Annotated in this window: 24 protein-coding genes (1 of these 24 running past the window's edge); 1 reads left to right on the top strand and 23 read right to left on the bottom strand. The window is 39.1% G+C overall.

All coding sequences use genetic code 11. From position 1 onward, the window contains the following. From LH29_RS24320 to LH29_RS14480, 9 genes are all read right to left on the bottom strand, one after another. Window positions 1-201: MFS transporter (locus LH29_RS24320; RefSeq protein ID WP_157493708.1), on the bottom strand; the 201-nt coding region annotated here is incomplete at its 3' end. A gap of 74 nt (window positions 202-275) precedes the next feature. Continuing rightward, window positions 276-1,736: a sulfatase gene (locus LH29_RS14515; protein WP_082063728.1), complete on the bottom strand. Its 1,461-nt coding sequence runs from the start codon at window positions 1,734-1,736 to the stop codon at window positions 276-278. Between the two features lie 24 nt (window positions 1,737-1,760). Continuing rightward, window positions 1,761-3,344, bottom strand: coding sequence for a glycoside hydrolase (locus tag LH29_RS14510; RefSeq protein ID WP_082063726.1), 1,584 nt, complete (start codon window positions 3,342-3,344; stop codon window positions 1,761-1,763). A 16-nt stretch (window positions 3,345-3,360) separates the two neighbouring features. Continuing rightward, window positions 3,361-5,922: a glycoside hydrolase gene (locus LH29_RS14505; RefSeq protein ID WP_052670974.1), complete on the bottom strand. Its 2,562-nt coding sequence runs from the start codon at window positions 5,920-5,922 to the stop codon at window positions 3,361-3,363. 98 nt (window positions 5,923-6,020) lie between these two features. After that, complete coding sequence (locus LH29_RS14500; protein WP_157493707.1) at window positions 6,021-8,963, bottom strand: T9SS type A sorting domain-containing protein; 2,943 nt, start codon at window positions 8,961-8,963, stop codon at window positions 6,021-6,023. Window positions 8,964-8,987: 24 nt separating this feature from the next. Beyond that, window positions 8,988-10,691 (bottom strand): RagB/SusD family nutrient uptake outer membrane protein, encoded by a 1,704-nt coding sequence (locus tag LH29_RS23885; RefSeq protein WP_082063722.1) that lies wholly within the window; start codon window positions 10,689-10,691, stop codon window positions 8,988-8,990. Between the two features lie 27 nt (window positions 10,692-10,718). Continuing rightward, complete coding sequence (locus LH29_RS14490; protein WP_045030977.1) at window positions 10,719-13,451, bottom strand: SusC/RagA family TonB-linked outer membrane protein; 2,733 nt, start codon at window positions 13,449-13,451, stop codon at window positions 10,719-10,721. 33 nt (window positions 13,452-13,484) lie between these two features. Beyond that, window positions 13,485-15,305 (bottom strand): RagB/SusD family nutrient uptake outer membrane protein, encoded by a 1,821-nt coding sequence (locus LH29_RS14485; RefSeq protein WP_045030974.1) that lies wholly within the window; start codon window positions 15,303-15,305, stop codon window positions 13,485-13,487. A 17-nt stretch (window positions 15,306-15,322) separates the two neighbouring features. After that, entirely contained in the window at window positions 15,323-18,574 is a 3,252-nt protein-coding gene (locus LH29_RS14480; RefSeq protein WP_082063721.1) for a SusC/RagA family TonB-linked outer membrane protein, read from the bottom strand. Window positions 18,575-18,959: 385 nt separating this feature from the next. Between LH29_RS14480 and LH29_RS14475 the strand changes: the two genes are divergently transcribed. Continuing rightward, window positions 18,960-19,877 (top strand): AraC family transcriptional regulator, encoded by a 918-nt coding sequence (locus tag LH29_RS14475; RefSeq protein ID WP_045030970.1) that lies wholly within the window; start codon window positions 18,960-18,962, stop codon window positions 19,875-19,877. Between the two features lie 238 nt (window positions 19,878-20,115). On the opposite strand, the gene LH29_RS14470 is transcribed toward LH29_RS14475, so the two are convergent. The 14 genes from LH29_RS14470 to LH29_RS14405 all read right to left on the bottom strand — a co-directional run. Continuing rightward, a complete protein-coding gene (locus LH29_RS14470) occupies window positions 20,116-21,870 on the bottom strand; it encodes a sulfatase family protein (RefSeq protein WP_045030968.1) in 1,755 nt (584 codons plus the stop codon). 23 nt (window positions 21,871-21,893) lie between these two features. Continuing rightward, window positions 21,894-23,300 (bottom strand): sulfatase-like hydrolase/transferase, encoded by a 1,407-nt coding sequence (locus LH29_RS14465; protein ID WP_045030966.1) that lies wholly within the window; start codon window positions 23,298-23,300, stop codon window positions 21,894-21,896. Window positions 23,301-23,338: 38 nt separating this feature from the next. Beyond that, a complete protein-coding gene (locus LH29_RS14460; RefSeq protein ID WP_052670972.1) occupies window positions 23,339-24,052 on the bottom strand; it encodes a 3-keto-disaccharide hydrolase in 714 nt (237 codons plus the stop codon). A 63-nt stretch (window positions 24,053-24,115) separates the two neighbouring features. Next, the gene (locus LH29_RS14455) at window positions 24,116-24,979 is read right to left on the bottom strand and encodes a hypothetical protein (protein ID WP_045030965.1); all 864 of its coding nucleotides are present in this window, start codon (window positions 24,977-24,979) and stop codon (window positions 24,116-24,118) included. Between the two features lie 18 nt (window positions 24,980-24,997). Continuing rightward, a complete protein-coding gene (locus tag LH29_RS14450) occupies window positions 24,998-25,756 on the bottom strand; it encodes a hypothetical protein (RefSeq protein ID WP_045030963.1) in 759 nt (252 codons plus the stop codon). Window positions 25,757-25,823: 67 nt separating this feature from the next. Beyond that, on the bottom strand, window positions 25,824-28,529 hold the full coding sequence (locus tag LH29_RS14445) for a glycoside hydrolase family 78 protein (RefSeq protein WP_045030960.1): 2,706 nt from the start codon (window positions 28,527-28,529) through the stop codon (window positions 25,824-25,826). Window positions 28,530-28,683: 154 nt separating this feature from the next. Continuing rightward, window positions 28,684-31,044 carry a glycoside hydrolase family 3 N-terminal domain-containing protein gene (locus LH29_RS14440; RefSeq protein WP_052670971.1) on the bottom strand — a complete coding sequence of 787 codons (2,361 nt, stop codon included), beginning with the start codon at window positions 31,042-31,044 and terminating at the stop codon, window positions 28,684-28,686. Between the two features lie 8 nt (window positions 31,045-31,052). Further along, complete coding sequence (locus tag LH29_RS14435; protein ID WP_045030958.1) at window positions 31,053-33,899, bottom strand: family 78 glycoside hydrolase catalytic domain; 2,847 nt, start codon at window positions 33,897-33,899, stop codon at window positions 31,053-31,055. A 360-nt stretch (window positions 33,900-34,259) separates the two neighbouring features. Then, window positions 34,260-35,309 carry a DUF5627 domain-containing protein gene (locus LH29_RS14430; RefSeq protein ID WP_045030956.1) on the bottom strand — a complete coding sequence of 350 codons (1,050 nt, stop codon included), beginning with the start codon at window positions 35,307-35,309 and terminating at the stop codon, window positions 34,260-34,262. 32 nt (window positions 35,310-35,341) lie between these two features. Next, window positions 35,342-37,063, bottom strand: a complete 1,722-nt coding sequence (locus LH29_RS14425) for a RagB/SusD family nutrient uptake outer membrane protein (RefSeq protein ID WP_045030954.1) — start codon at window positions 37,061-37,063, stop codon at window positions 35,342-35,344. Window positions 37,064-37,086: 23 nt separating this feature from the next. Beyond that, window positions 37,087-40,140 carry a SusC/RagA family TonB-linked outer membrane protein gene (locus LH29_RS14420; RefSeq protein ID WP_157493706.1) on the bottom strand — a complete coding sequence of 1,018 codons (3,054 nt, stop codon included), beginning with the start codon at window positions 40,138-40,140 and terminating at the stop codon, window positions 37,087-37,089. A 45-nt stretch (window positions 40,141-40,185) separates the two neighbouring features. After that, window positions 40,186-42,057 carry a RagB/SusD family nutrient uptake outer membrane protein gene (locus LH29_RS14415; RefSeq protein ID WP_045030950.1) on the bottom strand — a complete coding sequence of 624 codons (1,872 nt, stop codon included), beginning with the start codon at window positions 42,055-42,057 and terminating at the stop codon, window positions 40,186-40,188. Between the two features lie 11 nt (window positions 42,058-42,068). Continuing rightward, the gene (locus tag LH29_RS14410) at window positions 42,069-45,299 is read right to left on the bottom strand and encodes a SusC/RagA family TonB-linked outer membrane protein (protein ID WP_052670968.1); all 3,231 of its coding nucleotides are present in this window, start codon (window positions 45,297-45,299) and stop codon (window positions 42,069-42,071) included. A gap of 409 nt (window positions 45,300-45,708) precedes the next feature. Next, window positions 45,709-45,742 carry the final stretch of a Gfo/Idh/MocA family protein gene (locus tag LH29_RS14405; protein WP_045030948.1) on the bottom strand. Its footprint extends 1,304 nt past the window's final position, so only the last 34 of its 1,338 coding nucleotides appear in the window; its start codon lies off the right edge, out of view; it ends in the stop codon at window positions 45,709-45,711.

The raw sequence follows: 45,742 nt of genomic DNA, 5'->3' as shown, positions 1-45,742 counted from the left end.
GGTTAAAGCCCCAATCAAACATCCAAGCAGTGCGCTACTCATAGCCCAGCCCTGCAGAAAAGGACTTTGGCTGATATGAAAAAACTGCTCATAAAACGGTTTGGCTCCGCCAATTACTACCCAATCATATCCAAACAGAAGACCTCCCATGGCCGACACCATTGAGATCATAAATATGTACCTTGTGTTTAAATTATTCATCCGATTAATAATATTTTTTTCTATTCCGTTTATTGAAACGCCTACTCGCTGAGAGGCTTCGTTTCTAGAAAATGTTATTTTATTTTTGTGGGCAACGACGCCTCCAAATCAGTCAACCAGGCGTCTAATTCCTGTTCAAGATGATTTACAACCTCTGCTTCAACATCCGAAAGATCTTTGGTTTCTCCTATGTCGTCTTTCAGGTTGTAGAGTTCTGATGTATTCGTTTCGTAATTTTTAATCAACTTCCAATTACCACTCCGAATGGCAGAGGCAGGCTTCCCACCCTGCGGACTATAATGTGGATAATGCCAGCATACCACTTTGCGATCAAATCCCTCGCTTTGTTTTAAGAGAGGTACCAGGCTTTCACCATCTGTTTCTTGTTTCGGATGAGCAATACCGGTCATTTCAACGATTGTCTTATAAAAATCAGTAGTTAACACCGGCTCGTTGCATTTACTTTTTGCCGGCGTCACACCAGGCCAGATCACAAACATCGGTTCACGAATTCCACCTTCATACATCCAGCCTTTACCACCTTTGAGTGGCAGGTTAGATGTTGGAGCAGAGTTCGTTGAAAGTCCTCCGTTATCAGCTGTAAAAATTATAATGGTATTGTCATCTACACCTGCCGCTTTTAACTCTGAGGTAACTTTTCCGATAGCTTGATCCATAGCTTCTACCATTGCGGCGTAAACTACGTTACTTTGATTGGTTCTCAGCTTTCTGTCACCAAAATCGACAAACTCGTCTCCCAAATTCAGTGAGTCTCTTTTTTGTTGATACTTGGCAATTAATTCTTCCCTTGCCTGAAGCGGAGTGTGAACCAAGTACATAGGATAATAGATAAAGAAGGTACTATCTTTATTTTCCTGAATAAACCTTCTGGTTTCATCAACAAGACGATAAGGCAAATATTCTCCTTTCGGGCCATCTGTTAATCGTGGATTTCCATAAGGAGAGAAATACCCGTCGTACTCGTCGTTTAACGGAGGATGCCCCATGGCAAAACCACCTCTATTTATGTCGAAACCCTGATTTTCGGGCCAGTATTTTTCGTCGTGTCCCAAATGCCATTTCCCTGCGATAAAAGTTTTATAACCATTATCACGTAAAGTTTCTGCAATTGTGTACTCCTCAAGTGACATGTGTTCAACGTAGGAAGCTGGTTCCAAGGTACGATCTGAATGTCCCATCCATCCAGGAAATGCAGCACCTGGCTGCGGAGCTCCAAACCAATCTGTATTTTTAGTACGTGCCGGTGTTTTTCCACACATTATACTTGAGCGTGTTGGCGAACAAACCGGGCTTGCAGCATAAGCATCTGTGAAAGTCATCCCCGAAGCCGCCAAGGCGTCAATATTTGGCGTTTCATAAAACGAACTACCGGTATAACCTAAATCCATCCATCCCAAATCGTCGGCAATTATTAAGACTACATTAGGCTTTTTAACTTCCTCCTTTTGCGTGATTTTACAACCACACCAAGCCACGGACAGAAGAATCACGAATATTAAATTTATTCTCATCATACTCCTTAATTTTGGAAATCCCCTTTAATTCACAACCAACGTTGTAACCGAACGCTGTGGAATAATAAGATGATCCAACTCAACATTATTTTTTTCTAAATCTCTTTTATTGTCGGTTATATACATTTCCGCATCAGCGGATTTTAGTCCGTTTATAGTAATCGGTATATCTTTATTCAAGTGGTTTATAAAAACTAATACTGTTTTATCGCCAGATTCGTCTTTATAGGCTGAAACCTGTAGGTCAGTAGCCTGTTCAACCCGACTTAATCTGTTATTTATTTTTGCACCTATTCTTATCATTCCCGGTCTAACAAAACGCGAATAGTTTCCGAAAGCCCACAAAAGCTTGGTTTCAGTCACATTTCCATCATATCGTAAATCATAGTTGAGTTGACTCGTATCGTTTTCTACACTATTACCATCACCATCATCCAAATGAATTAGACCGTCTTTAAAATTAAACTGCGATAAAGCTGTCCACCATTCCCACGAACAGGCATTTGCAATGGTTAAGTCTGAATGAATTACGCGTGCCACATACAATGCCGTTGGCATTCCTAAATCACGTCCCCATCCTCCCTTTATTTCAGGGTTCTTTTCGAGAATACAAAATTCGGTTTGGTGGTAATCCAGGTGTGGATTTATCTCCTGAATTCGTGCAGCTAGTTTTTCGCGATATAAAATCTGCTGATCAATAGGCCAGGTTGTAAAATACGAGTGAGAGGTTATGGCATATTCAAGATTCGGAAAATTCCCCAAGTATAAATCTGACTCTGGATTAAAGAACACATTAATCTGATCGCCATTATTGTTTTTTCCTTTTTCTTCATACAAATATCCCACATCTCCGGCTTCGCCAACCAATAACCTTGTATTACTATTTCTTGAGGCCAATTCATCAGAAAGAATCTTAACATATCGGTACAATTCTTCATTTGTAGCCGGTGTACCTTCCTGATTGTTTTTATCCCATGCCCACTGTGGTTCATTAAAAGGACTCAGAAAATCAAAATGAATGTTCTCGTTTTTCTCAAAATATTCAATCACGTCAACCAAATATTTTGAGTAAGCACCGTAGTACTCTTGTTTCAGATTAAAGCCCAACTCACCTTTTGTAGCATGTGCCAAACCATTTTTTGTATAAAATACAGGTGGTGAAATTGTATAGGCAGTAAAACAAGGAACTCCTTTTTCCTTTGCTTGTTGTATAAACCAGCGCTGACCTTTATATTTTCTCCAGTCGTAATTACCATTCTCGTCCAGGAAACATTCTGACCGGCGCCAAACATTCTGAATATCTGAACTATCGCCTTGTTCTGCCGAACCTGCCCCCAGGTAAAAACGCCAGTTTGAAAGGCCTATTCCTTTGGGATTTCCATCTTCATTATTTTCTAGGCTAAAAAGTAATTCTGCAATTTTTTCTCTTTTGTCAAGGGGCCAATTTTCCCCCACAAACTGACATCTCCACGAATCAGAGGCACCAAAACTGTGTATTTCCTGATACGTTTTTTGAGGATTTACCTCTATAACTACTTTCGAACCTTCCTGTGCATATACACGGAAAGTCATCAGAATTACAACTAGTATTGTTAAACGTACTAACATATTTTATAACTTCTTTCTATTGTTTTGTTACTACTACTTTATGTGTTTCCTTAACATTATTTCCCTCTCCTGTAACCAAATACACTCCTTCCGGCAAACTTGCTGTTTGAAATGATACCTTTTCCTGCATGTTGTCTGTCTGAATACTAGTAATAAGCTTTCCGGAAATGGAATACAACTTAACTTGTTTAAATTGATTCTGATCATTGAATGAAACAATAATCTTTTCATCAGAGGAGCGACACCAAGCCTTAAATCCAGACTCTCTAATCAATTTTCCGGAAGAGGTTTCCAACTCTAAATCAGCAGTATAAGTCACTACTGAATGTGCAGGAATTATTAATTCCCCATTGGGTAAATCAATTTGCTGTTTCGATAAATTTGTGTACTTATCGGTAAGGTAAAGCGCTTGCTTTTTAAGCGATTTTCCTACATTATTTTTCAGGGACAACTTTATCTTTCGGGCCTGTTCAGTAACATTTACAGCCACTACAACCAACTTATTCTCTTCGCTGTTTGTAAAAGATGAAAATATAACATCGGAAGTTTGTTCGAATGCGCTCAGGTTATCCGAACGGAATGTACCGAGTCTGGTCATTCCTGGACGAATAAAATGGGAGAAATTACCCAGAGAATAAAATAGTTTATTCAGGTGGTATTCACCATCCGAATTATCGTCTTTGGTAAGTGCTTCAATAATGCAGAATCGTGATTCGCCATTGTGTTTTCCCAATCCGAACGTGCTCCACCATTGCCAGCCGGTTATATTTGCCACATTTAAATCGGTACCAATTACTTTTGATAAGGCCAATGCACACTCCATTTCAGTAAGTTTGTATCCATCGGGGTAACCTGTGCGATAACCATTTCCCAACAGAGAATATTCGGTTTGCCAGGCTTCAGGAACAGGAGTTAATGTTTGTGACCTATCGTATAATTCTTCTCGTTGATAAACCAGCTCAGTGCCAAAATCTTTCCAATAACTGTGGTATGATACAATATTTGCAAACGATGGTTTACCCACCAAAGAAAGAGTCGAATACTGATTCCAGAATTTATAGAGTTGGTTTGAGGCATGCCCGGTACCACTGGTGTGATAATGAACAGAACCTGCTTCGGAAATAAATAACTTTGTATCGAGGTTACGGGTACTGAATTCATTATCGATGGCCACAACAACATCATGGATTTCCTGGTTGGTCCAGGGAGTTCCTTCCTGCGACACAGTTCCTCCTTCGGTTTCGGGCGCCCATCCGTATTGTGGTTCATTTAATGGGCTAATGTAATCGAAATGAATACCCTCGCTCTCAAAATGCTGAGTTACATCGGCCAGAAATTTGGCAAAATCGTCGAAATATTCCGGTTTTAAAATCGTTTCCATGGGTGTTCCATAATCGCGGAAACCCAGGTTGTTTTTTGTGTATTGAACAGGGGGACTGTTTTGCCAGCCAATAATGTGGTTTATTTTGTAATCAAGAGCCGCTTTTTTTAAAAACCACTGCTGACCAATTTGTTTCTCCCAATTATATGTTCCATCGTTGTTTAAAAACCCCTCCGTTCTGCGATGCTCACTGCTTATTCGGCTTGCATCTCCTTGTTCTGCAGTTCCTGCACCAATGTTAAAACGCCAGGCCGACAAACCTATTCCTTTCGGATTTCCATTGGTATCCTTTTCAGCGCTAAACAGCAGCTCGGCTAGTTTCTCCTTTTTGTCTTCGGGCCAGTATTTTCCTATGCGCTGGGTGTTCCAACCATCCGACGAGCCAAAATTCTTGATGGTTTGTTTTTTATCAGCTAAATCAATTTCAAGTTGAATTGGATTATCCGAAGTTTCCCAAACGGTTTGAGCGTTTTCGGGGGCGGGAATGTCAGTCCCCTGTGATAAAGCCAATATCTGGTTTGCAGCCAATGCTTTGTCAAATATTTTTATGTCATCTAAACGAGCCGAAATATAGAAATTATCAGACCGGTGTGGATTTCCGCCTAAAAATAATGAATCGGTAGTGATCGATTCCGGAGTAAAATTGAGGTAACCTTTGGATTCTGCAACACCATCGATGTAAACAGTGACCAATTTATCCTGAAAAGTAATGGCAATATGCATCCAATAGTTTTTCAGAAGAGGGCGTGCACTTACTGCATCGTAAGTACCGTATTCTTTGTTTTGGCTTATCAAAGAACACATGTTATTTCCCCAGCCATTTTGAGGTGTAAAAAACAGGTTTGAGTTGGTAGTTGCATCGTGTAACTCAAATAACTGATGCCACGAACCGGCATTTGTATTTTCCCAGTAAAAGAAAAAAGAAATGGTACAACTATCTGAATCTAACAGTTGTTTATTAAAAGCAGCATAGCTTTTTGAATCAGAACTAAAACGAAGCACGGTACCTCTTTCTGAATCATTGTATAAGCTTGTTTGGTTCCGAAGAAATAACTCGGAATATTCCTTCTCATCTGCAACATTATCATTATTAAATGAATAATAGGCAATAGGTTCAATATTATTTTGCCCAAATAAATTTGCAGAAAAAACAGAGATTATAACTATAGTAATATTAAGCTTTAAAAGCAAATGCATCCTTTTAATATAAGTTGAAAATAGGTTGAACATCAAAAATTGGGAAAAAGAAGATGTTGCTTTCAACATCTTCTTTTCAAACTAAACTAAGAACTATACTAATTAACGATAACCTTTTCGGTATCAATAAATCCATTTTCAGTTAATACACGTACAATAAAAATCCCTTTTCTCATTGGGATAGACAACGTTGTGGTTCTTGTTTCTTTCTGATCGACCAATGCTCCTGTAATGCTATAAACCTGATAATTAACAATCTCCTCGTTTGATTGAATGTTTAAACGTTGATTGTTCTGCCAGTATTTAATCTCGTTGTCGAACTTTTGTGTTTGGACATCAGTGACAAACATTTGACTAGGGGTTGGTTCAACCACTTCGTAAACCGGAGTAATTGATTTGATTAGAATCTGAAACTCATCATATATTATCCAATTGCCAGCAGGTACTCCATTGTCATCGCCTTGTCCTCTCATACCAAAATCTAAAGCACCATCGGTAACAGCGACCTCAATTTCGGCTTTCGATAAGTCTTGTTCACCATTGTTATAAAGAGGAAGCGGCAAATCAACAACGTTAGCCCCGCTTTCGGCAAACAAACCAATCGTACCTTCAGCACTATTTCTATACACGCAACTAATTTTGTACGTTCCGTTAAGCATATTGCTCATTGATTGGTAGAACTTCATCTGATAGTCGGAACCTCTCCACCAGGTAATACTTCGCGAAGCATCTATTCCTCTGTTTTGGGCATAGGCAGCTTCCGGTGTCGGAGATTCAACAAGCCAATTGGCAAGGTCTGCATCAAAACCACCATTAACAACAGGTACATCTGGCATTCGTGTTACTTCAAATTCATCAAAAATTATCCAGTTTCCTGCCGGTACTCCATTGTTTTCACCTTGTCCTCTTACACCAAAGCTTAAAGTACCATTGGACACGGCTACCACAATCTGGGCTTTCTTTAAATCCTGTTCTCCATTATTGTAAAGTGTAAGTGGCAAATCAACAACATTAGTTCCACTTTCAGCAAACAAACCAATCGTGCTATCAGCACTATTTCGATAAACGCAACTAACTTTATATGTTCCATTTGGCATATTGCTAATCGTTTGGTAGAACTTCATCTGGTAATCGGCACCATTCCACCAGGTAATACTGCGTGAAGCATCAATTCCCCTATCTTGGGCATAGGCCGCTTCAGGAGTTGGAGATTCTACAATCCAATCGGCTAAATCGGAATCAAAACCGGCATTTTTTATCGCTACATCTGCCGACAGTTTTACTTCAAATTCATCAAAAATTATCCAGTTACCGGCAGGTACACCATTATTTTCACCCTGCCCTCTAATACCAAATCTTAGAGTACCATCGGTTACCGCAACCTCGATTTCGGCTTTTGTTAAGTCTTGTTCGCCATTATTATAAAGGGGAAGTGGCAAATCAACAACGTTAGCCCCGCTTTCGGCAAACAAACCAATCGTTCCTTCAGAACTATTTCTATAAACGCAACTAATGTTGTAAGTTCCATTTGGTATATTGCTTATGGATTGGTAAACCTTCATCTGATAGTCAGCACCTTTCCACCACGTAATACTGCGAGAACCATCAATTCCCCTGTTTTGACCATAAGCAGCTTCGGGAGTCGGAGATTCAACAATCCAATCGGCTAAATCTGAATCAAAACCAGCATTTTTTAACTCAATCGGTGTATCACCGGCTTCCAACGCTTTTTGAAAAACTTTTATGGCATCTTGCATTTCAGCAAGAGCTGCATCTAAATCTGCGATAGAATTGCCACTACTATTAATAACTGCAGTAATGTTTTGTATAACAAGTAACAGGGCATCTTTTGCCTCCTGAAATTCTTGGGTTGCATCAATCAGCTCATTAGCTGCAATAATTTCAGTAATTATTCCTTGAGTGCTAGTTAAATGTTCGATAGCAAAAGTATAATCGCTTACACCAGCAGTATCATTTGCCAATACAGCTTTTGCGGTATCCATTGAAACCATCAATCCAGAAGAAAGAGCAGCGTCTTGTTCTGCCAGGGTTTCTCCATATGTTTGAGCGGCAAAAATAGCCTCAACTACTTTTCTGGCATTATTGATTTTTGTTTCAACAGATCCAATCTCATCATAAACAAGGTCGTCGGAATTTAAGAATTGCTCCGCATCATTAATCAGAGCATTAAAAGAAGCTTTAACTTCATCGTCAACATTTGTTGTATCGATAAAAGCCCTGGCATCGTTTACAACGGTTACTAATCCCACCGACTGATTAAAAAGATTTACCACAGAATCAATATGAGTCTGGAAGTTCAGCATTTCACCATCGGTTCCAAACACCCGTATTTCACGCGCTTTTTCCAAGATGTAGAATAAATCATAACGTGCCTTTTCCGGAGCATTGGGATTGCTGTTGTATAATTCATCCCCCCGAACAATTGATTCTTCATAAAGTGCTATTGGATTAAACTCTATCACTTTAAATACCATATTAACCATATTCTCTGGGGTAATATCATCACTCTTCACATCACCAAAATCAGCTTGCCCATTTTCATCAACATTAAGCGCATCGGCACCGGGTGTATAGTTAATGCCATAAAGCGATCCATCGGTAGGTTTTTCAATGGTTACCAGTTTGTAATACTCATCCGTAACTTTTACAAACTTAAACTGCATTTCTTTATCCGACCTTGGATCTCTATTAGCTGCATCAGTGAAATATGCATACCAGTTATACGACATCAAGTGATGCGTATTGCCAAATTCATGATTTACAATACTAAAATACCCGGGGTACATTTCAGTAGCTTCGAACGACCAAAGTTGTTTTGCCGAGCCATCAAAATAATCGCCTGTAAAAATCATATATTGCCAACCAGCAGGATTTTCATATTGCAATACTTTCTCGTTTGTTTCTCCATCATAAATCTGGAGATAGTATTTTGTTCCATCTGTTTTTACGGGGATGTCGTCCTGTGCAAAAGCCGGAAAGGACATCAATATTGTGAATATAAATATTATATATTTCATCATCTTAAATTTTTGATTTCATTAAACCTACCAACCAGTATTTTGAACAAGGCCATTGTTCACGTCACGTTGTGGAATCGGATATAAATTCATTCGATCTTCGAAATAACGGTCTTCCAGTTTTTGCTTTACGTAATTGAATGTTCCGTCGGCATTTTTAGTAACTTCCATTTTATAAACGGGTTGGCTCAAAACCTCTTCGGCAATTCCCCAACGACGTAAATCCCAGGCACGTTGCCCCTCAAATGCCAGCTCGATAAAACGTTCTTCACGGATACGTTCTCTAAGTTCTTCTTGTGAAAATCCCGTCAGCGGTAATTCTTCCAAACCACCATGTCGTACAATGGTTTGGTTTAAAATAGTTGTTGCAGTTAAATATGAGTCGCCACGCGTGGTAGGTCCCCAAACTTCGTTCACTGCCTCTGACCAAATAAGAATTATATCGGCAAAACGGAAGATAGGCCATTCGCGGTTTGAACCTTGTCCCTGACGAAGGTCTAAAGTTGGATCCATGTATTTTTTCAGATAATATCCGGTTTTGGTTCCATAATCGCGATCCATTCCATCACGCCCTCCTCTAAAAATCTCTATTTTACGGGGTTCTACATTTCGTTCATTCCAATCAGCCCCATTGTATAAAATTGTTTGTTTTAATCGATCGTCGCGATTCTCATAAGGATTGGCAGGATCGTAACCCGAATTTGGATCATCGATTTTTAATCCGTTTTTCATTCGATAGGCATCCACCAGGTTTTGAGTTGGATTTGTACTTCCCGAGGAAACATCAATTCCCTCAGCTCCAATTGGAAAATTCCGTTTTTCAAGAGCATTGATATTTTTATGACGGTAACCTAAAATTACTTCAGGGCTTGTGCCATCATAAGTATCGTAAGGACCAAATGAAAATATTTTATCAAACGCAATATCTTGGGCCGTTACTGCTACTGCTTTCCAGTAATTCATTTGTTCTGATGAACCTTCTGTAATGTCCGTGTTGTAAATTGGGCTTGCCAATAATACTTGCGTTTTACATTTTATTGCTTTTGCCGCAGTTCCATTCGGACGTCCCTGGTCTGCACCTTCATCCAACAACGGAAGTAGTTCATTGTCTATTAAATAGTCGCACTCGCTAATAATATAATTTGCACATGCTGTAAAAGAAGACCTGTCGGCATCGAAAGTATCATTATCAATATCGTCTAATGTCTGAACAGCGTTGTCGCCAACCAATACTACTCCACCGTAATGTTTTACCAGTTCGTAGTAAAATAAAGCACGTAAAAAACGAGCTTCCGCCTTAAAATACTCCAGCCTCGAAAGGTATAGTTCACGTTGGCTGGGTTCGAAAGTATCGTAAGTAATATTTGCTGTTTTTTCCAGAAACAAATTTACCTTATAAATACCACCATAGTAATGGTTCCAAATATTATCAATAAATCCGGTAGTTGAATTCCAGTTTCCCGAATTCATGTTTTGCACTGATGTTCTTGCGTTCGAATTTTCAGCTTCATCGGTGGCATTAGCGTAAAAAGTCCAGCCAAATTCCCTGGTATTAAATCCAGATGGCATTTCGCTAATTATATCAATAACAAAATTCTCGACATAACTGGGATTGCTCCACAACAAATCATCGGTAATCCCGGTATCTTGTTCCATTTCCAATTCCTGACAAGCTGTGAAAAACAGAAGAATTGAAACTAATATCGTTGCTATTTTTGAATGATTCTTCATATCAAATTTGTTTTATCTGTTTTACGCTTAAAAGTTTAAATTAACTCCCAGTAGATACGATTTCATTGGAGGGTATCCAATAGAAGTGTATTCTGGATCGGTATAGTCCCAGATACTGAAAGTTAGTGCATTGACGGCCCTTACAAATACTCGTGCTTTTTCCATTTTTATACGGGCAACAGTTGTTTCGGGCAACGTATAACCCAACTCAAAGTTTCTCAGTTTTACAAAATCTCCCTTTCTAATCCAGTACGACGATGCTTGATAATTATTCATATTGCTAAGCGAAAGGGTTGGGAATCCATCTTCGGCAACAATCTCGTTAACAGCATTACCGTGGATAAAAGGTTGAGCCATTGCATTGCCTGAAAGGTTTATATCCTTATTAAATTGTCCTTGCAAAAATGCCTCTGCATCAAAGTTGTTCCAGGTAAAACCAAGTTTTAAACCCAAATCCATGTTGGGACGCCAATCTCCTATAACAACCATATCTCTTGAATCGATAATATTGTCGTTATTTTGGTCGGCATATTTTAAATCGCCAATCCGTGGTGTACCGAAGGTTTGCTCTGGTGATAATTGAATATCATCATCACTTTCAAAATAGCCAATCGATTCTAAACCATAAATTGCAGTATTAGAGTTACCTGTTTTATTCAAGTATTCCAACTCGCCAGAATTTAAAGCTTCTCCCATCTCGTCAATAGTATTTGTGTAATACGAGAACATTAAATCGGCGTACCAGTTAAAACCATCATTCTGCGAAGCATATCCAATTTTAAAATCGAAACCTCTATCAGTCATCTGACCAATATTTTCGTAAGGAAGTGTTGCTCCCGAAACCGCTGGTTTTGTGTAATCAATGGTAAGAACATCGCTATGTTTGTTCAAAAAATAATCGGCTTCAATAGAAATGTTTCCAAAAAGTTCCAAATCAACCCCTACATTGAATTTTTTAGCTATTTCCCAGCCAATATCTTCGTTTGCCAACATGCCCGGCTGTAATCCGCCAAACCACGACCAATTGGTACCAATTGGGAAACCACCACCTCCAGTATAAAACTGTTCGAAAGGATACCTGCCATTTACATACCGGTTATAACCGTTTATACCGTATGATGCCCTAAGTTTTCCATAAGTGAAAGTTTTGCTCTCGCTGGCAAATTCTTCGTTAGAGAATACCCATCCGGCAGACACTGAAGGGAAAAAGCCGTATTTATTACCATCGGCATATTGGTCGGAGCCAAAATAACTTGCAGCTACTTCTAACAAATATGTATCGTTTTTCGAATATTGAATCCTCGCACCATAATTATTAGTTAAATATGGTGACAGATCACTATTTGCCCGGTATTGTTTGTCGCTTTGCGCACGCAATAAAACATCAAGTTTATTACCATTCGATTCAGGCATTTTATATCGAATATCTGCGTCAAAGCTAGCATATCTTGTACTAGAAGCATTGCTCCACTGGTTGTATTGGGTATCTTCTCTATAAGAGTAATAATTGTAATCGTCACCTGTACCGGGTGCAATCTGTTTTACTACAAAATAGCGCCAGTTGCCGTCGCTATTTACTGCTCCATTGTCGAGCACATAGCCCAAGCTTACCGATAAACCTTTGGTAATAACATCCAAATCTTGTTTTAACCTAAATCCTGCATTCAAAAACTGGTCCATAGCTGTATTTCTACCACCGGTTTCTAGCATTCCCAAAGGATTATTTAGATATATAGACGAACCACCATAACTACCATCTGGATTAACCGGATTCATCGCATTTGGCGGAAGGGTTAGTAATGAAGTCCATATCCTACTGGTATTATCGGCAGGATAAACATTTCGGTTAATGCTTCCGGCTAAATCCAACGAAAACAAGGTACTTTTTGTAATGTTCACATCAATATTCGAGCGAATATTCATTCGCAGTACATTTGGATTTGCTTTAAAATCGGGATTTTCAGGTTTGTAAATACCGTTGTTGTACAGAAATCCGAAGTTAACAAAGTAGCGAACAAACTCCGAACCTCCCAGAAATTCAACGTTTGCTTTAGACAAATTGGTATAATCTTTTAACACCAAACCTTGCCAATCCACATCGGGATAACGTGGCGAACTACCAGCTGCGGCAATATCTGCTGCTGAATATTTTTGGGGTAAACCATCGTTAACTGCTGCCTGGTTGTAGTAACTCATGTAGTCTGTAGCACCTAAAACCCCCATTGTAGCTTGTGGTGTTTGCACACCCGACTGTAAAGAAACTTTGATGGTTCCCTTTTGAATTCTACCTCGTTTTGTTGTAATAAGAATAGCTCCATTGGCCCCTTTCATACCGTAGATTGCCGTTGCCGCTGCATCTTTCAAAACAGATACTGTTTCAACTTCTTCAGGGGCAATATTGGTCATGTCTCTTTCAAAACCATCGATAATAACCAAAGGAGCTGTGTAAGAACCTCTTATACGTAATGATGGAGAATCACTACCAGGTTCGCCACTTCCCTGGTATACAAATAACCCGGGAAGCTTACCAAACAAGGTATTTCCAAAGTTCGACACTGCTCCTTTAACCAGTTCTTGGCCCGATATTGTTGAAATGGCAGAAGAAATGTTTTGTTTATCCTGCTTTCCATAAGCAATGTCGATTTTATCTTTATATAATTCTTCGCTGTTCGTCGGAATGGAATCGGTTTGGGCCCACCCACTACACGTTAGTACGCTAAGAACAACTGAGAACATAAATATTTTTATATTTTTTTTCATAATAATCGCTTATTTATGTCTTTCTAAATTTGATTAGTAACCTGGATTTTGATATAGACCAGGAGTATTGTTTACCCAATTATTATGGAATGGATGGAAGTATAACCTATCATCCCACTTATTGGTCCACCCCAAATCTTTTCTGGATACTACTCCGTTATTAACAGCACATCCGGTAAATGAAACCTCAAGGTCGTCGCCATTTTTCCAGCGGCGCAGGTCGAAATAGCGGTTAGCTTCCAAATACAACTCAACTCTTCTCTCGTACTTAATTGCATTCTGAAACTGTTCTTCTGCTGTCGCACCTTTATAATTTGATGCGTCATAATCAGGCATTCCCGATCTGGTGCGTACCTTGTTTAAATAGCTGATCGCTTCGGCATTCGGCCCATCATTTGCTCTGTTTAAAGCTTCTGCATAAAGTAAGTATACATCGGCCAGTCGAATAATCGGATGAACAGGCTGATAAGTAATTGCAGAGCTTTCGCCCAATGCTTCGTTTACGAACTTACGCGCCATAAAACCACTTTTAAATCCTGACCAATCGCCATGTGTTCTGTCGGGCACCGACTTATCTAAATCGAAATTGATCAGTTTATCGTTGTAACCTTCGCCAAATGTAGCCCCGTGATATACAATATTTTGATAGAAACGGGAATCTCTGTCTTTGGCAAAGTTCTGGTCGGTATAACCGGCATCGTTACCTGCCTGAGATATATTTGGTTTAGTTCCATCAGATCCTTCGTAGCCTTCAATCGGGAATTTACCGTTACTCATTTGGTAACCATCTACATGTTGAAAAGTAGGTTGATAAGCTATATCAGCCCTGTTGTACCAACCAATTCCGTAAGGCCAGTTCATCATGGTATATGCGTAATTCCAGCTTCCTGAATTATAAATTCCAAAGGTTTGATAGAGGATGTGCTCGCTGGTTCGGTTAATGGCGAGGGTGTAAATATTTTTTTCTTTACCAGCGGCATCATAAAGTGCGTAACCAGCTGCGTTAGCGGCATCAATAGCTGCTTTACAAGCATTGGCTGCACGTTGCCAACGTTGTTGGTCGTAATTACCATAGCCTAAAACTTCGGAGTGTTCGTAGCCCGAAGCATACGATGGAGTTGGTCCATTATATAAATCGCTGGCTGCATAAACCAATACTTTTGCTTTTAATGCTAAGGCAGCTGTTTTAGTAAAACGACCTGTCCAACGGTCTTCCCACTGTTCCGGGAGTAAACTGGCAGCCAAATCTAAACGTCCTGCAATGCTATCAATCAATGCTTCAAATGGCATTCTGGGAATTGCTTCCTCTCCTCCTTCGAGCCTTGTATTAATCCATGGTAAACTTCCCCAAATCCTAAATCCTTTAAAATACTGGTAAGCAATATGTGCATGTGCTTCTCCCAACATTTGGTTGATGTAGGTTTGATCGGAAGCCGACTGTACTGGAATTTCATTCATTTTCTCGATGTATGTATTCGCCGAGCGCACCGCAGCAAACAGGTTACCGATTGGATACAGCTGACTACTGGCCGAACTCATTGTTCCATCGACATATTGCCAGTGTTTGGTCCAATTAACTTTTGGAAAATACATGTCTTCTGCCATTTCCGACCAACTTTGCCAACCAATCCATCCCCACCAGTTTAGCGGAATATTATTTGGTGCAAAATAAGTGTCTTCGTAAAGTGAGAAGATTACCTGTTGTGCATTGCTTGATGACGTGAAAACCGTATCAATAGTAACATCGCTGGCAGGTGGTTTTTCCAGAAAATCTTGTTCACAAGACACAATTAACGTAAATACGATTGCAATAAATGCAATAAACTTAAATTGATATGTAATATATTTTTTCATCTCGTATTGTATTTATATTAGAATTGTACTTGAACACCAAGGTTAAAGACTCTTGAACGTGGATATCTTAACGTACCATTTGATGTTTCAGGGTCGAGATAATCGATAGCACTGAAAGTTACCAGGTTCATGCCATTAGCATATACTCTAAAGCTTTCCAGCCCCAGCGTTTTAACAAAGTGATTTGTTTCGTCAAACGTGTAACCCAACTCAATATTTTTTAAGCGTAGGTAGCTTGCATCTCTTAACCAGTAAGAACCTGCATATTTCCAATTATTGTTATCCGAAGTCAAACGCGGAAATTCAACTCTTTCGCCTGCCGCGTATCTTTCGTCGGTATATCGGTATTCAACAAAATCTAATAATGAACCTTTAGTAGGATCCGGACTATTATCTGTTCTAATATTTATAGCATAATCAGATGCTCCTTGCAAGAATAGCGATAATGATAATTTTTTATGTGTAATTCCCGTTCTAATACCATACATAGTTTCCGGGAAATTTGGAGTACCCAAATAGCCGGCATCCATGTCAGTTATTATACCATCGCCATTTCTATCGATAAACATAAGATCTCCGGCCGATACATCGCTTCCGGTAGTAAAAATTTGATAGGCCTGATAGGTGTCTTTATCGGCTCCGGGATTTAACTCACTATAAGTTTCCCATAACTCATCGCGATAGGCATTCGCCTCCTCAACTGTTCTGAAAAAGTCTTCTTGTTGGTAGCCCCAAACTTCACCTACTCTTTTACCTGTTTTTGCGCGATACTCATAGGGCTGTGTGGGTTCATCCATTTCAATAATTTTGTTACGCGAATGGGTATAGTTCAGATCAACATTTAATCGGGTGTTACTTCCCACGTTTTTATTCCAACCCAATTCTATTTCGTAACCCTTGTTTTCTACCTGCCCTAAGTTTAGAGCCAGGGCTCCTGTTTGTTGGTACACAGGTACCACCTGTTGGTTAATCAAGATATCAGTTCGGTCTTCAGTAAAATAATCAAACTTTAACGAAATCATATCGCCTAAGAATGTCATGTCGGCACCGTAGTTAATTTTAGTAGCTTTTTCCCAGGTAACATTTGGGTTACCGGCGGCACCAGGTGTTGCAATCGGATAACTTACCATTTCGCCAGGTAATCCAAAATTAATCGGGAAACGCCCCCCCTGGTTTAGGTTATACGAGTCAGGCAAATACAAGAACCTGCGTCCACCCATCTTATCATTCCCAACCGTACCGTATGAGAATCGAAGTTTTCCATAGGAAATAAAATCTTCTCCAATCAAGCTTTTTAGCCATGGTTCTTCCGTAAATGTCCAACCAGCAGAATAGGCAGGAAAATAACCAAAACGTTGTCCTTCGGCAAAATTTTCAGAGCCATTATATCCAATATTGAATTCGAGCATGTAACGGTTTAAATAGTTATAGGTAACCCTACCAACAAGCCCCATGTATGCACGTGGAATTGCATAATACGCACTTTGCGAAAAATGTGATTTTTCGGCATTAACAAGTGCCAGTGCTGTAACGGTATGATCTTCGTTAAATGTTCGTTTATAGTTTAAAGCAAATTCATAGTATTCTTTTCTGTTTTTTCCCTGCCCTGTTGAATTATTTGGTAAAACATCTTCTTTTGCCTGATAAAAACTTACTGTTCCATCTTCATTAAGGTATGGATTCCAGTATGGAAGTCGTTTTTCATCCTTTGTCCTACTAATGTAGTTACTGAAGTAACTAACCAAAGACATGGTACCTTTTACAGACAGTCCTTTTGTTATCGCATCTAATTTCTGGTCAATAATAAAAGAATAGTCATTGGTATTTTCCATGGTCACAGCATATCCTCGCATATCGCTGTTAAGCATTACATTATTTGCATTTTCCTGCAGCATTACTAGTTTCCCATCGTGCACATATCCATCCCATGGCGACGAATGCACCAGAAGGTTCCAGTAAAAGCTTGTTGCAGGTTCTGCTCCTCTACCTAAAGCAATATTCTCATTAAAACTTCCACCTATATTAATTTTAGCGGTTGTTGTTCGGGTAAGGTTAATATCGAGGTTAGTTCGGTAGTTATACCTTTTGTAACTTGTTGATTTATCCAAATCTTGATTAAGGTTATCAAATAACCCTCCCTGATCATAATACCCCAACGAAGCGAAATACTTTAGTTTTTCGGTACCTCCCGAAACCGTAAAGTTATGTTGCTGCTGTAAGGCATAATCTTTTAACATTAATTCGGCATAATCGGTACTTGGGTAGAAAAAGGGGTCACTCGGACTTAGTGGATTTCCATCGATAACTCCTTTAAATTTATCACGAATCGATTGTGGATATGGAGCTGTGGGGTCAGTGGAATCCATTGCATACCCATTATATTCATTTAGCATGCCCGTTTGTTGGTAGGCATCCAATACCTGAATACTTCGGTTAGGAACCAATACCGCCATACTTCCCTTATACACCATTTTGGCTGGCCCAACTTTTCCTCGTTTTGTGGTAACCATAATTACCCCGTTGGCACCACGCACACCAAATACAGCTGTTGACGATGCATCTTTCAGGATAGAAAGGTTTTCTATTTCGTTAGGATCAAGAAAACTTAAGGCACTTTGGTCGCGCTCTATCCCATCAATTAACACAAGCGGATTTGAACCTGCTCCTGCATCAAGAGTAGAAATACCCCTGATCTTGATAGTGGCAGCATCTTTACCCGGGCGACCACCGGACTGGTTTGCGATTAACCCCGGTAAACGACCTGCCAGCGCCTGCGTAACATCACTAACAGGCTGCTCAACCAACTCCTCGGCAGATACAGAAGACAAAGAACCTGTTACCGTCTCTTTCTTTTGTACACCGTAACCAACAACCACAACCTCTTCCAGGTTTTCAGTTTCTTCTTTTAAAATGATATTGAATTCAGCATTCTCGCCAGAAATAACAAATTCCTGAGAGCCGAAGCCAATGTACGATACAACAACTACAGAATTGACAGGCACCTCGATATTGAAATTACCATTTACATCTGTCACGGTTCCTGTGGTTGTACCTTTAACAACGATACTTACTCCAGGTAATGGGAAATTCGTTTCGTCAACGATTGTTCCTGTAATTTTCACTCTTTGTTGAACAGCATCAATCTTATCCTTTTTGTTATACCCTGATGCATTTGCACTAAAAGCACCAACTGTAGAAAAAAGAATAAGAAAAATCCAAACAGGTCGAAGACATGCATGTTTTATGCTATTCCTGCTCCTTAACTTCATAAGCTTTAGATTTTAATTCAGTTATACTTATATTAATAATAACAGCAACAAAACTATAGTGTTTCAAGGTGCATGTAAATGGACAATTATATTCATTTTTGTACAATCCGATTATTTTTGAAATAAAATTGCATTGATTAAATATTCAAATTATTTACAATAAATTTTTATTTCATAACTCAAACAGCATACATAGAGGGCACACAAACAACAAATTATACCACTAAATAACAATGACTTACACAAATACCAATTATCTAAATAATCAAAAACAGATTAGCACCTAAATGTTTCAAATAAACATTAACGAATACTCCGCATATATATATTTAGACAATATGATTATATTTAACACAAATTAACAAGATTGATATATTGAAATAATATGAATGTTGAAACAGACATAAACCCGACATCCCCAAATGAAGGTAAACCTGATAATTTTACAGGAGACAGAAGTGTTGTTTTATCTAAAAAACAGTTGAAAAACATTCGGGAAAATCCGTTGATAAATGGATTGTTTATAAAAGCAATTGGATTTTACCCACATGCAAATCATCACTTCAGAAAAAGAAAAAAGGGAATTACCGATAACATACTCATCTATTGCACTAATGGTAGGGGAACTATCCTCATTGATAACAAAGAGTACAATCTCGAACCAAATAGTTTTTTTATTATCCCTTCGAACAGAGCACATACATATTGGGCGTCCAAGGTTAGTCCCTGGTCAATATATTGGTTGCACTTTGAAGGAGAACGAAGTTCATATTTTGAAGATTACTTTGAGAAAATTATAAAAATAAGCCAATCAAATCAGTCAAGAATTGATTATCGAATAAATCAATTCAATGAGTGTTTATCTGCTCTTGAATTAGGTTTTTCCAGAGATAGTATCAATTATGCCAACCTTAAACTGAACAGTTTACTGGCATCGTTTTTTTACATCGAAACCTACAGAGCGGTAAAAGGGCTGCGGGGAACCAACCCTGTTGATCAGGCAATTATATTCATGCAGCAAAACATTTGTGAAATAATAAAAATTTCAGATATATCCAATCACGTGAATTTGTCGGAATCCCATCTCACAAAAATCTTCAGAAATAAAACAGGAACCTCTCCAATGGACTATTTTATTAACCTAAAAATGCAGGAAGCTATTCGTTTACTAATGAGCCAAACATTAAAAATAAAAGACGTAGCTTATAAATTAGGGTATAAGGACCCCTATTATTTTACCCGTATTTTCACCAAACACATTGGCACCAGCCCTGGATCTTTGATTAAAATGAGTAATCGATAGTATATCTGATTAGTAACAATTGAAGAAAACGAAGAATGTTTTTTGGAGGTAATGTACTGTGAATCTAAAGATAAAATGCCCGAAGAAATTCATTAGATGAAAGCTATCAGGCATTTCAACTGTATTATAACTCCTCTAATTTAGGTTCACAGCCTTCAACATATTCTCTACTCTACAGTTTTGTTATCTACTCATCAAACATATTCTGTTCCGGAATAATTCTTTGACCTTAGCCTTACTATCTTTCTATCACTTTGCTTGCTTTATGACCAATCCGGTGTGCTTTTACCACTACTTTAGCTCCTTCCGGTAATGTGAATGGTTTCTGGTAGACACTCCACGACATTGGCGGCATGCCATCAATATCAATAATTTTATAGCCAATTGAAGCTCCTTCTGTAGGGCAGGAAATACTTACTTCACCGTCGACTATTGAAATTACAGGACCGGCTGTTTCCGGTTGTTTTTCAGCACCATTCCAAAGCTGCTCAATCAACTCAGATTCAGGCAGATTGGGCTGGTCTCCAATTTCGGCAATCCATCGATCCATTTCGTTACTTAATTCTTCTAATTTTTCTTTGTATGCCGCGTCATCTGCCAGATTGTTCAATTCATGTGGGTCTACCGAGCAATCAAATAACTCTTCAATGGGTTTATGTTCTCTAAACCACTGTTCCTGAATACTGTCCAATTTCCCGTCTTTGTGCAAACGTAACAACTCCTGCATGGTTGGATTATTCTCTCTATATACTATGGGCAGATAATAACCTTGTTCCGGTCTGTAATTACGAATGTATTTAAAACGCTCATCACGAACCGCACGAATGGCATCGGTAAACCCATCGAAACGATCAGCGGCAGCGTGTATATACTTGCGTTTTTGTGATGAAATATATTCACCGGTAAAGGCTCGTCCCTGCAAATATTCGGGTGGTTGAACTCCTGCCAGGGATAGCAAGGTTGGAGCAAAATCGACAAAACTGATAAGTTGCTCATCTTTTGTTCCAGCCTGTTGTTTTTCAGGAAATCGCATTATCATAGGTGTGTTTAACCCTGAATCATATATTAATCGCTTTTGTCTTGGATAAGGGCCACCATGATCGCCATAGAAAAAGATGATTGTATTCTCCAATAATCCATCTTCTTCCAACTGTTTCAATACGGCGCCAACCTGCCGATCCATCTCGGCGATATTGTTGTACTCTTTCCACATATCACGCCGAACAGTATCAGTTGCAGGCAAATATGGCGGAATATCAAAATTTGTATCTTTTGACAAGTGTACCGGAGTTTCCTCTTCCGTCATTCGATCATTCTTCCATTTATAATTTCTTTCGCCTTCGTGAAAATGTCTGGTTTCAACATGCCTGAATCCATAAGGCTCGAACAATCCCGATTCATGCGTATCGGTAAAATTAAAGACAGCATAAAAAGGTTGTCCTTCCGCTTTGTTTCGCCAATGGGCATACGGACTACATTCATCCCACGCCGTAACAGGTTCCTTAAACTGGTAGTCAGTTTTATAATTGTTGGTACAATAGTAACCATTCATGCGTAACATTTCGCTAAGCATTTTAACATCAGCAGGCGGTACTGCCTCGTATGCAGGCAAGCCCGTTACATCCATATATGAATTTACCCGCATGTGATTTGCGCCAATACCCGAAGGATACATACCAGTTGCAATTGCAGCTCTGCTTGGAGCACAAACACCTGATACAGAATACAGATTAGGGTAAATTACTCCCTCGTCTGCCAATCGGCTTAAATTAGGAGTTTCGATTGTAGAATCGCCAAAAGCAGGAAGATAAGGCCCCATATCTTCGGTTACCAACCACAATATGTTTGGCTTTTCGGATATCTGTAATTGCGAATAGTTTGGTGACTTTTTTGAAATTACTTCAGTTTCTGTTTTGCTTTGGCAGGCAAAAAACAATATACTTGACAGCCCAGGCAGAATCAGAGCTACAAAAAGTTTTAGAATCCGTTTCATATGGTTTCTATTTTTATGAGTACTTATTTTTTACTTGCACCACCATAAGGATAATGAACATTCTCAGATCTCTCATTCCTAAAAATCTTCTCCATTTGCTCTACTAATTCTGGATGCTCGGCGGCAATGTTATTGTTTTCCGAAATATCAATACTTAAATCGTAAATTTCGATTGGATTCTGAAGTCCATAACGAACACCTTTCATATTTCCAATTCGGCAGGCCTGTCGGAAAGGATTTGGCTCCTGCCTAAGATTGTGATATTCCCAATTTAGAAATTCGTGACCTTCACCTGATTTTCCTGTTAAAATTGGCAAAAAGGAAACACCATTGGATTGTGACGGTTTTTCAATATGAACCACATCGGCAATCGTTGCCATAAAATCATGCCCACAACCAATGTAATCAGAAACCTTTCCCGGTTCTATTTTTCCTTTCCAATAAGCCATTGTCGGAACTCGAACTCCTCCTTCAAACACATCTCTTTTGTAACCTTTGAGATCGCCATTGCTGTTAAAAAATTCATGGTCGTGCCCCATTTCGGCATTTGGTCCGTTGTCGCTGGTAAATAGCACCAAAGTATTTTCCAACTTGCCCATCTCTTCCAGCTTCTTTAACATACGTCCAATCTGCTGATCGAGTAAAGTAATTTTTGCAGCGTGGCGGCGCTCAACGTCTGGCCAACCACGGTCGGCATACAATTCTTTATTATGGATGTATCGTTCATGCGCATGTGGTGCTCTGTAGGACATAAACAGAAAGAACGGTTTGTCTTTTTCCATTTTTGTGTCCAACCAATCGAATGCCAGTTCTGTACGAAATTCATCTTTACAATTCCATTCCGTTTCGATGTAATAAACCGAATCTTCTTTGGCGTTAATCCAGTGCATTTCTTCATCGTATTCATAGCCATCATCCGTTTTACCCCATTGCTCTTGAATGGCATAATCGAAACCCCTTGCAAAAGCCCAGGTTGATAAATCATTCTGGTCATCGATATGCCATTTCCCAATAAATGCAGTTTGATAACCTGATGCTTTTAACATTTCAGCAATGGTTACATCATCTTTTCGGATAGTAATCCGTCCAAATTTTTCCTTATCTGGTAACCAACCTCCGTTTCCCCTTACATTATTGTATGACGAGCTAATGCCGGTCATTAAGATGGCACGCGAAGGAGAACATACGGGATTACCGGCATAAAAATTTGTGAACCGTATCCCTTCTTTCGCAAAATTATCGAGCACCGGGGTTTGTATTACCTGCTGCCCGTAACAGCCCAATTCGCCATAGCCTAAATCATCAGCTAAAAGGAAAAGTATATTTGGCCTTGTATCGTTTTCTGTTTTATCACTAGCCATTTTTGTACTACAAGCTGCAAATAATATGCATGCTAAAGCAACAATTAGTTTTGGTTGTATTCGTAACATTTCTTACAAATATTTCAATATTCTTGACTTCAACTCTATTATATTTCTCTTAATTTCAGGTTCTTCCAGTGAACAATCCCTTGTTTTCCTCCGTGAATCTGAAGTCCGATAAATCCTTTTGGAAACTCATTTTTTTCATCAATCCAATAAGCAGCAGGTATACCATTTACCCAGGTTTGAAATACATTCCCCTTTACTTTAATGGTTAACCTGTTCCAACCACTTCTGTCGATAACATTTTTAAGTGCCTTGTGCTCCGGTGCTTTCAATGGGTAAAACCAGCCTCCGCAATTCTGACCATAAATTCCTCCCGACCATCCTCTTCCGTTCTTAGCTAAATCTTCCATTTCGGCTTGAGGCCCAATAACTGTATTCCGATTGAGATCTTTTCGGATTCGTGACCGTATTTGAACGCCTGTATTTCCATCTACTTCCCACTTTATTTCGCAAGTAAAAATAAAATCAACATATTCTTTCTCTGTGCACAAAAAAGTACTGGGACCTTCGCTGCAAGTGCCAACAATCTCACCATCACGTGCTTCAAATTTCATGGTTCCCTGAAGGGTTTCCCAACCCTTTAAGTTTTCACCATTAAATAAAGATATAAACTTCTTTCCCTCCAGTTTGGGTTCTTTATCTTTATTTAAAAGCTGTGTCGTTTTTTGATTTGATTGTTCATTCTGCCCAATTACGTTTTGCAACAAAGTAATCGTTACTAGAAACAGCACTATCGTTTTTAATTGTTTTTTCACTAAAAATGAATTTATTTAAAATTTACCACACTAATGCTAAAGGTAATATCTCTATTACGTTTCTTAATTACGCTCCACAAAATCCGATAAGATTTTTCGTACATCGTTGACCGTACCTGTTACTGATCCTCCATTCACGTTGGCTCCCGTAATCCAGTATAGTACCATTCCAGCATCTGAGCAGTCCCATTTCCCTTTTTGAAATTTTACGACATCGTCAACTTCTGCAATTTTACCTTGTACCCAAATTTGTTGAATTCGTGAATCGGAATGTGTTCGTGCCCACTCCCACTTTTCTATGTCAACTTTTAAATGGATGTTTTGGTCGGGAATACGAACTTCTTCCACACCAAAATCCAAGATTTCCTTCCAGCTATAAAAGTCACCTGAATCATCATTTGCCGGATGATGCGTAATTACTTTTACGTACTTGTGTTTTTCTCTAGACGTTTGAGCCAAAGCAAAACCAATAATATCGGGTTCTCCGGCCTCAATAATCCAAAGTGGGTCATCTGCCGTTGAGGCATTTATTGCTTTTTCCAAATCCTTTATGGTGGCATCCATTTGCCATTTCGCATCGAAAAAGGTAATGTTCTCGAAACCACCCCAGCGGCGGGCTGTTACATCACAGGCCGCTTGCATTAGAGCATGACGCTCAATTTCAGCCTTTGGCGAAATTTTGTTCTTAGGCGAAAATGGATTTACTCCCACCAAATCGCAACAATGCGAATAATGCACCAATCGATTTTCCAATCCGGCAGCCCGAAGTAATGCAAGTGAAACGGCCGTACCCCCCAGATCGTCAGGATCAGGTGAATTTCCATCTGCAACAATTGCTATTCGACCTGTTGGTGGATTAATTTTAACTTGAGCCATTGCCGTTGAAGCAATGCAAACACCGATTATTAGTAGAATTATTTTATTCATGATATTCGATTTTAGGTTTTAGTCTGGTGTGTAAGTTGATGGGTATAGATCGGGTAATTTGCTGTTTGCAACAACATCGGGGCCTGCACCCATTGGTTTGTAATATTTATCTTTGGTTAGCAAGAATTTATCAAATTCAAATCCATCTTCGCGCATGCTAAACTGAATATCATAAACACCGGGATTTTCAATATCCAAATATATTTCATACGGAACTCCGCAGTGTACTTCTTTGGTTCGTTGTTTGCTTGCCCATGTCCAACGGTTTCGTCCTTCGCACCATTGTATGCGCCGACCATGCTCGGGCCATTCGCCATTCATACCTACGTGTACACCATTATCTTCACCACCTGTACTCATTGCACGTGCCCAAACGTAATAACGCCCCGTGTTGTTAAACTTAATTCTATAGTGAACAGTTGCCATAATTCCGGGAATATCGCTGAAATTCTCACCTCGTTTCAATTCATCGTCATGCGTAACTCTGGTATCGGGTAAAATTTCGAGGTAGGCATTGTTACTTGCATTATAAACGTGTAATGTATCATCGTCGCGCCCCACTTTTGCTTCTTCAAATTTAGAGGAACGATACCATTGACGTTTGTCTGTTTTGCTTTGTTTATAAAAGAATTCAGCTTCAACTGCAACCAACCCGTCTTGCTCTTCAAAGATTATGTCCTCTCCGATTAAAGGTTCTGCAAGTTTTTCTGATTGGGCTACCGACGTAAAACTTAGACTTACAACAATTGCTAGAATTAATAATAATTTTGTTTTCATATTATAGATTCAAAGACTTCGACTCCCATCAGTCTGACGGTCACAGTGTGCGGAGTCGAACTGTGATTTAATATTCAAAAATGTAACTACCAGAACCTAATTTTAAAGTTAAGTTATCACCTCGTTCGTTCACGTTCAATTCAAGATTTTCTGAATTCATTTTTATGCTTTTTCCTTTAGCATTGGGGAGCGTTACTGTTCCCGTAGCATTTGCAGGAATAGTTACCTCGTAAACAAACTTGTCGCTCTTTATTTCCCAGGCTGATTTTACTGGGCCATATATCGATTCGAAATTAACTTTGGCATTGGTTAAACCGCCTCCGGGATGTGGATGAAAGAGAATGTGTTTGTAACCTGGATTCTCGACATCGATATTTAAACCGGCAACATGATTGTATAACCACTCGCCAATGGCACCGTAGGAATAATGGTTAAAACTGTTCATTCCCTCTATTATCGTCCCATCGGGTTTCTGAGTATCCCAACGCTCCCAAATGGTTGTTGCGCCCGTTGTAACCGGATATAACCAACCCGGAAATTCTTTGCGGTTCAGCAACATAAAAGCCAGATCGTCGCGCCCGATTGACGAAAGCGTAGTACATAAAAGTGGTGTTCCTAAAAAGCCGGTGGTTAAATGCTTAAACTTTTCAACTTGGTTTGAAAAATGCCTGGCAGCTGCATCGCGCAAATTATCGGGCATTAAATCGAAAGAAAGCGCCATGGCATAGGCCGTTTGCGTATGCGAAACCAAGCGCCCGTTGGCGGTAACATACTCCTTTGCAAAGGCAGCTTTTATGTTTTTAGCCAATGTATCAAACTCTTTAGCATCATCGGTTTTTCCTAAAATGCGTGCAATTTGGGCCATCAACGAGGTTGAGTATTTAAAATATGCCGTTGCAATTAAATCCGTTTCGGTGTAAGCCCCGGGATATCCGGCCTTATTTGAATTAAACGAAAGCCAATCGCCCCACTGGTGCCGCTTTTGAATCCACAGGTAATCGTCGCCGGCATGTTTCTTCATGTAGTTAATCCAGTTTTTCATGCTGGAGAATTGCTGTTCCAGAATACGCGTATCGCCATAAGCCCGGTAAACAGTCCATGGAACGATAACAGCAGCATCAGCCCAACCGGTACAACCACCAAATTTGTTATTCCACATATCGGGAATAATGTTCGGCACCTCGCCATCGGGAAGTTGGTCGAGTGCCAGATCTTCGAGCCATTTTTTATAAAACGGAGCCACGCCAAAGTTAAAGGCGGCTGTCATGCTAAACACCTGGGTATCGCCGGTCCATCCTACACGTTCGTCGCGTTGCGGACAATCTGTAGGAATATCCAAAAAGTTATCGCGTTGCCCCCACTGAATATTGCTTTGCAATTGATTAATTAAAGGATCGGAACATGTAAAATTTCCCGTTGGTTTCATATCTGAATGAATGACTACTCCGGTAATTTTATCTTTGGTTAACTCGCCGGGATAGCCTTGGAGTTTAACGTAACGAAATCCATGAAAAGTAAAGTACGGTTCATAAATTTCTTCACCACCACCTTTTAAAGTATAAACATCGGTGGCCTCGGCAGCGCGCAAGTTTGTGGTGTAAAAATTCCCATTTTTGTCCAATACTTCGGCAAATTGAAGGGTTACCTGATCGCCCTTTTTGCCCTCCACTTTCATACGAACGTAGCCAACCATATTCTGCCCCAAGTCTAATACCAATTCGCCCTTGGGTGTGGTAATAATTTTTATGGGTTTAATTTCTTCAGTGGCTCGAACCGGCAAACCATTTGATGCCACCAAAATATCTTTCGCGTGGTTTAAAATCTGAACAGCTTCCCACTTGCTTTCATCGAAACCGGGATCCGCCCAGCCCCCCATTTCTTTACGGGCATCATATTTTTCACCGTTGTAAATATCCGATTCCAGAATTGCACCATAGGATGTTTTCCAGTTTTTATCCGTAATAATAATTTCACTTGTCCCATCGGTGTAATTCACTACCAACTGAACAAATAGCGCCAGTTGGTCGCCATAATAAGCTTTGCCGCCCTCCCAGCCTAAATATCCACGGTACCAGCCATCGCCGACCATCGCACCAATGGCATTTTCTTTTTGAAGCATGGAAGTGACATCATAAGTTTGATACTGAATGCGTTTTTTATACGAAGTAAATCCCGGTGTAAAAAGCTGATCACCCACTTTTTCGCCATTGATAAACAACTGATACAATCCGAGAGAAGTAACATAAACTCTTGCTGATTCTACTTTTTTGGAACACGAAAATTCATTTCGGTAATATTGGCTGGGTAAGGATTTTTCTGATACTTCCTCTTTCATGGTAATCCACGAAGCTTTCCACTCTTTATTATCCAAAATTCCGGTTTCCCAAAAGACTGGTTCGCTCCAAGCTGTTGCTTTATCGTTATTATCCCAAACACGAACTTGCCAGTAGGCTCTTTGCATTGATTTAAGTGCCTGGCCTTCGTATTCAATGTTTACCGACTGGTCGCTCTCCACTTTTCCGGTTGACCAAAGCAAACTACTTTTCTTATTTAAATTTTTAGGTGAATTGGCTACCCGAATTTCGTATGCTGTTTGTGTTACATTCGTTTCATCCGATAAAATTTGCCAGCTGAAACGTGGTTTTTCCACATCAATTCCAATGGGATTTTCGTGGTATTCGGTAACCAGTTTTACCACCCTATTTTTTGCCTGAACAGAAATGGTAATAACGCTGAATAAAAGGATTATCGGAATAAGTTTCAGATGTTTCATCTTTGATTTTCATTACAGTTTTACAGAGCCAATTATAGTAAATTCCAAATCCAATATTTGTTGAGATTATCCCAAAAAATATTGGATTTGTTTCATCTTTTTCCCAAGCTTTATGAATGGTTACACACAGTCATGGGAAATATGAATATGCTTATTATTTCAGACTAAAAACTTTCTCCAACCGAATATCGTCAGAAGCGCTTCCAGCCATTAAATTAAATTCACCGGTCTCTACAATTCTTTTCATTTCAACTCCGGTAAACGACAAATCAGTTTCAGGTATTAACGAAAAGGTAAGTGTTTTTTCCTCACCTGCTTTTAACCAAACCTTTTCGAATCGAACCAATTGTTTTGCAGGGCGCGTTACCGAAGCCACTTTATCTCTGAAATAAATTTGAACAACTTCTGCCCCGTCCCTATTTCCGGTATTTTTCACTTTTACCGAAAAGTTGACAGCTTCATCTAAATTAAAAGCTTCTTTCTCAATATTTAAATTGGTGTATTCGAACGATGTATACGATAATCCATGACCGAATGCATAAACCGGTGCCGGTGGAGTTTCCCAGTATCCTTTGTAATTTGAGTTCCCTTTCATAGAATAATAGTAGGGAATTTGACCGGCAGAATGAAGGAAGCTGATGGTTAATTTTCCCGACGGATTTACATCGCCAAAAATTACTTTTGCCAAAGCATCTCCATTGGTTTGCCCCAAATAAAAGGTATTAACAATTGCTGTTGCTTTTTCTGCAATTTCAGGAATTGCAAACGGTCTGCCTCCCATTAACACCACAATTACCGGTTTTCCTGTTGCAATGGCATCCAGTACCAGTTTCTTTTGGTTGCTCAACAAATCAATTGTCGACCTGTCGCCAGCAATTCCCACGCGGTAAAAGGCTTCACGCGCTGTTTTTAGGTTTCCGCCAACACAAACAATGGCAACATCTGATTTTTTAACTACATCAATTGCTTTTTTAATCGAGTTGCTCTCTTCCGCCTCTGTAAACTCAATGATTGCGTCATTTCCGTCTACTTTTGTAAAATCGGCAATTTTGCAGCCTTCGGCATAATTCACTTTAACCGCTGTTCCTACGTATTTTGTTATTCCTTTCAGGATATTTACAACATTATCATTTTCGATGCTGTATGTTCCCATCTCGTCCGAATTAGCATTGGGGCCAACAACAGCAATACTCTTAATCTTTTTTGAGTTTAACGGCAGTAGATTATCCTCATTTTTCAATAGAACAATTGACTCTGTTGCCATTTTTTCGGCAAGAGCAACGTGTTTTTCGTTACCGATAAACGCCTTAACACCTTCCGTTTCAGTAAACGGATTTTCAAATAAGCCCAGCATAAATTTCAAACGTAATATTCTTCTTACACTTGCATCCAATTGTTCTTCCAATTCAGGGTTTTGTTCTACAACTTCTTTCAGGTATTGAAATGCTGAAGACGATGGCAAGTCGATATCCATTCCGGCCAGAAGTCCAAGCTTTGCCGCTTCCTGTGGCGTTGCAGCCATATGATGAAATTCTTCAAGACGTTTTATGTCGTTATAATCGGAAACAATAACACCTTTAAATCCCCATGTATCGCGCAACAAGTCTGTTAACAACCATTTATTCCCGTGTGCCGCCACACCGCCAACTTCGCAATGCGATGCCATCATCCCCAATGCATTGGTTTGTTCAACGGCCGCTTTAAACGGAGGCAAAATTTCATCGTGTAAAACTTTGGCATCGATGGGTGTAGCAGCAAAATTTCTGCCACCTTCCACCTGACCATATCCGGCAAAATGTTTTGGCGACGAGATAATATGGGTCGTTCCTGGATTTCCATCAGCACCTCCCTGTAAACCTGAAATAATTGCCTTTGCCATTTCTGAAACCAGGTAGGTATCTTCGCCGTAAGTTTCCTCAATGCGTCCCCAGCGTGGATCTCTGCCAATATCGAGGACAGGAGTATGCGCTTCGTGGCCTCCTCTGGCTCTGGCTTCACGGCCAATTACATCAAATACTTCGTTTAGCAGTTCCGTATTCCAGCTTGATGCCATAGCAAGCGGTGTAGGAAAAACAGTAGAGTTGCGGCCCGCATGACCATGTAAACACTCAGTGCCGATAATAGCAGGTATGCCCAAACGGGTTTCTTCTTTTAAATATTTTTGGAGACTGTTGACCATTGCAACACTTTGTTCTGGTCTTCGTTCGTCAAATGTATTCTCAATAAAACCAATTCCGTTTTTTATTTGGTCTTCAATCGATTTCTCAATTGGTTCCACCCCCTCTTCTACTGCAGCCGATTTACGTATTGTTGCTGCATTCAATTGCATGGCTTTTTCTTCCAACGTCATTTTTGAGAGAAGGTCATCAATCCTGTCCTCAATACTTGCTTCGGGATTTTTATAGATTTCTTGTTCTGAAGAGCTCTCATCAGAGCCACTGTTATTTTCACAACTAGTTAGCAGCGTATTGCAAAAAAATAGCAATAACAGGAAATACGAAAACTTGATATTCATGATTTTATTTAATTCTTTAATTTTTCATACTCGATACGATAGTCTCCAGAGCCCAGAACCACCATCTTGTTATATCTAATCTCAACTCCACTTTTTTCCTGAAACTCACTCCAACTAAGTCCATTAATTTTTAATGAGAGCCGCTCCTCTTCACTTATCAAAACATTAGCTTTTGTATTAAAAGGAACTTTAAGATCAATTGAAAACCCGGACTCATCTTGTTTCCAGCTATTATGGATGTTGCCATAAGGCGTTGGTATGTTTACTGAAGTATTGGAAATATTTTCGGAGAATACCGGATTGACAGTAAATTCTTTATAACCCGGCTTGTCAAACGATGATTTTATTCCACCCAATGATTCGTAAAAATAGGCTGCAAAACCACTGTGCATAGGGTGATTTAACGAATTGCTTAATCCCTCCATTTCCTCCCAGTAAAACTGACGTTCGGGCCAGGTTGTAAAGCCGTAATTCATTACATATGTTTGGCTAGGGAATGTAGGGGTGGTAAGGATTTCATGTGCCAAATCAGCATTCTGGTAATTATTCAGAACAGTATAAATGTATCTATTGCCATGAATTCCCGTTGAATGGTGCCCGCCTTTTACAGCTTCAATATTGTATTTTAGTCCATTAACAATCGATTCGATCTTTTCTTCAGGAACCATTCCAAATTGAAGGGCCATTACAGTGGCAGTCTGGCTTCCATACCAGTTGAAATTCACCAATGGAATTGACTCCAGATATTCTGCGTTAAACGCCTTGAACAATTCCAGTTTTTCTTTTTTCACTTTTTCCTGAAAACTGGTATCGCCGTTCATCTCTGCAAAGCGTTCCATAATTCCCAAAATATCATAAAAATAGGCATTGGCTGAAACTACGGGATGACACTCCATCGCTTCAGGATTTTGACGTCTGTCCCAAAGCGGAGGGCACCAATCCCCCATTCCATTGTCAATTATTCCTTTTTCATTTTTAAAAGTAAGGTAGTAGTTGGTCAACTCTTTCATTTCAGGATAATACTCTGTAACAATTGAAGAATCGCCATAATAAATATAATTGTACCAGGGCAAATACATGGTAGCCACACCCCAGTCAAGCTTAGCTATTGTTGAGGTGCGTTTGCCCGGAGCAATCATGGTTGGAACATTAAATTTCGCCTCAGTATTTTGTCCGTTTACCGGTCGCATTTGAGTACGAATATCTTCCATATATTTTTTATAGAAGTTTGCCAAATCGTAGTTATATAGGGCATATTCGGCAAAGGCGTGTGCATCGCCCAGCCAACCACATTTCTCGCGGTGTGGACAATCCTCGGGAATACCGTGCAGGTTGTCCACAATTGTCCAACGGCTAATGGTGTCCATTTTATTCAGCAAGGGATCGGAGCAAACAAAGTTTCCTTTTTGCTTTACATCGTTAGCTACCAAAACAGCTTTAATCATTTTGGCATCGGGTTTGGTCGATACTCCGGTAATTTGGGCATAACGAAAACCATGATAAGAAAATTTTGGCTCCCAGGTTTCGGGGGCACCTCCTTTGCAGATATATTGTAAAAGTTGCGGCATTCCATTGGCTCCTCCACCTGTTGATCCCGGGTAGATATCATCGCCACTTTGTGTTAAAGCTTCGGTCGGAACAATTTCGATTAATTGTCCTGCTTTTTCATTTACAGTAATTTGTACCCACCCGGCTATATTTTGCCCAAAATCTACAATCCATTTGCCGGTAACAGGCGACTTGAAAACACGTTGCGGAGCCAGTTCTTTTAACCTCCGGATTGGAGGCATTTCCTGAATGCTTATTTTGTTCAGTTTGGGTGAAATGATCTTTGTTTGCGACCAGGCTGAATCGTCGTAATCCGAAGTATTCCAGCCTTTAATTTCATAACGGGCATCGTAAGTATCTCCACCGTAAACATTATCGAAAACAATAGGGCCTGTCGAGTTTTTCCAACTTTCATCAGTAACAAATTCCGTCTGAGTTCCATCGGTGTAATTAACTTTTACTAATAAACGTGCTGCAGGTATTCCAAACGCCATATCGCGTTCCGATTCGGGATCGTTTTTCCAAGAAATACTTTGCCCGTAAAAGCCATTTCCAACAATAAGACCTAATGTATTTTTGCCGGTTTTTAATTGAGAAGTAACATCGTAAGCTACGTAATAAGCTTGTTTGTCGTAGTTCGACGGTGCAGGGTCTAACACATGGTCACCGGTTTTTTCGCCGTTAATATACAGCTCGTAGTAGCCCAAACCACAAACGTAGGCACGGGCACTTTTAATTTCTTTATTTGCTGTTATTTCATTTCTGAAATAGCCTACCGGATTACTGGTAACCATTGTCGGCTCGTCCATTTTCCCGGTTTTGTATGCTCTGAAACGATATTCCGATGTACGGGTATCTTCCGACAAACAAATCCATTTTGAGTTGTCCCAATTGCTTTCAGTCATTAATCCGGTTTCGAAAGTATAAACCGCAGACCAAGCTGAAGCCAGGCCATTTTCGTCCCAGATTTTTACTTTCCACCAATATTTCTGGGTCGGATTTAGCTTTTCACCCTTGTATTTTACATGTGCCGATTGTGCACTTTCTACTTTTCCCGAATTCCAAAAATCGGCGTCCTTTTCATTTAACAAATTGGGCTGCGATGCAACCAAAATCTGGTAAGCCGTTTGTTCGCGATTAAACCCATCGGCATTTACAATCCACGAAAAAAGTGGTTGTTCGCTATCAATAGCAATCGGATTTGTTTGGTAATTGCAGGTAAGCGATTGGAATTTTATGCTTTGTGCCTGTACACTTGTAGCTATAGCAAAAAGAGAAAATACGATTAGAAATATTCGATTCTTCATTATTCGTTGGTTTAAAAAGAGATGACTGGAAAAATAGAAATAAACCCTCCCAAAAGGGAGGATTCCTTTCTTACTAAAACTAACTAAATCTTGCCCTATCAGTTAAATTATATTAGTTAGCCTCTGGTTTTGTTTATACTATTATTCGTCAAATTAGCCGAGAACTTTTCGAAAACAACATTGCTGGTTCTGATTAGTAGCTTATTATTTCCAACTCAACCACTCTCGCGGTGTGTTTATCCAGGGAAAATTGCCCTTGCAGAAGAATCTCCAGCAATAAAATGCTGTTTCCTTAAATTGGCTGTCCAAATGTACATTTGGACAGCCTTTTGTCCTAGTTGACAACTAAACCTAACTAAACTATAATTCGGTTAATTCGATTGTGAATTGTTCAAACACCACATCTCTGTTTCTTATAACTAAAGTGTCTTTAACTGCGTGCGTTTCGTCATTTACAGCATCAGTATACTGGTAATCTAAGTAGATAACATCACGTTTTTCTCCACCCCATTCATCACCATTTTCAACAAATTGTCCTGAACCAGAAACGTTGTACGGATCGTCTCCATAACCCGTGATTACACATGTTTCATCGCTACTAAATTTCAATTCAATATTTACATCTCCGGGACTAGAGAGTTCCCCTCTTCGCACACGATTGTCATATTTTACATCATACCTACCACTCGTTGTTACATCAACTAACTCATCTTTCTCAACATAGTCAGACCGATATCTTGAGGTGGTGGTCTCTCCCAAATTATTTGTCATAACATCTACACCACGACGTAAATATTTCCCCTGATACTTGTTCATGAACTTTATACCAAAAAGTGTATAATCCTTAGGTGCAGGATTCCAATCTACATCTAATATTTTAACTGGATTATCTACAATAGGTACTCCCGTTAATAACGAATCCAGCTCCTCATAACCCGTTATTTTTAACGGAATCACGTAATGCGTTTCGTTTTTTCCGGCAAAAGAAAGTGTGTCATCAAAAAAGGCATCTTCCAGTTGAACAGGAATACGACCATTTACAGAACCTATTGGAATTGTAACTGGACTTGATTGTTCTATTGTGTAGTAAGATTCTGGTAATACCTGTACATTTACTGAATCTACACCCAGGATATTTGCATCGATTAATTCTGGAGCCAGTTCAAAAAATACCTTTCGATTTATTTTATTTTCAAAAACGCCAGACATCACTACACCTATTTCAAAGCGTCCGTTGTTGTCGTTTTCGTTAAAACCCAAATCATACTTTCCTAAAACCAAAGTTCTAGCAGGTCTTTGGTAAGGAAAAAAGACTGAAGTAGTGTCAAAATCCCTCACCGCAAACTCTTGATTTTCACAAGCCATAAGACTCAGAATCAAAGCGGAAATTATAACTAATTTTAATTTCATATTATTTAATTTAATTTTTAAAAATTATGCTATTACCACCCAGCATTTTGTTCTAACTCCGGAAACTTTAAAGTTTCATCGTTAGGAATCGGCATATAAGTAGCAAATGATTGATAATTCCTTGGCTCAACAGGTATACCTAAATTATATTCGATACCATCAAAAAAAGCACCTTCAACTGTTTCATTTAAAGACAATCCCCATCTTCTTAAGTCCCAAAATCTGTGGCCTTCAAAACTCAGTTCTATACGTCGCTCATTTCTAATTAGTTCACGCATAGCTTCTTTTGTTGTAATAGACGCCAAATAATCATCCGGCTGAGTAAGTCCTGCTCTTTCTCTTATTGCAGCAATAACATCACGAGCAGATATACCGTTAATCACCTGGTCTGGGCCACCAACTTCGTTCGCCGCTTCAGCAAATATTAGAAACAACTCTGTATATCTAAAATAAACATCGTAGTGTCTTTGATTAACTGTAGAGCCATCATCATTCAATCTTACATCAGGACGTAATAACTTTTTAAGGTAATAACCGGTTTTTGTTGAAAACTCAGGAATGGAATCTAATCTGTCAATTCCTCCACCAACACCAGTATTAATAGTTCCACCACCAAAAGAGCTTCCATTTACAACCACAAACTCAGTTAATCTGGGATCTCTGTTAGCATAAGGATTTTGTGGATCATACCCATTAGCCTCTGTTGCAGGGAATCCGCTTTGCATAGGAAATGCGTCAACAAAATTTTGTGAAGGATTGATTTCTCCGGTTCCATTTACAGAAGGCGGAAACATACGGCTCTCGATACCTGAATTTGGACCTCCAATAGTACCTCTCCAAATCATTTCGGCATCATCATTTTCGTCGTATTTTTTGTAAAAATCAACTCCATTATCAGCCAGACCTGAAACACCTCCTATGGTATTTAATATTTCACTTGCATTAGTTGCAGCCATATTGTAATATCCCTGGTCGTTCAAAAATGATGGACTGGCTGCAAAAAGTGCCAAACGTGCTTTTAACGCTCTCACTATTCTACCCGACATGCGTAAATTATAACGAGAACCATTAACAACGTCGTATTTATCAAAATCGTAATTTGCATACAACGGATCTACATCTCCATCACTTAAACCATAATCTGTTGGTAACAAAGCAAGTGCAGCATCAAAATCTGCCATAATGGCTTCTACAGTAGCTTCGAATGATAAACGAGGTGTGTTAAAATCACCATCAGCCTCTATAAACTCAGTTATATAAGGTACTCCTAATAACTCTCCAGAAGTACCTACCCCCGCATGTGCCTGTAAAGCGTAAAAGTGATGTAATCCTCTCAATGCAAGAGCTTCACCTTCCATACGGAGATAAAACATTTCGTTCATTTGTTCGTCTGAAGTCCAAACAATCTCACCCGCTTCGATGATCTCTAAAAATTTGTTTACCCATAAAATACTTTCGTAATTATTCCAGCGTGAAGCTGGGTTAAACTGCGCATTTAGCTCTCCAAGAGCCATACGCTTGAAGTTGTTATCTAATTGGTTATTTACAGCGTCATCTGTTGCAGCATCAATAAAGGTAAACTGATCTACTAAACGCGAATAGCCATTCAGTAATATTCCTTCTGCCGATGCCGGATCGCTACTAACAAAGTCATAGTCCAATCTGTTTTCATCAATAGGATCCAACAAGGTATCACAGCTAACTATCGCCGTAAAGACCGACATAATGATTATATATTTTATTAAATTTTTCATTTTATCTATCTATTTTTTATTAATTAGAATGATACTCTTACACCGGCAGTATAAGTTCTAGCCTGCGGATTACCTCCAATACTTAACTGACGGATATCTTTATTTTCACCAAATTCAAAAAGGTTGGTGCCTTGTAAATTCACACTTAAACCTTCAATGCCGATTTTATCACATAAAGTATCAGTAAACTCATAAGTTAACTGTGCACGGTTAATTCTAAAAAAACTATTATCATACAACCAGAAGGATGATGTTCTAAAGTTATTTTGATTCTCTCCGGAAGATAATCTTGGAAAGTCTGCAGTATTAGCAGTTTCAGATGTCCAACGTCCTAATACCTCTTCAGAGTATTTATCCGTTCCGTTTGGAGAATAATAATTATTAAACGTACCGCTTAACTTATTACCATTCGCTCCTGTTTGCCCGGTACCTAATACAAATAAATTAAACCCTTTATATTTCAGATTCAGGTTTACGCCATAGGTCCATGGACTCGCGCTCTGTCCTATAGCAACTTGATCATCCTGATCAATAATATTATCGCCATTTTGATCAGCATATCTTATATCTCCTGGTTGTACATTACCGAAGTTTGGCACTGGTAAATTACCGTTTAACACAAGGTTCCCATCTGTATCTGTAGTAAAATCAGATTCTGAGTAAAAACCTAAGTCTTCATATCCAAAAATACTTGACAGCTCCAGTCCTTGCCTGTTTTGGTAATCAAACTCATTGGTTTCAGACCGTTTTGAAGCTTCTGTTTGGCTATACAATACATTCGTCCCAACACTAACTGAAAAATCGTTAATCGTTTTGTTAAAATTCAAGCCTAATTCAAAACCGGTATATAAATTCGCATTAAAATTATCATAAGGTCTAAACGTGTTATAATATGACGGGTATTGATCGGCTAAAAATACCAACTGTTTATCAAGTTCAGTTCTAAAATAGTTCGCCTCTACCCAAAGTGAATTCATCAAATAACTTTCAAAACCAATGTTCAAGTCTATACGTTCTTCATATCCCATATCACGATTGGCTCCTTGCGAAATATTTTGTTTTCTGTTGGAGTATACACCATCTCCCCAGGTAAAACTTGCTCCATCAGAATAGTTTTCATCGTATAAATAATAACCTGAAATTCCTCGATCAGATTTAATTACTCCTCCGGAAGCTTTTAATTTTAAGTAATTTACAAAATCGATATCTTTCATAAATGACTCTTCGCTCAGAATATAACCTAAGCCAACTGTTGGCGAAAAGCCACCTCTGTTTCCATCTGCTAACTTAATAGAGTGTGCATATGCACCGGAAAAATCAACAAATAATTTTTTCTTGAAATCGTAGGTCGCTTGAAACCCTAGATGAGAATCTTTATCTGTTTGAATAGCTCCATCTCTTTTTTCCTGGTTGTAATAACCCAAAAGCGTTGTATTTACCGAATGATCGTTGGCAAAGGTTTTTACATAGTTCACCAATGCGTACATACCAATTCGTGATGTAAATCCATTAGAAGCAACATTTTCAGACAAATCTCTTTTATCTTGTCCAAAATCTTGTAAAGCCGTTATTTTACCATTTTCCCAGGTAGGAGCATATACTCGATACTCATTTGATATAGATGTTGTATAAATATCAAAAAAATCGAAACTTAAATAGGTTTTTGCCGACAGCCCTTCAGTAATTCTGGAAAGATCGAAATTTATTGCATTATTAAACTGAGTTACACGAGATACCCTATTTTGATAACCACCAGCTATAGATCGTGCCACGGGTGTATTATCAACACCATATTGTTGTGCAGTACCCAGTAAATTACCATTAAAAATGTTAGCTCCAGCTAGTAAAGTTTCAAGATCCGGATTGTTTTCAAGATCAAGATCACTTACGGGAAGTAAAGGCGCATAATCATAAGGAATAAAAGTAGTGGCGGCACTTAATAGGTTTGCCTTAGGGCTTTTTGAGTAGTTAAGAATTGCCACACCATCAATACTACTGGTAATCCAGTCGTTCACCCTAAAATCAATATTACCTCTTACATTAAAACGATTGTCTCCAGCATTTATATCCTCATTAATATCAACCCAATCTTCATTGTAGAGCCATCCTACATTAACATAGTATTTCGATTTTTCATTACCTCCAGAGAACTCAGAAATAACATTATGTGTTTTTACATGTGATTGAACAAAGTCATACAAATCAACATCCGGATACTCGATTGGATTTAAACCACTTCTTGTGTTTTGAATTTGTTCTTGAGAAAAACCTACTACAAATGGATCTAAACCATCGTTTACAAAAGCCTCATTGCGAAGCTCCATAAAAGTGGCCGCATCGAGGTAATTCGGCAAAGCTAAAGTTGTTTTAATACCAGAGCGCACATTTACTTTTACCTCTTTTTTATTGGTTTTACCACGTTTGGTGTTTATAATGATTACTCCGTTTCTACCCTGGCTACCATATAATGCCACGGCATTCGCATCTTTAAGTACGGTTATTTGTTCTACCTCATCCATGTTTAAAAGATCAGGATCACGTCCAAAAACACCATCAATTACAAACAATGCATCTCCTATACCTCTAATGTTAGATGAGCCTCTCACTCCTACCGTTAAACCAGCAATATAATCTTTTACAAACTGGGTATTATCATAGGTTAAACGGTCTTTAGTGTTTACTGACGATACAGATCCAACCATATCACGTCTGTCTCTTGTTGAAACTCCCATGTTTACTTCGTCATCTTCTGACGCCAGAAAGTCTGACTTAACCATAGTAATATCGCTAGCATTAGCAATAGCAGTCAAGCTAAGAAGTAGCGACTCGTATCCTTTCTTTTCAATAACTACAGCCTGGTCGTTAAGTAAGGTGATATTAAATTGACCATTGTCGTTGGTAGATGCCCGAGAACCTCCAGCACCGTAAATATTAACCTCACTTAATGGATTACCTTGTTCATCGATCACGGTTGCTGACACCTTTGTGCCAGCAGACTGAGCCGTCACCATACCGCAAAAGCTGAACATGGTGAAGCACACAAGGATGTATAACTTATATAATTTATTTATCTTCATTTTTCTTTCGTTTTTTGTTTTAGTAAAAACAAATTCATTCAAGTTTTACCAACCTGGGTTTTGAGGAAAACCTTCATAAAACTGTGTTTGATTTGCTTCAAATGGTAGCCAATAGTGTTTTGGATACTCGCAAACTCTCTCAATAATTACATATTCATTAAAGAAGGTCCAATCTTTATCAAAATATAATCCGGTTTTCACTCTGTATTTTTCCTCATGGGCAACTCCCCAACGGCGAATATCCATCCATCGGTGCCCCTCATAAGATAATTCCACAGCTCTTTCACGTCTCAACTCGTCCATGAATTTTTTGCTATCGGCAACAATGGCAGAATTTACATGAGGAACTCCCGCTCTATCTCTTAATGTATTTATTGCTTGTTCTGCAGTTAATGCAAAAGCACTGGATGGTGTGGTTGCTCCTTTAGCAACATGAAGGGCCTCTGCATACATTAGGTACACATCAGTTAGCCTCATGTGAATGCGCATTCCTGTAAATCTTCTAATAATATTGTTTCCTGCTTGTACATGATATTGACCATCAATCTCAGGATAAAACTTCTTATACATATACCCTGTTCGTGAAGCATTAGATGCACGGTGAGCGCCAGAATTACCTGTGCCATCATCCCACAACTGTGCCTTCTTATTTGCAGCTGACACACCTCCTCTGGTTGAAATAACGTCTCTATCTGCAAAAACCCATGCGTGAAAACGAGGATCACGATTGTCAAATGGTCTGGTAGGATCATAAGTTGGTGTGCCATAAGCTCCGCTCATATCATCCTCAATAGATAAGCCATTGGCCATTCCAAAATTGTAGTATATAAAATTGTGCGTTGCATTATCATTTCCTGATGAAGATTGACCAATTGGTCTTGGAATACCATTGGCCATGAAAGCGATTGTTTGACCAACAGAAGAACCTCCCGAACCTGCAAAAATTAATTCATGAGCTTCCGGTACTAAACCAGGCCATGTATTTCTTGGTGTTTCCCAGAGTACCTTTTTGTAATCTTCCATGTTTTTGGCTAAGGAGTATTCACCGGCTTGTTCAAGCTTAAGCACTTCGGCAAAAGCCTCTGCTGCCATAGCTGCTAACTCTGTATCATAGGTATAAGTATCAATACCCGGTTGATTATTGAAATACATTAAGGGACTAGCCGCCCAAAGTAAATTTTTACCCTGAAATGCATAAGCTGCACCTTTTGTAACTCTACCTGCATTATTACCTAAAGTTCTTTGACCATACTCTTCGTTATCCCAATTAACTGGCAGAAGTTCAATGGCTTTTTTGTAATCTTCGTTAACCGATAACGCACACTCTTTATAAGTTTCCGGGCGAGGTGTGGTAATTGTTCCCTCGTATACTTCTGTAATATGTGGGAAACGTCCCCAAAACTTCATAACCTCGTTATGAAAGAAAGCTCTGAAGAAGTAAGCTTGTCCTAATATAACATTCTTTTCCTCCTGGGTTAATCCTACCATTAACTCTTCGTTGGCAAGCACCAAATTAGCCTTACGAATTCCAAGCATACTACCACGCCATACTCTTGGTCTGCGCCTGGCCTGACTATCATTTGTATCCCCTTCTTTACCCTGATGGGTATCTTTACCCAGATAAGCGTATTTTTGACTCACCCAGTTGTTCAAACTTCCTTGATCTACAGCTGAACTGAACTGACCACTTCTATAAGAGTCGTCTCCAAAAAGATAATCCTGAAAAGAATGACCGGCAGTACCATACTCAACTACCAAATTGTACATTTCTTCCACAAAACCCTGAGAGGATTCGAAAGTTGCAAATACATCTGTAATGTCAATTTCCGCTTCGGGAGCTATATCTAAATATTCTTCGCAGGAAAACAATGATAGTAGTCCTACAAGTAAAACTATTGTTATTTTAAAATTTTTCATATTTCTTAATTTTAAAAATCTAAATTGAAACCGAAGTTAATTCGTGCCATAGTAGGATAATCTCCTCTATAAGAAGAATCTTGTGTTTGACTACTATTAAACTCCCTATCATCCGGTAAATCGGTCCATAAGAACAAGTTATTACCATTAGCAAAAACACTTAGTGCCTGAACACCCAGTTTTTCACATGTTCTTTTCGGAATATTATAACTTAACGCCACAGATTTTAGTCGAGTTAAAGAACCATCAAAAAAGCTGGATCTTGGATCGCTGGCTCCTTGCGCAAAACCAAACGTTGGTTGTGTTAGTACTCCGGTTGGGTTATTTTTAGTCCAATAGCCTAACTCGTGTTCAAAGAAGGTATCTATTCCATTTGAGAAAGTTCTACTACTGTAAACTCTATTTGTATTTTGAGTACCATAGAACTGGACAGATAATTTCCATCCTTTATATTTAGCTCCTACTGTAGCAGACCAGGTTCTTTGAGGACGCGTAGGATAACCATATGGCACATTATCAAAAGAACCATTATAAACACCGTCTCCATCATAATCAACCAGATTATAATATCCGGTACGTATAAATTCTTGTCCACCTACTCTTGGCGTTGAACTATACAAATCGTCTAAACTGCCCATAATTTCAGCAGGAATAGCAGATCTTGGTTGACCAATAGGGTAGCCCTCGGCTTTTTGGTAAAACGGACGTAATTCAGGATCTTCTCTATCAATTACCAAGTCTTTAGCCTGGGTAAAAGTATAATTACCAAAAATATTTAATCCATTTCCAAAAGTATGATTAGCACCCAGTAGTATTTCATATCCACGCACCTCTACCTCACCTCTGTTAAAAGCGGGAGGACTGGCACCAAACCACTCAGGCACCGCCCTTTGTGAACTTGGTATTAAAATATTGCTACGATCTTCTCCAAAAAAGTCCAACTCGGCAGTAATTTTGTTTTTAAACAAGCCGATTTCTGCCCCAATATTATACTTTACAGCCGTTTCCCATTGCAGATCAGGATTACCAACATTGGACTCCGTGTAAAACGTATACGGCGAACGAGTGTTTGAGGCATTAGGGACTATAAAAGCGCCTCCGCCATTACTCCATGTTTTTTGATATTCAAATCTGTTTCCTCCGCTGTCATCACCAATCAAACCATAAGATCCCCTTATCTTAAGTAGGTTTACCCAGTCAACCTCACTCATGAATGCCTCGTTAGACAGTGTCCAGCCTACTGCTAAAGCAGGGAAAAGATCGAAACGATATCCAGGACCAAATTTCTCCGATCCGTTGAAAGCACCACTAAGATCCAGGAAATATCTCTTATCATAATCGTAGGTAACCCTACCTACCCAGTCTTCGCGATATCTTAAAAAACCATTACCTGTACCGCTCTGGTTACGCCTTAATAATGCCAATCCTGTAACCGAATGCTTTTCGGCAAACGTTCTACTATAATTAAGCGAAAGGTCATATAATAAACGACGGTAAATCGTACCATCTTGAATGCTTGCAGACTGAAGTGTCCATGGGTATGGCACAAAACCAAAATCATTTACACCACTTGGAGACTCAATTCGCTCTTCGAATTCGGTGTTATATACACGATATATAACATTTTCCTGACCATCACCACCTGGATCATTCAACCTCTGCTGACTATTAGATCTATTATCTAAAGATAAACGCCCTTGAAATGATAAGCCTTTCGTAACAAAATCCAATTTTTGTTTTAAAACAAAATCGGTATTTACATTAAAGGTATTCGTTGTAGTGTACCCGGTATTTGTTAAGGTAACAAGAGGGTTCGTATTTGCAAAAATATCACGATCATCCCTCCCAAATGCACCATCTGGGAAAATAGGTGTATAGGCATTTGGGGCAAGCTCATAGATAGCGTTGGTCACCAGATTTAAGTTACCAGGCGTTTTCTGAATGCCATAAAAGCCGCCTAGATTTACAGATAATTCGGTAGTTTTGGTGATATCGAAATCAATATTACTCCGAAAGTTAAATCTATCATAGCCAAAACCACTCTCGTAGCTTTTACCAGTATCGTAACTATTACCATCGAAAATATCAGCAACTGATTGGTAAGCTAAACTCGCAAAATACCTGGCGCTATTTCCTCCTCCACGTACCGATAAATTAACACGGTAATCTTGAGCAAAATCTTTTAACAGGGCATCTTTCCAATCTACATTAGGATATATGTAACTCTCCTCCACACTTCCCGGATTGCGGAATCTATCTGCAATAGCTATCGGACGATAATTATTAAGCCAAACTTGTTCGTTATGAGGAAGTTCGCGCATTATCGATGAATTTGCTTCCATAATTGCATCATAAACATCTAGTTTTTCGGGCAACTTGGAAACAAATTTGGTAGTGGCATTGGCCTGTAACGACAATTGTGCCTTACCTTTTTGTCCTCTTTTTGTGGTAATTAAAATAACACCATTTGCACCCTGAACACCAAAAACGGCAGTAGCAGATGCATCTTTAAGTACAGAAATATTTTCAATATCATTAAAATCAATATTATCAATTTCCCTTGGCGCTCCATCTACGAGTATTAAGGGCTGTCCGGAACCGTTCCATGACGCCTGACCACGAATGTAGATCTGCATATCGTTTCTACCCGGAACACCACTACCCTGTATGGCAACAACACCAGGTAAATTACCTTGCAACGCCTCCTCAACATTACTTATACCCATGGTTACTTCCTGTAGTTCCTTCCCTTTTATTTGAGAAATAGAACCCACCACACTCTCTTTCTTCTGTGTACCGTAACCAACCACCACCACTTCATCTAAACCAACTGTTTCTTCTTCTAAAGTGATGTTAAAAACATTTTGCCCGGCAATTGTATATTCCTGTGGTTTAAATCCAACAAACGAGAAGACCAAGATTTCGGCATCGTCCGGTACATCTACCGAGAATTTGCCATCAAAATTGGTTACCGTCCCGATAGTCGTTCCTTTAACCACCACTGTAACCCCCGGAAGAGGTTCACCATTATTATCAGTTACCTCACCTGTTAAAGTTTTTTGAGTCTGATCAAGAATGTTAGAATTCTTTAATCCAGAAGATTCCTTTACTTTTGAGGAAACTCCATCATCGGCCATTGAAGTTGCCGTTGAGATAAATAGTAACAACAGACATATTTTAATTGCCTGTGTAATTTTCTTCAAATTCCCAATGTAGGGAATCGAAAACTTAACGTTTTTCATAGATTTGTATTAGTTTTAATTTGCACTAAAAATTTCACTAAAGCTTGCGGTTAAAACTTTTTGGGCAGAATTACGTCGAATAATTCTGTCCTTCTTTTTTTCCCACATTTAAATCCTTTCTTCAGTTATTCCATATACATTTAGTTATTGATTTATTTAGTAATTAAATTATTTCTTCGGAATGTGATAAGTTCTACGTTCAACGTCAAAACTACTGTGGGCTAACACATTTAAATTTCATTAATGCTTCGTTTAATTGAAATATTACACCAAACCTGAACATATCTTGCAAAGTGAACTATGTGTTCAATTTTTACACTAATAACCTGAGTATAACTATATATAAAGGGCATAAAAAAACCCGGGAGAATTCCCGGGTTTTCAAGTATTGAATTAATTTATTGTTTTATTACAATTTGGGTTCCCAACCTTTGGCGTATTCC

The sequence above is a fragment of the Draconibacterium sediminis genome, from assembly GCF_000949475.1.
Classification (GTDB): Bacteria; Bacteroidota; Bacteroidia; order Bacteroidales; family Prolixibacteraceae; genus Draconibacterium; species Draconibacterium sediminis.
Note: the sequence above shows the minus strand (reverse complement) of the source record. Positions and strands in the feature narration are given on the sequence as shown.

Excerpts from the sequence above, each read along its gene's own strand:
- LH29_RS14475 (WP_045030970.1), top strand. The coding sequence starts at position 18,960 with ATGAATGTTGAAACAGACATAAACCCGACATCCCCAAATGAAGGTAAA.
- LH29_RS14470 (WP_045030968.1), bottom strand. The coding sequence starts at position 21,870 with ATGAAACGGATTCTAAAACTTTTTGTAGCTCTGATTCTGCCTGGGCTG.
- LH29_RS14465 (WP_045030966.1), bottom strand. The coding sequence starts at position 23,300 with ATGTTACGAATACAACCAAAACTAATTGTTGCTTTAGCATGCATATTA.
- LH29_RS14420 (WP_157493706.1), bottom strand. The coding sequence starts at position 40,140 with ATGAAGATAAATAAATTATATAAGTTATACATCCTTGTGTGCTTCACC.
- LH29_RS14430 (WP_045030956.1), bottom strand. The coding sequence starts at position 35,309 with ATGAAATTAAAATTAGTTATAATTTCCGCTTTGATTCTGAGTCTTATG.
- LH29_RS14455 (WP_045030965.1), bottom strand. The coding sequence starts at position 24,979 with ATGAATAAAATAATTCTACTAATAATCGGTGTTTGCATTGCTTCAACG.
- LH29_RS14440 (WP_052670971.1), bottom strand. The coding sequence starts at position 31,044 with ATGAATATCAAGTTTTCGTATTTCCTGTTATTGCTATTTTTTTGCAAT.
- LH29_RS14485 (WP_045030974.1), bottom strand. The coding sequence starts at position 15,305 with ATGAAAAAATATATTACATATCAATTTAAGTTTATTGCATTTATTGCA.
- LH29_RS14490 (WP_045030977.1), bottom strand. The coding sequence starts at position 13,451 with ATGAAAAAAAATATAAAAATATTTATGTTCTCAGTTGTTCTTAGCGTA.
- LH29_RS14425 (WP_045030954.1), bottom strand. The coding sequence starts at position 37,063 with ATGAAAAATTTAATAAAATATATAATCATTATGTCGGTCTTTACGGCG.
- LH29_RS14510 (WP_082063726.1), bottom strand. The coding sequence starts at position 3,344 with ATGTTAGTACGTTTAACAATACTAGTTGTAATTCTGATGACTTTCCGT.
- LH29_RS14505 (WP_052670974.1), bottom strand. The coding sequence starts at position 5,922 with ATGCATTTGCTTTTAAAGCTTAATATTACTATAGTTATAATCTCTGTT.
- LH29_RS14450 (WP_045030963.1), bottom strand. The coding sequence starts at position 25,756 with ATGAAAACAAAATTATTATTAATTCTAGCAATTGTTGTAAGTCTAAGT.
- LH29_RS14500 (WP_157493707.1), bottom strand. The coding sequence starts at position 8,963 with ATGATGAAATATATAATATTTATATTCACAATATTGATGTCCTTTCCG.
- LH29_RS14435 (WP_045030958.1), bottom strand. The coding sequence starts at position 33,899 with ATGAAGAATCGAATATTTCTAATCGTATTTTCTCTTTTTGCTATAGCT.
- LH29_RS14415 (WP_045030950.1), bottom strand. The coding sequence starts at position 42,057 with ATGAAAAATTTTAAAATAACAATAGTTTTACTTGTAGGACTACTATCA.
- LH29_RS23885 (WP_082063722.1), bottom strand. The coding sequence starts at position 10,691 with ATGAAGAATCATTCAAAAATAGCAACGATATTAGTTTCAATTCTTCTG.
- LH29_RS14480 (WP_082063721.1), bottom strand. The coding sequence starts at position 18,574 with ATGAAGTTAAGGAGCAGGAATAGCATAAAACATGCATGTCTTCGACCT.
- LH29_RS14445 (WP_045030960.1), bottom strand. The coding sequence starts at position 28,529 with ATGAAACATCTGAAACTTATTCCGATAATCCTTTTATTCAGCGTTATT.
- LH29_RS14410 (WP_052670968.1), bottom strand. The coding sequence starts at position 45,299 with ATGAAAAACGTTAAGTTTTCGATTCCCTACATTGGGAATTTGAAGAAA.
- LH29_RS14515 (WP_082063728.1), bottom strand. The coding sequence starts at position 1,736 with ATGATGAGAATAAATTTAATATTCGTGATTCTTCTGTCCGTGGCTTGG.